General features: G+C 66.1%; 35 protein-coding genes. 18 read left to right on the top strand and 17 right to left on the bottom strand.

Annotated features, from left to right (window positions below; genetic code table 11):
- Window positions 1-20 precede the first annotated feature (20 nt).
- From miaB to AX730_RS02105, 11 genes are all read left to right on the top strand, one after another.
- Window positions 21-1,457 (top strand): tRNA (N6-isopentenyl adenosine(37)-C2)-methylthiotransferase MiaB, encoded by a 1,437-nt coding sequence (gene miaB / locus AX730_RS02155; RefSeq protein WP_083537649.1) that lies wholly within the window; start codon window positions 21-23, stop codon window positions 1,455-1,457.
- A 71-nt stretch (window positions 1,458-1,528) separates the two neighbouring features.
- Window positions 1,529-1,873, top strand: a complete 345-nt coding sequence (locus AX730_RS02150) for a hypothetical protein (protein ID WP_157074051.1) — start codon at window positions 1,529-1,531, stop codon at window positions 1,871-1,873.
- Between the two features lie 29 nt (window positions 1,874-1,902).
- Window positions 1,903-2,886: a PhoH family protein gene (locus tag AX730_RS02145; protein ID WP_062351256.1), complete on the top strand. Its 984-nt coding sequence runs from the start codon at window positions 1,903-1,905 to the stop codon at window positions 2,884-2,886.
- 25 nt (window positions 2,887-2,911) lie between these two features.
- Window positions 2,912-3,400 (top strand): rRNA maturation RNase YbeY, encoded by a 489-nt coding sequence (ybeY, locus tag AX730_RS02140; protein ID WP_062351253.1) that lies wholly within the window; start codon window positions 2,912-2,914, stop codon window positions 3,398-3,400.
- Between the two features lie 4 nt (window positions 3,401-3,404).
- On the top strand, window positions 3,405-3,989 hold the full coding sequence (locus tag AX730_RS02135) for a hypothetical protein (RefSeq protein WP_062351250.1): 585 nt from the start codon (window positions 3,405-3,407) through the stop codon (window positions 3,987-3,989).
- Window positions 3,990-4,028: 39 nt separating this feature from the next.
- A complete protein-coding gene (locus AX730_RS02130; protein ID WP_062351247.1) occupies window positions 4,029-4,904 on the top strand; it encodes an HlyC/CorC family transporter in 876 nt (291 codons plus the stop codon).
- Complete coding sequence (locus AX730_RS02125; RefSeq protein WP_062351243.1) at window positions 4,870-6,075, top strand: lipoprotein N-acyltransferase Lnb domain-containing protein; 1,206 nt, start codon at window positions 4,870-4,872, stop codon at window positions 6,073-6,075. Before AX730_RS02130 ends, AX730_RS02125 begins: the two co-directional genes overlap by 35 nt.
- A 45-nt stretch (window positions 6,076-6,120) precedes the next feature.
- Window positions 6,121-8,142: a glycoside hydrolase family 97 protein gene (locus tag AX730_RS02120; protein WP_062351266.1), complete on the top strand. Its 2,022-nt coding sequence runs from the start codon at window positions 6,121-6,123 to the stop codon at window positions 8,140-8,142.
- 225 nt (window positions 8,143-8,367) lie between these two features.
- Entirely contained in the window at window positions 8,368-9,381 is a 1,014-nt protein-coding gene (gene corA / locus AX730_RS02115) for a magnesium/cobalt transporter CorA (protein ID WP_062351240.1), read from the top strand.
- Between the two features lie 112 nt (window positions 9,382-9,493).
- Window positions 9,494-11,581 carry a carbon starvation CstA family protein gene (locus AX730_RS02110; protein WP_062351237.1) on the top strand — a complete coding sequence of 696 codons (2,088 nt, stop codon included), beginning with the start codon at window positions 9,494-9,496 and terminating at the stop codon, window positions 11,579-11,581.
- A 3-nt stretch (window positions 11,582-11,584) separates the two neighbouring features.
- Complete coding sequence (locus tag AX730_RS02105) at window positions 11,585-11,809, top strand: YbdD/YjiX family protein (RefSeq protein WP_062351234.1); 225 nt, start codon at window positions 11,585-11,587, stop codon at window positions 11,807-11,809.
- A gap of 136 nt (window positions 11,810-11,945) precedes the next feature.
- On the opposite strand, the gene AX730_RS02100 is transcribed toward AX730_RS02105, so the two are convergent.
- The 3 genes from AX730_RS02100 to AX730_RS02090 form a co-directional block, all read right to left on the bottom strand.
- Complete coding sequence (locus tag AX730_RS02100) at window positions 11,946-13,205, bottom strand: DUF819 family protein (protein WP_062351231.1); 1,260 nt, start codon at window positions 13,203-13,205, stop codon at window positions 11,946-11,948.
- Window positions 13,206-13,272: 67 nt separating this feature from the next.
- Window positions 13,273-15,342, bottom strand: coding sequence for an alpha/beta hydrolase family protein (locus AX730_RS02095; RefSeq protein WP_062351229.1), 2,070 nt, complete (start codon window positions 15,340-15,342; stop codon window positions 13,273-13,275).
- A gap of 97 nt (window positions 15,343-15,439) precedes the next feature.
- A complete protein-coding gene (locus AX730_RS02090; protein WP_062351225.1) occupies window positions 15,440-17,383 on the bottom strand; it encodes an OPT family oligopeptide transporter in 1,944 nt (647 codons plus the stop codon).
- A 116-nt stretch (window positions 17,384-17,499) separates the two neighbouring features.
- Between AX730_RS02090 and AX730_RS02085 the strand changes: the two genes are divergently transcribed.
- Entirely contained in the window at window positions 17,500-19,305 is a 1,806-nt protein-coding gene (locus AX730_RS02085; protein ID WP_062351224.1) for a peptide MFS transporter, read from the top strand.
- Between the two features lie 52 nt (window positions 19,306-19,357).
- Here AX730_RS02085 and AX730_RS02080 read toward each other — a convergent pair whose 3' ends face one another.
- The 6 genes from AX730_RS02080 to AX730_RS02055 all read right to left on the bottom strand — a co-directional run bounded on the left by AX730_RS02080 (window position 19,358) and on the right by AX730_RS02055 (window position 25,407).
- Entirely contained in the window at window positions 19,358-21,322 is a 1,965-nt protein-coding gene (locus AX730_RS02080) for an alpha/beta hydrolase family protein (RefSeq protein ID WP_083537648.1), read from the bottom strand.
- A 121-nt stretch (window positions 21,323-21,443) separates the two neighbouring features.
- Window positions 21,444-22,343 carry a dTDP-4-dehydrorhamnose reductase gene (gene rfbD / locus AX730_RS02075; protein ID WP_062351223.1) on the bottom strand — a complete coding sequence of 300 codons (900 nt, stop codon included), beginning with the start codon at window positions 22,341-22,343 and terminating at the stop codon, window positions 21,444-21,446.
- Window positions 22,340-22,897: a dTDP-4-dehydrorhamnose 3,5-epimerase gene (rfbC, locus tag AX730_RS02070; protein ID WP_062351221.1), complete on the bottom strand. Its 558-nt coding sequence runs from the start codon at window positions 22,895-22,897 to the stop codon at window positions 22,340-22,342. The genes rfbD and rfbC overlap by 4 nt, the downstream gene beginning before the upstream one ends.
- Window positions 22,894-23,781: a glucose-1-phosphate thymidylyltransferase RfbA gene (gene rfbA / locus AX730_RS02065; protein WP_062351213.1), complete on the bottom strand. Its 888-nt coding sequence runs from the start codon at window positions 23,779-23,781 to the stop codon at window positions 22,894-22,896. Before rfbA ends, rfbC begins: the two co-directional genes overlap by 4 nt.
- 15 nt (window positions 23,782-23,796) lie before the next feature.
- Window positions 23,797-24,852, bottom strand: a complete 1,056-nt coding sequence (gene rfbB / locus AX730_RS02060) for a dTDP-glucose 4,6-dehydratase (protein WP_062351212.1) — start codon at window positions 24,850-24,852, stop codon at window positions 23,797-23,799.
- A 57-nt stretch (window positions 24,853-24,909) separates the two neighbouring features.
- A complete protein-coding gene (locus AX730_RS02055) occupies window positions 24,910-25,407 on the bottom strand; it encodes a single-stranded DNA-binding protein (RefSeq protein WP_062351210.1) in 498 nt (165 codons plus the stop codon).
- 154 nt (window positions 25,408-25,561) lie between these two features.
- Between AX730_RS02055 and AX730_RS02050 the strand changes: the two genes are divergently transcribed.
- Window positions 25,562-26,560 carry a polyprenyl synthetase family protein gene (locus AX730_RS02050; protein ID WP_062351262.1) on the top strand — a complete coding sequence of 333 codons (999 nt, stop codon included), beginning with the start codon at window positions 25,562-25,564 and terminating at the stop codon, window positions 26,558-26,560.
- A 16-nt stretch (window positions 26,561-26,576) separates the two neighbouring features.
- Here the strand turns inward: AX730_RS02050 and AX730_RS02045 are convergent, their stop codons facing one another.
- The 4 genes from AX730_RS02045 to AX730_RS02030 all read right to left on the bottom strand — a co-directional run bounded on the left by AX730_RS02045 (window position 26,577) and on the right by AX730_RS02030 (window position 32,861).
- Entirely contained in the window at window positions 26,577-27,359 is a 783-nt protein-coding gene (locus tag AX730_RS02045; protein ID WP_062351206.1) for a dienelactone hydrolase family protein, read from the bottom strand.
- Between the two features lie 68 nt (window positions 27,360-27,427).
- Entirely contained in the window at window positions 27,428-28,831 is a 1,404-nt protein-coding gene (gene murD / locus AX730_RS02040; protein ID WP_062351200.1) for a UDP-N-acetylmuramoyl-L-alanine--D-glutamate ligase, read from the bottom strand.
- Entirely contained in the window at window positions 28,812-30,167 is a 1,356-nt protein-coding gene (gene murL, locus AX730_RS02035) for a UDP-N-acetyl-alpha-D-muramoyl-L-alanyl-L-glutamate epimerase (RefSeq protein WP_062351195.1), read from the bottom strand. The genes murD and murL overlap by 20 nt, the downstream gene beginning before the upstream one ends.
- A gap of 66 nt (window positions 30,168-30,233) precedes the next feature.
- On the bottom strand, window positions 30,234-32,861 hold the full coding sequence (locus AX730_RS02030; RefSeq protein ID WP_062351193.1) for a bifunctional aspartate kinase/diaminopimelate decarboxylase: 2,628 nt from the start codon (window positions 32,859-32,861) through the stop codon (window positions 30,234-30,236).
- A gap of 195 nt (window positions 32,862-33,056) precedes the next feature.
- Between AX730_RS02030 and AX730_RS02025 the strand changes: the two genes are divergently transcribed.
- Window positions 33,057-33,935, top strand: coding sequence for a PhzF family phenazine biosynthesis protein (locus tag AX730_RS02025; protein WP_062351189.1), 879 nt, complete (start codon window positions 33,057-33,059; stop codon window positions 33,933-33,935).
- A gap of 35 nt (window positions 33,936-33,970) precedes the next feature.
- On the opposite strand, the gene AX730_RS02020 is transcribed toward AX730_RS02025, so the two are convergent.
- The 4 genes from AX730_RS02020 to AX730_RS19085 form a co-directional block, all read right to left on the bottom strand.
- Window positions 33,971-35,635: an amidohydrolase gene (locus AX730_RS02020; RefSeq protein WP_062351186.1), complete on the bottom strand. Its 1,665-nt coding sequence runs from the start codon at window positions 35,633-35,635 to the stop codon at window positions 33,971-33,973.
- Between the two features lie 138 nt (window positions 35,636-35,773).
- A complete protein-coding gene (locus tag AX730_RS02015) occupies window positions 35,774-36,487 on the bottom strand; it encodes a glycine zipper 2TM domain-containing protein (protein ID WP_062351183.1) in 714 nt (237 codons plus the stop codon).
- A 69-nt stretch (window positions 36,488-36,556) separates the two neighbouring features.
- Complete coding sequence (locus tag AX730_RS19090) at window positions 36,557-37,252, bottom strand: alpha/beta hydrolase (RefSeq protein WP_198146978.1); 696 nt, start codon at window positions 37,250-37,252, stop codon at window positions 36,557-36,559.
- The gene (locus tag AX730_RS19085) at window positions 37,249-37,683 is read right to left on the bottom strand and encodes an OsmC family protein (RefSeq protein ID WP_062351175.1); all 435 of its coding nucleotides are present in this window, start codon (window positions 37,681-37,683) and stop codon (window positions 37,249-37,251) included. The genes AX730_RS19090 and AX730_RS19085 overlap by 4 nt, the downstream gene beginning before the upstream one ends.
- A 206-nt stretch (window positions 37,684-37,889) precedes the next feature.
- On the opposite strand from AX730_RS19085, the gene fusA reads away from it, so the two are divergent.
- The 4 genes from fusA (at window position 37,890) to AX730_RS01985 (ending at window position 41,931) form a co-directional block, all read left to right on the top strand.
- Window positions 37,890-39,935 (top strand): elongation factor G, encoded by a 2,046-nt coding sequence (gene fusA, locus AX730_RS02000; RefSeq protein WP_062351172.1) that lies wholly within the window; start codon window positions 37,890-37,892, stop codon window positions 39,933-39,935.
- Window positions 39,936-40,186: 251 nt separating this feature from the next.
- Window positions 40,187-40,585, top strand: coding sequence for an HU family DNA-binding protein (locus AX730_RS01995; RefSeq protein WP_062351169.1), 399 nt, complete (start codon window positions 40,187-40,189; stop codon window positions 40,583-40,585).
- 138 nt (window positions 40,586-40,723) lie between these two features.
- Entirely contained in the window at window positions 40,724-41,353 is a 630-nt protein-coding gene (locus AX730_RS01990) for a tellurite resistance TerB family protein (RefSeq protein WP_062351166.1), read from the top strand.
- Between the two features lie 8 nt (window positions 41,354-41,361).
- Window positions 41,362-41,931 carry a M23 family metallopeptidase gene (locus AX730_RS01985; protein ID WP_062351163.1) on the top strand — a complete coding sequence of 190 codons (570 nt, stop codon included), beginning with the start codon at window positions 41,362-41,364 and terminating at the stop codon, window positions 41,929-41,931.
- The last annotated feature ends 33 nt before the right edge of the window (window positions 41,932-41,964 follow it).

The following is a 41,964-nucleotide window of genomic DNA, read 5'->3' as shown; positions in this document are numbered from 1 at the left end:
ACCCGACTGGATTAAGCGCCATGACCGGGACGCAAGCCCCCGAACTACCGACCACGGCCGGCCCCGCCGTGACCGACCCCGCCCTCGTTCCGCTGCCCATCGGCCGCCCGCGCACACCCGACCAGGTCCGCGGGAAGCTGTACATCAAGACCCACGGGTGCCAGATGAACGAGTACGACTCGGCCAAGATGGCCGACGTGCTCGCCGCCTCCGATGGTCTGGAGCTGACCGACAACCCCGAAGAAGCCGACGTGGTGCTGGTGAACACCTGCTCCATCCGCGAAAAGGCGCAGGAGAAGGTGTTCAGTCAGCTCGGCCGCTGGAAGGCCCTGAAAGCCGGCGGCCGCGACGTCATCATCGGCGTCGGTGGCTGTGTGGCCTCCCAGGAAGGCGAAGCCATCGTCAAGCGCGCGCCGTACGTGGACCTGGTGTTCGGCCCGCAGACCCTGCACCGCCTGCCGGAGCTGATCCGCGCGCGTCGCGAGCAGAACAAGCCGCAGATCGACATCAGCTTCCCCGAGATCGAGAAGTTCGACCGCATGCCAGAACCGCGTGCCGAAGGCCCGTCGGCGTTCGTGTCGATCATGGAAGGCTGCTCGAAGTACTGCTCGTTCTGCGTGGTGCCCTACACCCGCGGCACCGAGGTCAGCCGGCCGTTCGAGGACGTGCTGGTGGAAGTGGCGCAGCTGGCCGCGCAGGGCGTCCGCGAGATCAACCTGCTGGGCCAGAACGTCAATGCCTACCGTGGTCCGTACGGTGACGGCGACGTCGCCGACCTCGGCCTGCTGATCCGCACCATCGCCGAGATCGATGGCGTCGGCCGCATCCGCTTCACCACCTCGCATCCGCTGGAGTTCAGCGATTCGCTGGTGGACGCGTACCGGGACGTGCCGCAACTGGCGAACTTCCTGCACCTGCCGGTGCAGGCGGGCAGCGACCGCGTGTTGTCGGCGATGAAGCGCGGCTACACCGCGCTGGAGTTCAAGCAGAAGATCCGCAAGCTGCGCGCGGTAAGGCCGGACATCTCGATCAGCTCGGACTTCATCGTCGGTTTTCCGGGCGAAACCGACGCCGATTTCGAGAAGACGATGAAGCTGCTGGAAGACGTCGGCTTCGACCAGAGCTTCAGCTTCATCTACTCGCGCCGCCCCGGCACCCCGGCCGCGGACCTGGAAGACGACACGTCCGATGCCGTGAAGCACGCTCGCCTGGACCGCCTGCAGCAGCACATCAATGCGTACGCCGCCGGCATCTCGCAGCGCATGGTCGGCACGGTGCAGTCGGTGCTGGTGGAAGGCCCCTCGAAGAAGAACCCGAATGAGCTGACCGGCAAGACCGAGAACATGCGCTCGGTGAATTTCCCCGGCCATCCGCGCCTCATTGGCCAATTCGTCGACGTGGTAATCACCGAGGCGTTGAGCAACTCGTTGCGCGGGCGTGTCGCCGGCACCGACTGAGCCGGCGGATCAGCCGACGAACGGCAGCGGCTGGCCCGTGCCACGGCGCCGGGTTACGCTGCCTGTCCGCCTTGTGTTCGCCAGGAATCGCCGCCATTTCCCTCGATAGCCCGCGCCTGTGGGTGTTCACCCTGGAAGCCCGCCCCCTGCCCGACAGCCCCGATTTCGTCGAGGCCGGCGGGGCGTTCGTCACCTGCTACCTGCGCCCCGGCTTTGTCCCGGACCCGATGCGCCGCGCGGTCGAGTTCGTCCGCGAGCAGGGCTGGGAAGTGATCGCGGTGGAGGACGAACCGCTGCAGATCGAGCGCCACGACGCGCCCGAGGAGGAACACTTCGACCAGGCCCTCGTCGACGACGAGGTGTATGTCTTCCACCAATGGCCGGTGGACGACGCGGACGAACAGACGCGCCACTGACCCACGCCACGAGACACCCGCCCTACCCCATGACCGTTCCCAGCCAACACGAATTCACCCTGCAGCCCGAGAACGTCGAGCGCCTCGCCAACCTGGCCGGCCCGTTCGATGCGCACCTGCGCCAGATCGAACTGCGCCTGGGCGTGGAGATCGCCAACCGCGGCGCCATCTTCCGCATCACCGGACCCGAGAAGTCCGCTGCCGCCGCGGAAAAGCTGCTGCATGCGCTGTACGAGGAGACCGCCAGCGAGACCTTCGACAGCGAAGCCATCCACCTGCGCCTGAACAGCGCCAACGTCGACCGCATCGCCGACGCGGACTACCAGCCGCAGGACGTCGCCATCAAGGTCAAGCGCGGCACCGTGCGTGGCCGCGGCGCCAACCAGGCGAAGTACCTGCATGCCATCGCCACCCACGACATCAATTTCGGCATCGGCCCGGCAGGCACCGGCAAGACCTTCCTGGCCGTGGCGAGCGCGGTCGAGGCGCTGAACGAATCGCGCGTGCAGCGGCTGATCCTGGTGCGTCCGGCGGTGGAGGCAGGCGAGAAGCTCGGCTTCCTGCCCGGCGATCTCAGCCAGAAGGTCGACCCCTACCTGCGCCCGCTGTACGACGCGCTCTACGAAATGCTGGGTGTGGAGAAGGTGGTCAAGCTGCTGGAAAAGAACGTCATCGAGATCGCGCCGCTGGCCTACATGCGCGGCCGCACGCTCAACGACGCCTTCGTCATCCTCGACGAGGCGCAGAACACCACCATCGAACAGATGAAGATGTTCCTCACGCGCATCGGCTACGGCAGCACCGCGGTCGTCACCGGCGACCTGACCCAGGTCGACCTGCCCAAGCACCAGAAGTCCGGCCTGAAGGACGCGCTGGAGGTGCTGCGCGGCGTGGACGGCATCTCCTTCAACTTCTTCACCAGCCGCGACGTCGTGCGCCATCCGCTGGTGGCGAAGATCGTGCGGGCTTACGATGCACGCGATGGCAAGGATCCGGAAGCGGAACCCGCCTGACCCCTCCACGTCGATCACGCCTGCCATGACCCAGGGCCCTGTCCGCCTCGAAGTCGCCGTCAGTTACGCGCTGCCGCGCACCGGCATTCCTTCCGCCGTGAGTTTCCGCAAGTGGGTGGCCGCCGCGCTGAAGGGCCGCATCCGCGAAGCCGACCTCGCCATCCGCATCGTCGACAGCAAGGAAGGCCGCGCGCTCAACCGCCACTACCGCGGCCGTGACTACGCGACCAACGTGCTCAGCTTCCCGGCCGAGATGGCCGAAGGCGTCAAGCTGCCGAAGGGCGTGAAGATGCCGCTGCTCGGCGATCTGGTGATCTGCGCGCCGGTGGTCGCGCGCGAGGCGAAGGAACAGAAGAAGCTGTTGGCCGCGCATTACGCGCACATGACCGTGCACGGTGCGCTGCACCTGCTGGGCTGGGACCATGAAGACGACAAGGAAGCCGAGTGCATGGAGCAACTGGAGCGCGAAATCCTCGCCGATCTCGGCATCGCCGATCCTTACGCGGAAGACTGATCGCATGCTGCGTGCCGCCTGTTTCGTGCCCGCGCTGGCGCTGTGCCTCCCGCTGTCCGCCACCGCGCAGGAGGCCCGCCCCGACCTCGCGGCCCTGATCGAGTGTCGTGGCGATCTCGGGCAGCTCACGGCGATCGCGCCGTTGCTCGAGGACCCGCTGAAGGCCGTCGCGCTGGGCTGGCAGCCGCTGCCGCAGGCGAACATGTTCATGAGCGAGTACCGCCTGCTCGCCCCGGTCCGGGTGTTCGGCCACGACACGGACCACATCGCCTTCTCCGGCGGTGGCGTCGTCGCCGTGCTCGACCTGCCCGATCCGCGCCCGCTGGCGAAGCAGCTTGAGCTGGAGACCGCCGTCGACACGCCGGCCAAGGCCATGTTCGGCAAGGAAGTGCGCAGCGAGGAGATCCGCGATCCGGCCTCCGGCAAGATGCTGATCGACTCGGCCGTGCTCAACGTCAGCAACGTGTCCTCCCATCCCGGCAAGACGCTCGCAGGCTGCAGCTACAGCCTGGACCTGCCCGGGGACGAGGACGAAGCGGAGGGCGGAGACGAGGCGCCGACGCCTGCGCCGGTCTCCCAACCGGGTTAGACTGGCCGTCACGCCCCCGCGGGCGACCACGCCCCCGAGATGTCAGAAGACGACAGTACCCTCGCGCCGGAAGGCTCCGACAAACCGTCGGAGAAACGGCGCACCTGGCTGGACCGCCTCAGTTCGGCGTTCTCCGGCGAACCCAGCACACGCGACGATCTGGTGGCCATCCTGCGCGATGCGCAGTCCGACGGCCTGATCGGCGGCGACACCCTCAAGATGATGGAAGGCGCCATTGCGGTCGCCGATCTCACCGTGGGCGATGTCATGGTGCCGCGCGCGCAGATGGTCTCCCTGCCGGTGGAAGCGCGCTTCCTCGACCTGATGAAGGACGTGGTGGAATCCGGCCATTCGCGCTTCCCGGTGCACGGCGACAACAAGGACGAGATCCTCGGCATCCTGCTGGCCAAGGACCTGCTGCGCGGCGTCGTCGCCGACAACGGGCCGGGCAGCGTGCGCGAACTGCTGCGGCCGGCAGTGCTGATCCCGGAGTCCAAGAAACTCAATCTGCTGCTGAAGGAATTCCGGCTGTCGCGCAACCACATGGCGATCGTCGTGGATGAGTACGGCGGTGTGGCCGGCCTGGTCACCATCGAGGACGTGCTGGAACAGATCGTCGGCGAGATCGACGACGAACACGACGAAGCCGAAGACGGCGCCGCATTGATCGCGGCGCAGGCCGACGGCCAGTTCGTGGTCGATGCGCTGACGCCGATCGCCGACTTCAACGAGCGCTTCGGTGCCGACTTCCTCGACGACGAGTACGACACCGTCGGTGGCCTGATTACCGCGGCCATCGGCCATCTGCCGGAAACCGGCGAGGAACTGACGCTGGGCCGCTTCATGTTCCGCGTCGCACGCGCCGACGCGCGCCGCGTGCATGCCTTCCATGTCGGCGTGCTGGCCGATGCGTAGCGCCGCCGCGCGCCTGGCGCTGCTCGGCGTGCTGTGGCTGCTGGCGGCGAGCGCATGGGCCGCGCCGCGGATCGGCGTCGCGACGATGCAGCCGGGCGAGGTGTTCTTCGAGCGTTTCGGCCACAACGCGATCGTCGTGGTCGATCCCGCCAGTGGCGATGCGATCTCGTACAACTTCGGCTTCTTCGATCCGGGCGAGGCCGACTTCGTCGGCAACTTCGCCCGCGGCCACATGATGTATTACCTGGTCGCGCTGCCGTTCGAGCAGGACCTGATGCAGTACCGCGACAGTGGGCGCGGCGTGTCGCTGCAGTGGCTGGACATCGAGCCCGCGCAGGCGCAGGCGCTGGCCGACGCACTGACCGAACGGGCGAAGCCCGAGAATGCGCGCTACCGCTACGACTATTTCACCTCCAACTGCTCCACCCAGGTCCGCGACGCACTGGATGCCGCGCTCGGCGGCAGGCTGAAGTCGCAGCTGGCCGGGCGCTCGCGCGGCAACACGTTCCGCAGCGAGGCGGTGCGGCTGGCGTCACCGGCGACGTGGATGTGGCTGGGCTTCGATCTCGGCCTCGGCCCGAATGCCGACAAGCCGATGGCGCGGTGGGAAGAGGCCTACGTGCCGATGCGCCTGGCCGACAGCCTGCGCGAAGCGAAGAATGCCGCGGGCCGTCCGCTGGTGCAGTCGGAGATGCAGCTCCTGCCGCACCGCATCGCCGCCGAACCCGCCGAAGCACCGCGCCGCTGGCTGCCGTGGCTGGGCGCCGGCGTGCTGATCGCCATTGCGATTGCATTCGCGGGGCAGCGCTGGCCGCGCGCCACGGTCGCCGCGGCACTGCCCTTCTGGCTGCTGTGCTTCGTCGGTGGCAGCGTGCTGGTCTATCTCTGGGGCTTCACCGATCACTGGGCCGCGTGGGCCAACCGCAACCTGCTGCTGCTCAATCCGCTGTGCTTGCTGCTGGTCCCCGGCGCAATTGCCGTGTTGCGCCGCCGCACACCGCCGGCGTGGTTCGGTTGGCTGCTGGCGGCCATCGCCGTGGGTGCATTGGTCGCGTGGTTCCTGCACTGGCTGCCGATGCGGCTGCAGTACAACCAGACGTGGATCGCCTTGCTGCTGCCCGTGCACCTGGTGCTTGCATACGTATTCATGCCGCGACGCTTGTCGCACTGAGCCATGCCACGCACGATGCAGCCCTCTGCCAATCGCGAGGGTCGCATGCGCCGTCTTCTCTCCCTGCTTGTTGTCTTCGGCTTCGCCGCGTCGGCCCATGCCGGCCCGGGTCCACGCATCGCCTCGCCCGATGGTTCCATCGTGGTGGATCTCTCCACCGACAATGACGGCCGGCCCGCGTATGCGGTCTCGCGCAAGGGCCAAGCGGTCATCACGCCGTCGCGGCTGGGCTTCCTGCTGCTGGACGCACCGAAGTTCGAGCGCAACATCGAGATCGTGCAGCCGCGCACGCGCACGTCCGATGACACATGGGAGCAGCCCTGGGGTGAGCGTCGCTTCGTCCGCAACCACTACAACGAACTGACCGTCACGCTGAAGGAAAAGGCCAAGCCGTTCCGCCAGTTCGATGTCGTTTTCCGCGTGTTCGATGATGGCGTGGGCTTCCGCTACCGCTTCCCGAAGCAGGCGGGCCTGGAGCAGGTGAAGATCAGCGAAGAGCTGACCGAGTTCTCGCTGGCCCGCGATGCGACGGCGTGGTGGATTCCGGCCGGCGAGTGGAACCGCGAGGAATACCTGTACCACCGTACGCCGGTGCAGCAGGTCGGCGATGCGCAGACGCCGATCACCTTCAAGTTCGAGGATGGCACCCACCTGTCGATCCATGAGGCGGCGCTGGTCGACTACAGCGGCATGAACCTGACCCGCGTCGAGGACCGCCGCCTGAAGGCCGACCTGACGCCGGGCATCGGCGAAGGCAAGGTGGTGCGCGCGGCGCCGTTCGACACGCCGTGGCGCACGCTGCTGCTCAGCGACGATGCGGCCGGCCTGGCGATGTCCAGCCTGACGCTCAACCTCAACGAACCCAACGCGCTTGGCGATGTGTCGTGGGTCAAGCCGATGAAGTACGTCGGCGTGTGGTGGGAGATGCACCTGGAACTGAAGAGCTGGGCCTCGGGGCCCAAGCACGGTGCGACCAACGAGAACGTGCGCAAGCACATCGACTTCGCCGCCAGGCATGGCTTGGGCGGCGTGCTGGTCGAGGGCTGGAACGTGGGCTGGGACGGCGACTGGTTCGGCAATGGCGAGGATTTCAGCTTCACGAAGTCGTATCCCGATTTCGACCTCGCGGCGCTGAGTGCGTATGCGCGCTCGAAGAACGTCGTGCTGATCGGACACCACGAGACCTCGGGCAACGCGGCGCACTATGAGACGCAACTCGGCGATGCGTTCGACCTGTACCAGCGCGTCGGCGTGCCGGCGGTGAAGACCGGCTACGTCGCCGATGCCAGCCAGGCCAAGGTCACCGGCACGGATGGCAAGCGCCACTATGCGTGGCATGAAGGCCAGGACATGGCACGCCATCACCTGAAGGTGGTGACCGAAGCCGCCAGGCGGCATATCTCCGTCAATCCGCACGAACCGATCAAGGACAGCGGCCTGCGCCGCACGTATCCGAACTGGATCACGCGCGAAGGCGCACGTGGCATGGAGTTCAGCGCCTGGGGCCAGCCCGGCAATCCGCCCGAGCACGAAGCCAACCTGGTGTTCACCCGCCTGCTGGCCGGCCCGATGGATTACACGCCCGGCATCTTCGGCATGAAGACGCGCTCCACCGACGGCATCGCCACCACGTGGGCCAAGCAGCTGTCGCTGTACGTGGTGATCTACAGCCCGCTGCAGATGGCGGCCGACCTGCTGGAGAACTACGAGAAGAACCCGGCGCCGTTCCAGTTCATCAAGGACGTGCCGGTCGACTGGGACGACACCCGCGTACTGAACGGGGAAGTCGGCGACTACGTCACCATCGCGCGCAAGGAGCGCGGCGGCGACAACTGGTATCTCGGTTCGCTGACCGACGAGGACGGCCGCACGCTGAGCGTGCCGCTGTCCTTCCTCGACGAAGGCCGCCGCTATACCGCGCAGATCTACCGCGACGGCGACAAGGCCAACTGGAAGACCGCGCCGCAGGACATCGTCATCGAGGAGCGCAGCGTGACCCGCGGCGACACGCTGACGCTGAAACTGGCGCCGGGGGGCGGGCAGGCGATCCGGTTCGTGGCGCAATGACCGCATCCTGCTTTCTGTAGGAGCGACGTAAGTCGCGACCTCGGAAACGGAGCAACCAGGAGACTGAAGGAGCACGGATCCTGAAGGAAGCGCCAAAGCGGCTTCCACAGGATCCGTGCGTGAGGAGCCGCCGTGGAGTGTCATTCTCTTGGTCGCGACTCACGTCGCTCCTACAGGAGAGGCACGGGCTTGTCGGATGCGGCGGCGTGGCGCACGATTCACGCCATGAATGACCTCGCGACCATTGATACGAAGCCCGTCCTGCCGCAGTGCGTGATCAACTGCGTGGTCTACGACAAGGACGGCAAGCGGCGCGACATCGGCCTGGACGAGATCAGCGACGTGCTCGCCGTCGACGACGGCAGCTTCATCTGGGTGGGGCTGTACGAACCAGCGGATACGATCCTCGAGAAGCTGCAGGAGGAATTCTGCCTGCATGACCTCGCCGTGGAGGACGCGCAGAACGCGCACCAGCGCCCGAAGCTGGAGGCCTACGGCAACTCGCTGTTCGTCGCCGTGCACACTGCGCAGGTGGTGGACGACCGCATCAAGTTCGGCGAAACCCACGCCTTCCTCGGCCCGCGCTACCTGGTGACGGTACGCCATGGCGCCTCGCTCTCGTACGCGCCAGTGCGCGAACGCGTGCAGCGCGAACCCGAGCTGCTCGCGCTCGGCCCGTCCTACGGCCTGTACGCGGTGCTGGACTACATCGTCGACAACTACCGGCCGATCATCGACCAGTTCAAGCAGACGCTGGATGCGCTGGAGAAGGACATCTTCGCCGACACCTACCGCCGGGTGACGGTGGTGAAGCTGTACGAACTGAAGCGCGAACTGACCCAGATGCGGCTGGCCGTCGCACCGCTGCAGGACGTGCTGGCGCAGCTCACGCGCTCGCAGAGCGCGCTGATCCCGGAGGAAGTACGGCTGTACTTCCGCGACGTGCAGGACCACGTGCTGCGCGTCAACGAATACACCGACACGCTGCGCGAGATGCTGACCGCCGCGCTGAGCGTCAACCTGTCGCTGGTGACGCTGGCGCAGGGCGAGATCGTCAAGCGGCTGGGTGCGTGGGCCGCCCTGCTCGCCGCACCGACGCTGATCACCAGCTGGTACGGCATGAATTTCGCTTACATGCCGGAACTGGGGGGCCGCTTCGCCTACCCGCTGCTGATCGCCGGCGTGGCGCTGGCCTGCTTCGGCCTGTACCGCCTGTTCAAGCGCTCGCGCTGGCTCTGAGGCCCCTACGCCGCCGGACTGCGACCAAAGTCGAAGGCTGAATCCGACATTACGGATTGACCGGTTTCCCGCATGGGGTGACCCTTGTGCGGACTCGCAGGAGGGTTCCCGAATGAATGGTTTTTCCAAGATCGGCTGGGCGGCGCTCGCGCTGCTCGGCGCGGTGTGTCTGGGCGTGGTGGCGCTGCGCCAGGGCGAACAGATCAGTGCGTTGTGGATCGTCGTGGCGGCGGTCTCCATCTACCTGGTCGCCTACCGCTACTACAGCCTGTACATCGCCAAGAACGTGATGCAGCTGGACCCGACCCGGGCCACGCCGGCACACATCAACAACGACGGCCTGGACTACGTGCCCACCAACAAGCACGTGCTGTTCGGCCATCACTTCGCCGCCATCGCCGGCGCCGGTCCGCTGGTCGGTCCCGTGCTGGCCGCGCAGATGGGCTACCTGCCCGGCATGCTGTGGCTGATCGCCGGCGTGGTACTGGCCGGTGCGGTGCAGGACTTCATGGTCCTGTTCATCTCCAGCCGCCGCAACGGCCGCTCGCTCGGTGACCTGGTCCGCGAGGAAATGGGCCAGGTGGCCGGCACCATCGCACTGTTCGGTGCCTTCCTGATCATGATCATCATCCTCGCGGTGCTGGCGATGATCGTGGTGAAGGCGCTGGCGGAAAGCCCGTGGGGCATGTTCACGGTGATCGCGACGATGCCCATCGCGATCTTCATGGGCATCTACATGCGCTACATCCGCCCGGGCAAGATCGGCGAGATCTCGGTGATCGGCATCGTCCTGCTGCTGCTCGCCATCTGGTTCGGTGGCAAGGTCGGCGCACACCCGACCTGGGGTCCGGCCTTCACCTTCACCGGTACCCAGATCACCTGGATGCTGATCGGTTATGGCTTCGTCGCCGCCGTGCTGCCCGTGTGGCTGCTGCTGGCGCCGCGCGACTACCTGTCGACCTTCCTCAAGATCGGCGTGATCGTGGCGCTGGCCATCGGCATCGTCATCGCCAGCCCGGAAGTGACCTCGCTGAAGATGCCGGCGTTCACGCAGTTCGCCAGCACCGGCGATGGTCCGGTCTGGAAGGGCGGCCTGTTCCCGTTCCTGTTCATCACCATCGCCTGCGGCGCGGTGTCGGGCTTCCATGCGCTGATCAGCTCGGGCACCTCGCCCAAGCTGCTGGCCAATGAAACCCACACCCGCTACATCGGCTACGGCGGCATGCTGATGGAATCGTTCGTCGCCATCATGGCGCTGGTCGCGGCCTCGATCATCGAGCCGGGCGTGTACTTCGCCATGAACAGCCCCGCCGCCGCCATCGGCACCACCGCGGTCGACGTGGCCGCCAAGGTCAGCAGCTGGGGCTTCCTGGTGACGCCGGAAATGCTGGAGCAGACCGCGCAGAACATCGGCGAAAGCACGATCATCTCGCGCGCCGGTGGCGCCCCGACGCTGGCCGTCGGCATCGCGGTGATCCTGCACGACGCCCTGCCGGGCGGCGACGCGATGATGGCGTTCTGGTACCACTTCGCCATCCTGTTCGAAGCGCTGTTCATCCTGACCGCCGTGGATGCGGGCACGCGTGCCGGCCGCTTCATGCTGCAGGACCTGCTGGGCAACTTCATCCCGCCGCTGCGCAAGACCGACTCCTGGAGCGCAAACGTCATCGGCACGGCCGGCTGCGTCGCGCTGTGGGGTTACTTCCTGTACCAGGGCGTGGTGGATCCGCTGGGCGGCATCAACACCCTGTGGCCGCTGTTCGGCATCGCCAACCAGATGCTCGCCGGTATCGCGCTGATGCTGTGCACGGTGGTGCTGTTCAAGATGAAGCGCGACCGCTATGCGTGGGTGACCATCGCCCCGGCGATCTGGCTGCTGATCTGCACGACCTACGCGGGCCTGATCAAGATCTTCGACAGCAACCCGGCGGTCGGCTTCGTCGCCCAGGCCAAGAAGTACCAGGCCTCCATCGCCGACGGCCAGCTGCTGGGCGCCGCCAAGAGCATGAGCCAGATGCACCAGGTGGTGATCAACAGCTACGTCAACACCGCACTCACCGTGCTGTTCCTGTTCGTGGTGTTCAGCGTGCTGTTCTACGCGATCAAGGCGATCCTCAAGGCCCGTGCCAGCAGCGTGCGTACCGACCGCGAGTCGCCGTACGTCGCACTGACGGAAGAACAGCAGAAGGTGTGGCTGTAAGCCATGGGCACCGAACTCGTCCCGCTCTCGCACTTCGCCACGCACAAGCGTGTGTGGCGGCGGCTGGTGCAGACGGCGCGGCTGTGCTGCGGTGTGCCGGATTACGACAACTACGTCCGGCACATCCTCGAGAAGCATCCCGACCGCGAGCCGATGGATTACAAGACCTTCTTCCGCGAACGGCAGGAGGCGCGGTTCGGCGGCAAAAGCGGGTTCCGCTGCTGCTGATGTATAGAACCACGTGAAAACAAAAGGGCGAAGCCGATGGCTTCGCCTTTTTCTTTGGCCTTCTGTAGGAGCGACGTGACTCGCGACGTTGATGTTTCCGGTCGCGGCTCACGTCGCTCCTACGAGAGGCTCCGGATCAGCCCTGCCCTGCCATTGCCCGCAAGCCAACGCCAACGGCGTACGCGGCGACGGTACCGGTGGCGTAACCCAATGCGCCAAGCAATGCGCCTACCGGCGCCAGCGAGGGATGGAACACCGACGCGACCACGGGCGCGGACGCCGGCCCGCCGATATTGCTCTGCGAACCCATCGCGAAGTAGAAGAAGGGCACACGCAGCAGTTTGCCCAGCAACGCCAGCAACACGATGTGGACGAGGATCCAGATCAGTCCCAGCGCCAGCAGCCAAGGTTTGTCGGCCAGCCTGAAGATGTCCATCTGCATCCCGATGCAGGCGATCAGGATGTACAGGAACAGGGAGCCGATCTTCGAAGCGCCCGCGCCGTCCAGCGAGCGGGCCCGCGTAAGGCTCAAGCCGAGTCCCACGAACGTGGACAACACCACTACCCAGACGAAGGGTTCGTGCAAGCTGACCTGCCTGGCCCATGCCACATCCGCGAACCACGCCGATGCGGGTCCCGCGATCGCATGTGCCAGACCGACGGTGCCGAACGCAATGGCGAGGATCACCATCAGGTCTGTCGAGGTGGTCACGCGTTCGTGTTGCTTCTGGTAGCTCGCCAGGCGCTCCTTGAGATCCTCGATCGCGCGGGTGTCCGCACCGGTCCTGGCATCGATGGCTTTGGCGCGGTTGGCGAGGAAGATCAGCACCGCCATCCACAGATAACCCACCGCCACGTCGACCACGACGAACTGGCTGAACGTAGTCTGGTCCACATCGAACGCAACCTGCATCGCCATCATGTTGGCGCCGCCACCGATCCAGCTGCCTGCCAACGCGGCCATGCCGCCCCACGTGTCGCCGGCGACCGTTTCTGGATGCAGGACGTCCATCACGCCAAACGCCACGAACGCACCGATCATCACGCTGATCGACGCCGCGGCGTACATCACCAGCAGCTTCGGGCCCAGCTTCAGCACGCCCTTCAAGTCGATGGTCAGCGTCAGCAGCACCAGCGCGGCCGGCAGCAGCACGCGGCTGGCGACCGGGTTGTACAGCTTGCTTGCAGCGCCATCGATCAAGCCAAAGCTATTGTAGAGCCCGGGGATGAAGTAGCAGAGCAACAACGCTGGAACGAAGGTGTAGAACTTCTTGAAGAAACCCGTTTCGCGCGACGACGTCCAGAAGACGACGCCCAGCGTGGCGGCGATGAGGCCGAACAGGACGATGTCGTTCTGGATCAGCGCGGTGGATGGTGCGGTGGCTTCGATCGCCATCGGTCGGAACTCCCCTTCAAACTACGGAAAAGCAACGGCCGGCGTGGAGCCGGCCGTTGCGCGACGCTTACTGGCCGATGTGCTGCTTGAGCCAGGCGTTGACGGTGTCATGCCACAGGATGCTGTTCTGCGGCTTCAGCACCCAGTGGTTCTCGCCGGGGAAGTACAGCAGCTTCGACTCGATGCCCTTGCGCTGCAACGCGGTGAACGTGGACAGGCCCTGGTCCACCGGCACGCGGTAGTCCTTCTCGCCCTGCACCACCAGCATCGGCACGCGCCACTTGGCGATGTGGTTGACCGGGTTGAACGTCTCGATGTTCTTCGGCACGTCGTACGGGGTACCGCCGTTCTCCCACTCGGTGAACCACAGTTCCTCGGTCACGTACGCCATCGAGCGGAGGTCGAACACGCCATCGTGGTTGACCAGGCACTTCCACGGCTCGTTCCAGTTGCCGGCGATCCAGTTGACCATGTAGCCGCCGTAGCTGGCGCCGAGTGCGCAGGCATTTTTCCCATCAAGAAAGGCGTACTTCTTCTGTGCCGCGGCCCAGCCCTTCTGCAGGTCTTCCAACGGGCGGTCGCCCCAGTGCTGGCTGATCGCGTCGGTGAAGGCCTGGCCGTAACCGGTGGATCCGTGGAAATCGATCATCACCACCGCGTAGCCCTGGCCCGCATACGTCTGCGGATTCCAGCGGTAGCTCCATCCGTTGCCGAAACTGCCCTGCGGGCCGCCGTGGATCAGGAACGCCACCGGGTACTTCTGCCCTTCCACGTAGTCGTGCGGCTTGACCACGTAACCATGCACGGTCTCGTTGTTCCAGCCCTTAAAGTTGAACTGTTCGAAATCGCCGAACGACACGTCCTTCAGCACCTCGCCGGCACTGGGCGTGATGGCGCGCAAGGTGGCGCCGACGTCGTCACTGGTCGCATAGATCACGTCGCCGGACTTCAACGTGTTGCGCGACAACACCAGCGTCCGCCCGACCACGTCGAAGGCCGACACGCTGCCGTCCCCAACGACCCGGCGCACTTCGCCACCCTGGATCTCCACCGAAAACAGTGGATGCTCGCCCACCTCCTGCGCGGTGGTGTAGATCCGTTTGCCGTCATCCGAGAGCACGATGCTGTCGGCACTGCGATCCCAGTTCGGCGCGATCTCGCGGACTTTCCCGTTGTCCAGGTCCATCGACATCAAGCCGTAGCGGTCGGCTTCGAAACCCGGGCGCTTCATCGCCCGGTAGAACAGCGTCTTGCCGTCGGCGCTGAACACCGGGCCGGTATCCCATGCCGGATTCGCGGCCGTCAGGTTGACCGGCGTACCGCTGCCGTCGGCGGCGATCTGGTACAGGTCGAAGTTGGTCGACCACGCCTCGCCCTTGCCGGCCACGCGGATCGCGGCGACAACCGAGGCACCATCCGGCGACCAGGTGTACTCGTCCGCACCGCCGAACGGCTTGGACGGTGCGTCGCCATCGATGCTGTCCGTCAGCGAGGTGGCGCTGGCGACCGGCTTGGCCTTGGCTGCCGGCAGCGCAGCGACGAACAGGCGGCTGCGGCGGCCATCGGCCCAGGTATCCCAGTGGCGCACGAACAGGCCTTCATAGACCACGCCGGTGCTCTTCTTCGCGGCGGTGTCGTCCAGCTTCTTCTTCGTGCAGGCGAAGTCGGACTTGCAGTCGGCGAAGGTGTCGGTGCTGAACAGCACGCGCGCGCCGTCGGGCGACAGCTTGTAACTGGCGACGTCCAGCGCGAAGGCGGTCAGCTGACGCGGCGTGCCGCCCGCCATCGGCAGGGCGTACAGCTGCTGCGTGCCGGACTTGGCACTGAGGAAGTAGACGGTCGTGCCGTCCGGCGAGAACGAGGGCGAGTTGACGCTCCAGCCTTCCGGCGTCAGTCGCTTGGGCGGCGCCATGTCGCGGGTCAGCAGGTTGCGGATCCACAGGCTGCTGCTGGCCTTGACCACGTCGGCGTCGACGACGCGCTTGGCGAACACGACGGTGCTGCCATCCGGCGACAACGTCGGCGACGACACGCGGTCCAGCTTCTGCAGGTCGCGCACGTCCAGGCCGCGGGCGGCAGCCAGCGACGGCAGTGCCGCCAGCAGGCAGAGGGGCAACAGGGCGGATTTCAGCTTCATCCGGGGCTCCGGCAAACAGGGAAACCCCGATGGTAGGCGCTAAGCGCGCCGCGGCGCAAAGGCGTCAGGTCACGCCTTTGCGCCGTTGCCGGCAGGCTTATGCCTGTTCACCTCGTTTGCCGGTACGCAGCAGCAGCCAGCCCACGAAGGCAAGCACCGCCAGTCCGACCCACTGCGCCCATTCACCCAGGTCCAGCGGCAGCGCCAACACATCCGGGTTCTGCGTGATCACGATAGGCAGGGCGATCGCGATACCCATCAGCGCCTCGCCCGTGATAAGACCTGCCGAGAAGAGGACGCCGGGACGGTGCACGCGGTCAAGCCCTGCCTCGTCGTCCGCTTTGATCTTGTGGTAGCGCTGCACGATATGCGCCAGCAAGCCGCCGAGGAAGATCGGCACCATCAGTTCCAGCGGCAGATAGATGCCGATCGCAGCTGCGAGTACGGGGACGCGGAAGCGTGAACCGCGCGACTTCAACCAGCCATCGATCGCGATGACGACGGCACCGACCACCGCACCGATGCTGATCATCGTCCACGGCAATTCGCCGCCGAACAGTCCCTTGGCCACCGACGCCATCAAGTTGGCCTGCGGCGCGGGCAGCGTCTTGGAGCCTATGCCATAGGCTTCCTGCAGCAGATTCAGTACGGGCGCCATGATCAACGCACACGAGAACGCGCCGATGCCGAGCATCAGCTGTTGCTTCCATGGTGTCGCACCGACCAAGTAACCGGTCTTGAGGTCCTGCAGATTGTCTCCGCCAACAGCGGCCGCGCAGCAGACCACCGCACCGATCATGATCGCGGCGACGGCGCCGAGCGGCGCACCGTTGACCGTGTGCTCGCCATCGGTGCCCAGCAACAGCAGCAGGACGACCGATGCGAACAGGATGGTGGCGATGGTGATGCCGGACACCGGATTGTTCGACGATCCCACCAAGCCGGCCAAGTAGCCGGACACCGACACGAACAGGAATCCGGCCACGATCATGATGATCGTCATCGGAATGCTGACGTGCCATTGGCCGACAATGGCTTGGTACAGCGCGAGCAGCGGCAATACGAACAACACGAGCGCCACCAGCATCCACTTCATCGGCAGGTCGCGGTCGGTCTCGGCGACGCCCTGTGCCGCACCTTTGCGCGCGGCCGCGAAACCGCTCTTGATGCCGGAAAGCAACGACTTGCGAAGCGAGAACAGCGTCCAGATGCCGCCGACCAGCATCGCGCCAACGCCGAGGAACCGGATCTTGGCCGACCAGATTGCAAAGGCTGCGTCTTCGGCAGGCGCGCCCGCGATGGCAGCGGCCAGTTGCGGATCGCTGCCCAGAAAGAATGCGTTGTAAATGGGGATGGCGATATGCCAAGACAGGATGGCACCGGACAGCACCACGATGCCCACGTTCAGGCCAACGATGTAACCCACGCCCAGCAGCGCCGGCGACAGGCCGGTGCCCAGATAACCGATCACCTTGTTGTTGGCGAAATAACTGGCCACCGCCCAACTGTCGGGAATCAAACGCAGACCATTGGCCGCGGCCAATTTCACCAGCGCGCCGATCGCAGCAGAGATGCCCAGAATCTTCAGGCCAGGGCCCGGATTCTCGCCCGCCTTCAGCACCTCGGCGGCGGCCTTGCCTTCGGGGAACGGCAGCGGCTCTTCGACGATCATCGAACGTCGCAGCGGCACCGAGAACAGCACGCCCAGCAGGCCACCCAGTCCGGCGATGCCCAGCACCCACCAGTATTTGAAGTCAGGCCAGTAGCCCATGAGGATCAACGCCGGGATGGTGAAGATCACACCCGCCGCGATCGAAGAGCCCGCGGAGGCGCCCGTCTGCACGATGTTGTTTTCCAGGATGGTGCCACCGCCCAGCAGGCGCAGCACGCCCATCGAGACGACGGCCGCCGGGATGGCGGTGGCCACCGTCAGGCCGGCGAACAGGCCCAGGTAGGCATTGGCGGCGGACAGCACCACGGCCAGCACGATGGCCAGCACGACGGCGCGGAAGGTAAGTTGCGGGGTCCCCGGCGAGCTCATGGCGCGTTCCCGAATGGCAGAAGGCGGACACGCTAGCGTTCGCCGCCCGGCAAGTCCAGCCGCGCCGGCAAGCGTGCCGCCTATACTCGCCGGGTTTTCCGAAGCCGGAGCGCTCCTTGAGCCACCCTGCCCCCGCGACCATCGGCCGCGATGATTTCCTGGGCCACCCCAAGGGCGTCTACGTCTGCTTTTTCACCGAGATGTGGGAGCGCTTTTCCTTCTACGGGATGAAGGCGCTGCTGCTGCTCTACCTGACCAAGTACCACCTGTTCGCCGACGGCGCCGGCTACGACCTGATCGGTGCCTATGGCGGCCTGGTCTACTGCATTCCCGTGATCGGTGGACTGCTCGCCGACCGCTGGCTGGGCATGCGCAAAGCGGTGGTGTTAGGCGGGCTGCTGCTCGTCGCGGGCCATGCCGGCATGGCACTGGAAGGCGTGGCGGCCGTGTCGGACGCTGGCGTGGTGACGCGCGACGAAGACGCACTGCGCACGATGTACTTGTCGCTGGCGCTGATCGTCATGGGCGTAGGCTTCCTGAAGCCGAACATCACGGGCATCGTCGGTCGCCTGTATCCGCCGGGTGATCCGCGTCGCGATGGCGGCTTCAGCCTGTTCTACGCCGGCATCAACCTCGGTGCGCTGCTGGCATCGCTGGTGTGCGGCTACCTGGGCGAAACGCTGGGCTGGCGATACGGCTTCGGCGCCGCCGGTATCGGCATGGTGCTGGGGCTGGCGATGTTCCTGTGGGGCCAGCGCTACCTGCAGGGCCACGCCGAACCGCCTTCAGCGGCAGCACTGCGTGCGTCCGTACTCGGCATAAGGCGCGAATGGACGATCTATCTCGGCGCCGGGCTTGGCGTACTGCCCCTGGCGTGGTTGATGTGGGCGGCGGCGAACGGCGCGTTCGCACTGGGCGGAGAACTGTCGCTCGCCCTGGTGCTGATGCTGCTCGTGCTGCTGCTGGTGCTGGGCTGGTTCACCTGGTTCATCACCACGCAGTGCACCGCGACGCAACGGCGGCAGATGCTCGCGTTGATGGCGATGATCTTCATGTGCCTGGTCTTCTTCACCCTGTACGAGCAGACCTACGGTTCGTGGGTGATGTTCACCGACCGGTTGCTGACGAAAGACCTGTTCCCGTCGCTGGTGCATGCGCCCGGCGTGCTGGTGTGGTCGGACAATCTCCTGGCGAACCTCGGACTGTTCATCGGCACCGCGCCGTGGTCGACCTGGGGACTGCTGGCGATGCCGGTGGCATTCGTGATGGCCGTGCGTGCATCGGAACGTGGCTCCACGTCGGCCGCCCGCACGATCTTCCTCGGCGTGGCCGGCGTGATGGTCGCGCTCGTGCTGCGCGATTCGATCGTGCTGCCACAAACCGCAGGCTCACTGACCTACCTCGGCGCGCTGTTTCTGGTGGTGCTGGCGCCCATCTTTGCGTGGCTGTGGGCGACCCTCGGCCGGCGCGGTCGCGACCCGTCCAAACCATTGAAGGGCGCACTGGGCCTGGTGTTCGGCGGCCTTTCATTTGTGCCGCTCGCACTCGCGGCGCAGCAGGTCGGCGAAACCGGCGTGATGGCGAGCGTGTGGTGGCTGGTGCTGGCCTACCTGCTGCTGGAGATCGGCGAGATGTGCCTGGCGCCGGTCAGCCTCGCCGCCGTCACCGAACTGTCGGTGCCGCGCGTAGTCGGCCTGATGATGGGCCTGTGGCTGCTCGCCACCTCATTCTCGGAAACGCTGGCCGCGCAGTTCGGCAAGCTGGCCGCGCTCGATGTGCCGGAAGGCGACACCTGGGACCTCGCACAGGCTGCCACCGGCTATGCGGACCTGTTCTGGCTGATGATGTGGATCGGGCTGGGCTGCGGCGCAGTGGCGCTGATCGTGTCGCCCGTGTTGAAGCGGATGATGCGAAGCGCTTGAAAAGCAACGGCGCCCGAAGGCGCCGTTGCTTGGCAGGACACGCGTGGCTGGACTATTTCGCCGTCGCGCCGCCGAGATGCCGGTTGAAGAAGGCGAGCAGCCGCGTGTAGTACTCCTGCTGGTTCTCCGGCTTGTAGAAGCCGTGACCCTCTGTCTTCTTGTAAAGCGTCTCGACCGGCACGCCTGCGGCCTTCAGCCTACGCTCCATCAGTTCGGTGTGCTGGACCGGCGCCCGCTCATCCTCGCCCCCCGCCGCGAGAAACACCGGCACCTTGATGCGATCGGCCATGTTGACCGGCGATACCGCCCCCAGCGTACTGCGGGGTCCGATCCACTCGTTGAGATAGGTTTCACCCGAACCCCTACGCTGGATGTCTCCGCGCGTATGCATCATGGGCAGATCGTAGACACCTACGTAACCTGCCGCACATTTATAAAGGCCAGGCTCTTTGGCCACCCCCATGAGTGCCGCGTAAGCGCCGTAGCTCGCGCCATAGATACAGATCCGAGCTGCGTCGGCCACTCCCTGCTGGATTGCCCATCGCGTGGCATCGGTGACGTCGTCCTGCATCGCCTGCCCCCACTGTCTGGCGCCGGCTTGGCGAAACGCACGGCCGTATCCACCCGATCCGCGGAAGTTGATCTGGAGGACCGCGTACCCTGCGCTCGCCAGCATCTGCGTCTGGGGATCAAACTCCCACTCGTCACGAATGCCGAACGGGCCACCATGTGGCACCACCACCATTGGCATGTGCTTGCCGGATGCGCCCTTTGGCATCGTCAGAAAACCATGAAGGTCCGTTCCGTCGCGTGCCTTGAGTTGCACCGGCGTCATGGTCGCCATCTCATCGGGCTCCAGCCAATCGCGTCGACTTAGCAAGTAATCCAATTTCTTGGCGTCGACGTTGAAAAGATAGAAGTCGCCGGGATTCCGGTCGGAACTGACCTGCACCAAAGCAAGCTTCCCGTCCTTGGTACGCGACGTGACGGATATCGTTTGGCCAGGGAACGCGGCCTCCAGGCTTCGATACAGACGTGCTTCCGGCACCTCGTCACTGAAGAACTTGGTTACCGGCTTTCCGTCCCGGTAAACCGCCCCGACCGGCACCATGTCGCCATCCTGCGAAAAGATGATGTCGTCTGGATCGACATTGGCGTTGCGCAGCAATTCCTTCCTCTCTCCAGTCGCAACATTCCACGCGACGATCACGTCCGAGCCGGATGATTTCTCGACCTGCAGGTAGGCGATGGACTGGTCCCGATTGAATCCGAGCGGATGTTCTGCCTGATCGCTGACACTTTCATCGTTGATCAGGCGCCAGTCGTCACCCTTGCCATCGCGGTAGTAGAGCTTCCGCGAATTGTCGACGCCAGCGCCATACGCAAAACGCACGTCGCCCGCATTGTCGGTCGTGAAATCCGCATTGCGAACGGGCGCGCGCGCAAGAGGCGTCCGACGTCCGCTGTAGACATCCATGCGCTCCGCCCGCGTGAAAGGATCGCTCCCCCATGGCCAGATCGACACGACGACGGTCTTGTCATCCGCACGCAGGGAATCCACCAGGAAGGCATGCACCTGCTCGGACGTTTTCTGCTGGATGTTGCTGCCGGTCTGCTGATTGCCGATGCGGAAGCCGACCAGGACGGTCGCCTTGCCACCGTCAGCGTCGATGGCAAACAGTTCGCCTGTTCCCAGTGGCTGGTCCAACTGGCCGAATTTCTCCGAAACCGACACGATCACCCGCGCCGGATTGACCCACCAGAAGTTCGATACGTGCGAATTCTTGCCCAGTGCGAACGTGCCGGTCAGCTTGTTGTCGGACCGCCGCATGATCGCCAGCACCGTACGATCCTCCATCGGCACGGTCGCCGCCAGGTACTCGCCGGTCGGCGAGATCTTGATCGCTTCGAACTTGTCCTTGCGAATGAAGTTGCCCACATCGACCTGGGCAACAGCCATCGCCGGCGACAGCAGCAGGCAAGCTGCCAGCACCCAACCAACCCCATGCTTACGCATATCCTTCCCCCAGAAGGCTCCTTGAATGAGCGACCATAGCCTGCGGACGGAGCGTCCGCAATCGGCCCGGGAAGCCGATAACCAACGGGGGACACGGACTACCGCACGCTGGCTGGCGCCGTCAGGCCGCCGTCATCCGGTGCAGCACGCGCTCCAGCCCTGCTCGCCAATGGGGCATGGACGTGCCGAGTGCCCGCTCCAGCTTGCCTGTACCCAGGCGGGAATAGGCGGGTCGCTGCGCACGCGTGGGAAAATCAGCGGTCGCGATAGGCACCACGCGTGGCGCCTTCGTCAGCAGACCACAGTCAACGCCTTGGGTGACGATCGCTTCCGCGAACGCATGCCAGGTCGCCTCGCCAGCCGCCGTCAAATGAAACGTTCCACGAGGCCCCTCGGGGTGCCCAAGCAATCTCGCGGTGACCTCCGCAATGAGATAAGCCGGCGTCGGCGTACCTGCCTGATCGGCCACCACGCGGAGTTCGTCACGCTCGGCGCCAAGCCGCAACATGGTACGCAGGAAGTTGTGCCCATGCGCGCCATAGACCCATGCCGTGCGCAGGATCAGATGGTTACCACCCGCCGCGCGCACCGCATCTTCTCCCGCCAGCTTGCTTGCGCCATAGACCCCGAGCGGCGCTGTCTCGTCGTCTTCGCGGTAAGGGCGGGAACCCTGCCCATCAAATACGTAATCGGTCGAGTAATGCACGAACGGGATATGTCGAGCAGCGCAGGCACGCGCCAGCACTCCCGGCGCCTCAGCATTCGCACGGAATGCTGCCGCTTCATCGTCCTCCGCCTTGTCGACCGCCGTGTAAGCGGCGGCATTGACGACCACGGCAGGTGCAATGCGTGCGACCAGTTCGGCAAGCGCTTCTGGCTGATCGAAACTGGCGACTTCGCAGTGTTCGCCGTCCGGCAACTCACCGGAACGCGTCGTGCACACGACATTGCCCAACGGTGCCAAGCTTCGCCGCAGTTCATTGCCGACTTGGCCGTTGGCGCCCAACAGGAGGATCGTCATGGTTCGTACGTCGGTAGCCGGTCCCGCGCGATGTCAGCCAGAAGTGGAGCTGCCTCGTCCTTGCCCGACAGCAGAGGCGCAGTTACCGGCCAGTCGATACCAATCGACGGATCGTCCCAACGGACGCCGGCGTCCGCGGCCTTGTCGTACTGTGCCGTGCAGAGGTAACTGAAGATCGCACGTTCGGAAAGTACCGCGAAGCCGTGCGCGAATCCTTCCGGAATCCAGAGCTGTCGCTTGTTCTCCGCACTGAGAATCACCGCTTCCCAACCACCAAAGGTCGGCGAGCCACGGCGGATGTCGACGGCCACGTCGTAGACCTCGCCCTCCAGCACGCTGACCAGCTTGCCCTGCGGATTGGGCCATTGGTAATGAAGGCCCCGCAGTACTCCGCGGGACGATGAGGAGACGTTGCTCTGGACGAACTTCGTCGGCAGGCCATGTTGACCAAACCTGTCCGCGTTCCAGGTTTCGAAGAAAAAACCGCGTTCATCGCCGAATACCGCAGGCTCGATGACGACGCAGCCGGGCAGCTTGGTTTCAATGACTTTCATCGCACGAAACCTCGCTTGGCAAGCGAAAGCAAATACTGACCGTAGCCATTCTTAGCCAATGGCGCCGCCAGCTTCTCAAGTTGAGCGGCATCGATCCAGCCGTTACCAAAGGCGATTTCTTCAGGACAGCAAACACGCAATCCCTGCCGCGCCTCGATCGTTTCGATGAAATTCGACGCTTCGAGCAACGACTGGTGCGTTCCCGTGTCGAGCCATGCATGGCCTCGACCCAACGGCTCCAGATGCAGCGTGCCGTCTTCAAGGTATCGACGATTGAGGTCGGTGATCTCTAGCTCGCCACGAGGCGATGGCTTCAACTCCGACGCATACTCGCTGGCAAGGCCATCATAGAAATAAAGCCCTGTAACCGCATAGTTCGAGCGTGGTTTTTCGGGCTTTTCCTCGATACCCACAACCCGACCTTCGCTATCGAATTCCGCCACGCCGTAACGCTCTGGATCATTGACCCAGTAACCGAACACGGTGGCACCTTCAGTACGCGCGTCTGATCGCCGCAACTGCTCCGTGAACCCATGCCCGTAGAAAATGTTGTCGCCCAGCACCAGGCAGCTAGGCTTCCCGTCCACGAAATCCCGACCGATCAGGTAGGCCTGCGCCAACCCATCCGGGCTGGGCTGCACGGCATACTGGATATCCATGCCCCATTGGGACCCGTCACCCAGTAGCGCCTTGAACAAAGCCTGCTCATGCGGCGTGTTGATGACAAGCACTTCGCGGATGCCCGCCAGCATCAGCACGCTGAGCGGGTAGTAGATCATCGGCTTGTCGTAGACCGGCAGCAGCTGCTTGCTGATGGCCTGCGTCAGCGGATACAGGCGGGTGCCGGAACCGCCGGCGAGAATGATGCCCTTGCGCGTCGTCATGGTCTTCCTGCTTCCTTACGCGGTAGTACCGATGCGTTCCAGGCGATAACTGCCATCCAGAACTCGTTTCACCCAATCCTGATTGGACAGATACCAGTCGACCGTTTCTGCAATGCCTTGATCGAAGGTGTACTCCGGCTCCCAGCCCAGCTCATTCTTCAGCTTGGATGCGTCGATCGCATAACGTCGATCATGGCCCGGCCGATCGGTGACGTACGTGATCTGGCTGCTACGCGGCTGCCCGTCAGCCCGCGGCACTCGCTCGTCGAGCAGTGCGCAGATCGTATGCACGACCTCGATGTTCTGCTTCTCAGCATTACCGCCCACGTTGTAGGTTTCGCCGACCCGTCCCTTCTCAAGCACCGTGCGGATCGCGCTGCAATGGTCGCCGACGAACAGCCAGTCGCGAACGTTCTTGCCGTCGCCGTATACCGGTAGTGGCTCGCCCGCCAGCGCACGCGCGATGACCAGCGGGATCAGCTTCTCGGGGAAGTGATACGGACCATAATTATTGGAGCAGTTGGTCGTCAGGACCGGCAGGCCATAGGTGTGGTGAAACGCGCGCACCAAGTGATCAGAGGCCGCCTTGGAGGCCGAGTAAGGCGAATTGGGCGCATACGGTGTCGTTTCAGTGAACTGCCCGGTATCCCCCAGTGACCCGTAGACCTCATCGGTCGACACGTGCAGGAAGCGGAACTGATCGCGGCGCGTACCATCCAGCGCCTTCCAGTAGTCGCGCGTAGCTTCGAGCAAGCCAAGCGTGCCTACCACATTGGTCTGGATGAAGGCACCCGGCCCGTCGATGGAACGATCGACGTGACTCTCTGCGGCGAAGTTGACCACCGCATCGGGCTGATGCTCCGCCAGGAGGCGCGCCACCAGCTCACGATCTCCAATGTCACCTTTCGCGAATACGTGCAGGGCGTTGTCCTGCACCGAAATCAACGTATCGAGATTCCCCGCGTACGTCAGCGCGTCCAGATTGACCACCTTCACACCACGTGCAACTGCACGCAGCACGAAGTTGCCGCCGATGAACCCGGCGCCGCCGGTCACAAGCCATGTCGGCATGTACTGCTCCTTTAAATCAATGCTGATTGTTTCAATTTCGCTGCAACAACATCACGATCAAAATGGGATGTCGTCATCCGCGAAATCGTCCATCGGTGCCGGCTGCGATGAGGGTGCCGGCGCCTGGCGACGTTGACCGCCACCGCCACCCTGGTTGCCGTAGTCCTGACGCGGCGCGCGGGCCGGGCGATCACCGCCACTGGAGCCGCCACCGCCACCTTCACGGCCACCGAGCATCTGCATCTCGTCGGCGATGATGTCGGTGGAAGACTTCTCCTGCCCGTCCTGGCCGGTGTACTTGTCGTAGCGCAGCGAGCCTTCGACGTACACCGAGCTGCCCTTGCGCAGGTACTCGCCGGCGATCTCGCCGAGCTTGCCGAAGAACACCACGCGGTGCCATTCAGTGCGTTCCTGCTGGTTGCCGTCCTTGTCCTTGCGCACGCTGGTGGTGGCCAGACTGATCCGGGTGATCGCCATGCCACCCTGCGTGTAGCGGGTTTCGGGATCGTTGCCGAGGTTGCCGACGAGGATGACTTTGTTGATGCCGCGGGCCATATCGATATCCGTTCAGGGATGCCCGCCAGACGCGGGCAAAGACCAGTGGAGTATACCCGTCGTGCCCCCCGCCATCGGCGTTCGCCCAGCTCACATGTAGGGCATTGCCGCCCACGAGCGCCTATAATTCATGGACTTTCCGGCCGATCGTCCCATGCCTGTCGTCGAATCCCCCCGCCCTACCCTGGCCCTTCCCGGCATCCAGTCGCTTGCGCAGGCCGACATGGCCGCCGTCGACACCCTGATTCGGGCCCGGCTGGCCTCGGACGTGGTGCTGATCAACCAGATTGCCGACCACATCATCTCCGCCGGCGGCAAGCGCCTGCGGCCGATGCTGGTGGTGCTGGCGGGTCAGGCCTGTGGACCGACCACGCCGGACCACCACCAGCTGGCGGCGATTATCGAATTCATCCACACCTCCACCCTGCTGCATGACGATGTGGTGGACGAATCCGACCTGCGCCGCGGCCGCAGTACGGCGAATGCGCTATGGGGCAACGCACCCAGCGTGCTGGTCGGCGACTTCCTCTATTCGCGCAGCTTCCAGCTGATGGTGGAACTGGACCGCATGGACGTGATGCGCCTGCTGGCCGACACCACCAACCGCATCGCCGAGGGCGAGGTGCTGCAGCTGCTGCATGTCCACAATCCCGACACCGACGAAGCCGCCTACCTGCGCGTGATCGAGCGCAAGACGGCCGTCCTGTTCGCCGCCGGCACGCAGCTCGGCGCGATGGCGTCGGGCGCGAGCGGAGACATCCCGCAGAAGCTCTACGACTACGGCATGGCGTTGGGCTACGCCTTCCAGATCGCCGATGACGTGCTCGACTACACCGCGGACGCCGAGGCGCTGGGCAAGAACCTCGGCGACGACCTGGCCGAAGGCAAGGCCACGCTGCCACTGATCCACGCCATCCGCCACTCCGGCACTGCGGCGGCGGGTCGCCTGCGCACCATCGTGCAGGAAGGCGATGCGGGCGCCATGCCCGAGGTGCTCGCCGCGATCCGCGCGACCGGCGGACTCGACTACAGCCGCGAGCGCGCCCACCACTACGCCACGCAGGCCGAGCAGGCCCTCGAGGGCCTGCCCGAATCCAATGCCCTCGCCGCCCTGCGCGGCCTGGCGCGCTACGCGGTCGAGCGCGGGCACTGACCCGCGCTCCATCGCATCACTTCGCGAACACCTCGACGAAGAAGTCCGCCATCATCCGGTAGGCACGCCTGGCGGAACGTTCGTGGTAGACGCAGCCCGGCGGATTCTGGGCGTCGGATTCGGCGAAGCAATGCACGGCACCGCTGAAGTTCACGAACTGCCAGTCTGCGCCCGCCTTGCGCATCTCGTCCTGGAACGCAGTGATTTCCGCGGCCGACACGTAGGTGTCGTCGCCACCGTTGAGCACCAGTAACGGCGTCTTCACAGGCCCGGCCGCGGGAAGATCGGTCGCCAGTCCACCATGCAGGCTGACTACCCCCGCCAGCGCATCGCCGGCACGCACCAGTTCCAGCACCGTGCTACCGCCGAAGCAGTAGCCGAACGCACCGATGCGCGCCCGGTCCACCAGCGTGGCGGGCTGCTGCTTCAGTACCTCGATAGCCTTCTGGACTCGCGCCCGCAGTTTCGGACGGTCGGCACGCATCGCGGTGGCGACCGGGCCGGCCTCGGCATCGGTCTTCGGCCGGATGCCCTTGCCGTAGACATCGGCGACCAGCACCACGTAGTCGTCGCCGGCGACGAGATGCGCCTTCTCGATCGCCGAGTCGTTGACGCCCTTCCAGTTCGGCACCATCACCAGGCCCGGGCGCGGCGTCTTCACACTGTCCTCGTAGACGAGGTAGCCGGAGAACGTATCTCCCCCGATCTTCCATTCGACCGGTTTGGCGACGGGCGCCGCGAGCAGCGCGGGCGACCATAGCAGGGACAGCAGACAGGGCAGCAACAGGCGGTGGTGCATGGCAGGCTCCTCGTTGGGGACCTGCCGAGTGTAAGACCGGACGCTTGCGTCAGCGGTGGCGGGTGGCGTCAGGCGATACCCAGGCCGGGAATCGCCGTGATGTCGTCCGGATCGAAGCCCACCAGTTCGGCGAAATGACGCCCGCGCGCGACATAGTCCTTGTACTGGCCGAAACTCGGCGCACCCGGAGACAGCAGCACCACGCCCTCGCCGTCCAGCGACGCGCGGGCGGCCGCGACGGCCTCGGGGAGCGTCACCGCGGCGTGCAGCACGAATCCACCTTCGCCAGCCACTTCAGCCAACAGCGCGTGGATGCGGGGCCCGTTGGCGCCCATCGTGACGATCGCATGTGGGGCGTGGGCACGCATGTGCGCGGCGAACTCCGACCAGTCCACGCCACGATCATGGCCGCCGACCAGCAGCGCGATACGCCGCCCGGCAAAACAGTCGAGCGCCGCCAGCGTGGCGTGCGGCGTGGTGCTGATGGAGTCGTTGACCCAGGTGATGCCGTCACGCGTGCCCATGGCCTGCAGCCGGTTCGGCAGCGGACGGAACGACTGCGCATGTGCCGCCAGCGGCAATGCGTCGATGCCCGTCGCTTCCATTGCGGTCAGCACCGCACAGAGATTGCTGCGGTTGTGGCGACCCGGCAGCGGCAACGGACGCGTGTCCATGACGAACAGGTCGCCGCGATACAGGTCATCCTCGCGCAGGTGCCAGCCATCCGCCCGGTTGAACCAGTGGATCTCGCTGTGCGGCAGGTCGAGTGCAGCCAGTCTCGGATCCGCCGCATTGAGTACGGCGATGCGCGGGTGCGCGTCGGTGACCAGTTTCAGCTTGTCCTCGATGTAACGCGTCTCGCTGCCGTGCCAATCCAGATGTTCGGGGAACAGGTTCAGTACGACAGCCACATCGGGATGCGCACCGCTCGCCGCGACATCGCCGGTCTGGTAGCTCGACAGCTCGATCGCCCACGCTTCCGGCGCCGGTTGCGGATCCAGCACCTCCAGCAGCGGCACGCCGATGTTGCCGACCAGGGCCGTGCGACGCCCCGACGCGCGCAGCAGGTGCGCCAGCAACGACGTGGTCGTGCTCTTGCCCTTGGTGCCGGTGACGCAGAACGTATGCAGCACGACGCCATTGTCGCCTGCATGTTCGGCGAACCACAGGCCGGTACCGCCGATGAAACGTGTCCCCGATGCCGCCGCCGACTGCGCCGCCGGGCTATTGGGGCTGATGCCCGGCGACTTGATGACGATCTCGAAGGCGGACAACCGTTCCGCCGTCGCCTGGGTTTCGATGGAAAGATGCGCGTCGCCCAGCGCAGCGGCGTCGACCGCTTCTGCGTCACTGCAGAACAGCGTCAGCGGCAACGAAGCGAGGTACGACCGGACCGCGTGATACGCGGCGCGGCCTTCGCGACCCCAGCCCCACAGGGCGACGCGTTTGTCATCAAGCTGCGAAATTCGCACGCAGTCGCTCCCACAGCGCGGCGGGAACGCGGTGCTCACCACCGATCTCCAGCAACGGCGCCACTGCCAGTTCGGCGGCGTCGAGTTGCGGGCGGATCTCCTGGTTGAACCGCGCGACGATCGCGTCCTCGCGCCATTCCGGGCGGTCGCCGAGCGTCGCCATCGCCGCACGCGACTCCTGGCCTTCGCCGACGCATTCGAACGGCTTGTGGTCTTGGTACTCCAACAGTGCATCGAAGCCGCCCGTCTGGTTCGTGTCATCCAGCAGGTTGCGGCCAAAAATGCCGACCAGCCGCGGCTTGGGCATGAACGGCGCCAGCGCCAGGAACACGAAGTGGCACTTCGGGCACACGCCGCACCAGCGGTTGGTCGGGCGCTCGCCGAGCAGATGGAAGTTGCGGTTGCAGCTGGAGAAGTGCGCGTCGTAGTGATCCGTGCGCGCGAACTGCCGCGCCACCGCCAGTTCCGACAGCGGGCGCAGCAGCGAGTAATAGTGCAGGTCGGCAGCCACATGCGATTGCACGTACGCGCCGAAGGCCTGCTCGAAGGCCCACCCCTTCGACCACTGGTGGTTCACTTCGCCGGTGCCGGGAATCATGCTGCCGTAGCTGGCCGAGCGCTCGTTGGAGAACACCACCTGGTCCACGCCGTGCAGCAGCGCCGCCAACACCATGATCGCCGAGTTGATCGCGGTGACCGGGATATGGCCGTTCCACGCCCCCTGCCGGTTGTAGTCGAACAGCTCCGGCGCCAGCGCGCGGCCGATGTTGAGCGTCGGCAAGCCAGTGCGCGCCGCACACGCCGCGATCAGCTGCGAGCCACCGACCCACGTCACCGTCTGGTCGACCCCCGCGCCACGCAAAGCCTCGATGCTGACCAGCGAATCCTTGCCGCCGCCGATGGCGACCAGCGCGTGCTCGTGCAGTCCCGCAGCAGGCGCGGCCGCTTGCGCGGGCGCAGCGACCGGGAAGCGCACGCGGCCGTGCAGGCTCAGGCCGTTACGGTAGGCGAATTCGCCCAGGCCATGCACGTAGACCTGCTCGATCAGCACCGCCGTCGCTGCGTCGATGGCATAGCCGTCGATGCGGATCTCGTTCGGCACCGCGGCCTTGTAGTAGCTGACGCCGGTGATCAGGTGCAGCAGCCGCACGGCCTGCTCGACGGCCTGCGCGCGGGTGGCGTCCAGGGTGAACGGCGCGCCCGGGATGGTCACCGTTTCCGTCAGCTCCGGGCCGTCGTCGAAGGCGTAGACCAGCCTCGCCACGCCGCTGTCCGCCTCGAAGGAACAGCGCACGAAACGGAAGGTACGGATGCTGGATTTGTCGAACGTCGTCATGCGTAGTCCAAGGAAGAAGCCGCCCGCCCTCTATGGCAGGCAATACAGTAAACAACCAGTGTCGCGTCAGCCCGCCGCATCGCCGACGACGCCCTCAATGATGTCCTCGTCGGGCAGGCCGCGCAGATTGTAATGACTGGCCATCACGTAACCGTAAGCGCCGGCGTCGGAGAACAGCAGTACGTCGCCCTCTGCCGTCGCAGATGGCAGCTTGCGGCGCTTGCCGAAGATGTCGCTCGACTCGCAGATCGGGCCGACCACGTCGAACGGCTCCTGCTCGGCATCGTCCAGCCGCGACAGGTTGGCCACATCGTGCCAGGCGTCGTACAGCGCCGGGCGGATCAGCGTGTGCATGCCGGCATCGCTGCCGACACGGCGGATGCCGAGCTTCTCGACGACCTGCGTGACGTGCGCCAGCAGGACACCCGACTCGGCGACCAGGTAGCGACCCGGTTCGATGACAAGCTGGTAGGCGGGATAAGCCGCCTTGATTGCGGCCAGGCCTTCGCCCCACGCCGCCAGATCGAACGGCTCGTCGCCCTCGGCGTAGGGAATCGGCAGGCCGCCGCCGATATCAATGGTTTCGATGGTGCCGATCTGGTCGGCCAGTCCACCGAGTTCGTCGGCGATCTGGTTCCAGTGCTGCGCGCTTTCCACGCCGCTGCCCAGGTGCGCGTGCAGGCCGACGATGCGCGTGTCCAGCAACCGCGCGGCAGCGAGGAAGTCGTCCAGCTTGGCCAGCGGCAGGCCGAACTTCGAAGTCTTGCCGCCCGTCTTCACCTTGTCGTGGTGGCCATCGCCGCGCCCCAGGTCAACGCGCAACCACAGTCGACGACCACGGAATACCTCCGGCCACTGCTGCAGCGCCTCGACGTTGTCGAGGGTGACGTTGATCCCGCGCTCCAGCGCGAAGGCGTACTCGGCACGCGGCGCGAAGCTGGGCGTGAACAGCACGCACTCCATCGGCAGCGACGGCGCCACCGCGAACACGTGTTCCAGCTCGCCACGCGACACGCATTCCAGGCCGAATCCTTCCTCCACCAGGGCACGCAGGATGGCTGGATGGGAATTGGCCTTGATCGCAAAGAAACGGCGATCCACTGCCGAGATGGCGGCCAATGCGCGGGCACGGGCACGCACGATGTCGAGATCGTAGACATAACGCGTGGTACCGGCCTGCGCCAGCGACAGCAAGCGTTCGCGCGCAGCCGCAGCGCTCCACCAGCGCACGCCACGCTGACGGACCGCACCGTTGATCTCGCGCCAGCTCGGCCCGAACACACTGGCCTCGTCGGCCGGCATCGCACCGCTGTCGATCAACGCCTCGTGCAACAGCGGCAGCATGCCGTCGGCGTCGGCCTCGTCGATGACGAAGGTCAGGTTGAGGTCGTTGGACGACTGCGAGATCAGGTGCACGCGCTCGCGCCCGAACATCGCCCACACGTCCGACAGCTTGTGCAACAGCGAACGCATGCCGCGGCCGACCAGGGTGATCGCCGTGCACGGCGCGATCACCTTGACCCGGCAGATCTCCGCAAGGTCCGCCGACAGCGCCGCCAGCACATCGGTATTGACCAGGTTCTCGCTGGGGTCCAGCGACACGGTGACGTTGGTCTCCGACGAACCGATCAGGTCCACCGACAACCCGTGCTTCTTGAAGCGCGCAAACACGTCAGCCAGGAAGCCGACCTGCTGCCACATGCCGATGCCTTCCATCGACACCAGCACGATGCCGTTGCGGCGGCTGACCGCCTTCACGCCCGGCACGGTCAGCGCCGTGCCGTCGATGGTGGTACCCGGCAGCTCCGGGCGCTCGGTGTCGAGGATCGCCATCGCCACGCCGGCGTCGCGGCAGGGCTTGATCGAACGCGGATGCAGTACCTTCGCGCCGGTGGTCGCGATTTCCTGCGCCTCGTAGTAGTCCAGGCGTGTCAGCAGGCGTGCGTCGGGCACCTCGCGCGGGTTGGCGCTGAACATGCCGGGCACGTCGGTCCAGATTTCCACGCGCTGCGCGCCCAGCAGGGCGCCGAAGTAGGCGGCCGAGGTGTCCGAGCCGCCGCGACCGAGGATGGCGGTGCCACCATCGGCATGGCGCGAGATGAACCCCTGCGTCAGCAGCATCCGGCTCGCTTGGCCGGCAAAAGCGCGGCGCCAGTCCTGGTCGGGCGCGGTGTTGCACGACACGGACAGCCGCTGCGCCCACGGGCTTTGGTTGGGCAGGAAGTTGGCCTGCAGCCAGTGACGCGCATCGACCCAGCCGAAGTCCAGGCCCTGCGCGCGCAGGTAAGCGACGCCGATCGTCGATGAGAGCAGTTCGCCCTGCCCCAGCACCTCGGCCTGCCAGTCCAGCGTGCGGCTCGCGGCGCGCGCATCGGTCAGCAGGTTGCGCAGTGCGGCGAGGCGGTCGCCCAGCACGGCATCGGCATCGAGTTCCAGTTCCGCGAGGAACTCGCGGTGACGCTGCTCCAGCATCGCCACCCGTTCGGCACTGTCCGCGGCGCCATCGGCGATCGCGGTCAGTTCGTTGGTCACCCCGGACAGCGCCGACACCACCACCAGGATGCGGGCCTCGCCCTCATCCGCGCGTTTCTTCGCCAGCGTGCCAATCGTGTTCCAGCGGTGGCGACGCGACACGGACGTGCCGCCGAACTTGAGGACGATCCAACGATCAGACGCGGGGGTGGCGGAGGGCATGGATAGAATGGGGAGGGATGCCCGAACCGTTCGGGCGTGAACCGTTGATTCTAGCCCAAGCTCCCGGGCCCGACCGGACCGTACCGCATGCAACGAACGCGCCACGCTCCCTCGGAGCCAGCCGCGGTCATCCGCACGGGGTGAGTCTGACTCGCGACTTGGTAAGCTGCGCGGCCCCCACGCGACAACACCCCCATGACCCTCCGCCGCTACGTCCAGCTGGACGTGTTCGCCGATCGCCCTGGCGCCGGCAATCCGCTGGCCGTCGTGCTCGACGCCGCCGGACTCGATGACGCCGCCATGCAGGCCATCGCCCGCTGGACTCGCCTGCCGGAAACCACCTTCGTGTTCGCCCCCACGCAGCCGGGCGCGAGCTACGCCGTGCGCATGTTCAGTCCCCGACGCGAAGTGCCGTTCGCCGGCCATCCCAGCGTGGGCACCGCGCATGTCGTGCTCGATGCCGGCCTTGCCTCGCCCGTCGACGGCATAGTGATGCAGGAAGGTGCGGTTGGCGTACTGCCGTTGCGCGTGGAGGGCGACGGCGCCACCCGCACCATCGCCGTGCGTACGCCGCGCGCCCACGTCGTGAAGATCGGTGACCCGGCTTCAGATGATGTGCTGCGTGCAGCCCTCGCCCATCTGCCGGCCGGCGAACTGCCGCCCGCGCTGATGGATGGCGGTCGCCGCTGGTGGTTGGCCGAGGTGCGCGACGAAGCCACCCTGCGAGGCACAACACCGGACTGGGACGCCATCAGCGCCCTCGCCAAAGCCACCGAAAGCATGGGTGTCTGCGCCTACGCGCGTACGCCGGCACAGGATTACGACCTCGCGGTGCGCGCCTTCGTCGGCGCACCCGCGGCGTTCGAGGATGCCGCCTCCGGTGCCGCCAACGCGACGCTGGCTGCTTGGCTGGCGTCGCGCGATGCACTGCCCGGCCGCGATGGTCGCTACATCGTCAGCCAGGGCCGCGAAGTCGGCTACGACGCGCGCCTGCAGTTGCGCGTGGACGACGCCGGTGACGTGTGGTCCGGCGGCCACGTGCGCACCATCGTCACCGGCGAGATCGACTGGTGACTTAATGCGCGCGCCCTGTTGGGCGCGCGTGACTACTACTCCGCTTCGTAAACCGGCTTGCCGTCGACCCAGGTCGAACGGACATGCAGCTCGTCGAGCTGTTCGCCCGGAATCGCCAGCGGGTCTTCGTCGAGGATGACGAAATCCGCGCGCAGACCCGGCGCGAGCCGGCCCACCTCGGCTTCGTCATGCGCGGCCCACGCAGCGTCCACGGTGAAACCGCGCAAGGCCTCGGCAGCACTCAACCGCTGGTCCGGCATCCAGCCGCCGTCGGGACGGTCCTCGCCATCCTGTCGTGTCACCGCCGCATGCAGGCCACGACGCGGATCGACCGATTCCACGGGGAAGTCGGAACCCAGTGCCAGCTTCACGCCACTCCCCTGCAGGCGCTGCCAGGCATAGGCGCCGCGGATGCGCACCGGCCCCAGCCGATCCTGTGCCCACGGCATGTCGGAGGTGGCGTGCGTCGGCTGCATCGAGGCAATCACGCCGAGCGACGCGAAGCGTGGAAACTCCTCCGGCGCCACCACCTGCGCATGTTCGATGCGCCAACGGTGATCGGTCTTTGCGGTATCGCCCAGCACGCGCTGGTAGGCATCCAGCACCAGCTTGTTGCCGCGGTCGCCGATCGCGTGCGTCGCCACCTGCACACGGCAACCGCGAGCCTTGCGCATCGCCGACTCTAATGCCGCCGGCTCGGTGACCAGCAGGCCGCGGTTGCCGGGATCGTCGCTGTAGTCCTCCAGCAAGGCCGCGCCGCGGCTGCCCAGCGCACCGTCGGCATACAGCTTCACGCCCGTCATCTGCAGGCGACCGCCGGCATGGCGGTACGGACCCTGCGCGCACAGATCCGCCAACGCGGCGCCATCGCCGTCCGCATAGGCATCGATGCGCAACGGCAGGCGGCCTTCGTCGGCGAACTGTTTCATCAGCGCCAGGTCCTCGCGCGACACGCCCATGTCGTGGACGCCGGTCAGGCCATTGCGCACGGCGGCCTGCGTGGCCTTTTCCAGCGCCTGCCGGCGATATGCCGCGTCGGGTGCCGGCACCACGGCGTTGACCAGCGCCATCGCCGCATCGACGAACACCCCGCTCGGCTTGCCATCGACACGTTCGATACGCCCACCGTCCGGTTGCCAGTCGCCGTCCAGCGGACGCGGCGCCTTCGTCACCACCGCACGCAAGGCGGCACTGTTCGCCCAGCCGGCATGACCGTCGACGCGCTCGAGCCAGACCGGACGATCGGGGAATGCGGCATCGAGATCAGCTGCGCTGGGAAACATCTTGCCCGGCCAGTCGTTCTGGTCCCAGCCGCCGCCGAGCAACCACGCGTTTGGCGGCAACTGCTTTTCGAAGGCGCGCAGCCGCGCGATCACTTCATTCTTGTCCTGCGCATCCACCAGATCGGCGCGCATCAGCGCATAGCCCAGACCCATGACGTGGCCGTGCGCGTCGATCAACCCGGGAATCACCGTCTTGCCGGCCACGTCGATGCGCGTGGCATCCGGATAGCGTGCCTGCAGTTCCCTCGCGCCTCCGACGGCGAGGATGCGTCCCTGCGCATCCCAGGCCATCGCTTCCACGACCGGGTTGGCGGGATCGGAGGTGTGCACGCGTGCCGCCGTGATCACCTGCACCTGCGCCTGCACGGCGCCCGCACACACCAGCAATCCACCCATCCCCCATGCCAGACGCCGCATGCCGCACTCCCGTGTTGATCCAGCGCAGGACTATGCGTGGTGACGCGCACAACGGCAACGCCAACAAAAAAGGGGCCTTGCGGCCCCTCTCGCGGCAGTGCCCTGCCTACCGCCCCGGGTGTCCGCGCAAAGCGGAGATCATTCTGGGCGCACGTCCACGCGTACACGCATACGGTCGCCGGGGTGGTAACCGGTACGCGTGCGGTAGGTCCGGCCGCCATATTCATAGGTCACGTCGTAGCCGGACACGCGGCCGTCACCGTAGTAGTCACCCCCGTAGCGGCTGTCGTTCACCGGCTCCGGATCGCAGACGCGGACCTGGCCACGCTGCACCTGGCGGTTGCGCCGGGCGTTGTCGTAGATGGAACGGCCGGCCATGCCGCCGACCATGGAACCGACCGCCGTGCCGACATAGCGGCCACTGCCATCGCCCACCTTGCTACCCAGTACCGCACCGGCGATGCCACCGATGACCGTGGCCATCGTGCGGCCGGTGTCCGTACCGCCGCTGTATACGCGACGCTCGCCGTAGCGATCCTGTCCGTAGACATCGCGATAGTCCCCGTTGTCGTACACGTCGCCGTAGCCGCGATTGCCGTAGGTATCGTCGCGATAGCCGTCGCGGGCGTACACATCGTCGGCATCGCGGTAGTAGCACCGTTGCGACGCTGCGCTTCGCGTGTCCTGGTAGCCGCCATCGATGACGGGATCGACACGCACCACGCGCGCATAGTCGTAATAGGGGTCATCGCCGTAGCGGTCGGACGTGCCGTACTGCTGCGAGGTCTGCGCGGATGCCACGCCGCTGGCCAGCAGGCCCACGGCCATCACGGCGACGGAAAGACGCTTCATGTCGGGTACTCCCCACGCCGGAGTGGCGTGGCTGCATGCTCGGCCCGACCGGGTGAAATCGGGCTGAACTCAGCCGTTGCGCCCCGCGCGGTTTAGCCACTCGACAGCTTGCGCGGCGATCCCGTGCGCGTGCCGGTCCAGCAGCGGCCCGACATGGGAAGGAGAAACCGTTTGCAACACCTCAGACGACCATGCGGCCGCCATCGACGACGTAATCACCGGCGCGATGTCGTCATCCGCCTGCGACAGCACGAACAGCACCGGACACGCCGGGCGCTCGACCGCAGTGCCGGCGTAGGCATGGCGCAGCACCGCGCCGGATTCATCGCGCCAGTGGCGGAAGGCGAACAGGGCCGTCGCCTCGTCGGTGTCCGGCAGCGCGCGCCGCGTGCCGTCGAGGCGCGCTTGACGATGCCACGGGACGATGTCCGGCCAAGCACGCGAGACCAGGCCCGCATGCCAGGGTGCAGGCGGCAACGGATTCACCAGGATCACCGCATCGGCCGCATCAGCGACGCGCAGCGCCAGCAGGCCACCCAGGCTGGCGCCGACCACGACACGCGGCCGTGGCAACACCGACAACGCCTCGCGCACCTGCTGCAGGTAGTCGCCGAAGCCGGTGGCCGCGAGTCCCGCGGCCACCAGTTGCAGATCGGGCGCGACGACGGCGATATCCGCCGCCTCGAACACGCCGCGCCACAGGTTCCACTCCCAGCCGCCGCCACCGGCGCCATGCACCAGCAACGCGGCCCGGGTTGCCGTCAAAGCAGCGTCGCCTCCAGCGACACCGGCACCGACAGGGCGCGCGAGATCACGCAGCCGGCCTTCGCCTGCTGGGCGATCTCCTCGAACTGCGCCGCGCTGATGCCCGGCACGCTGGCCGACACCGTCAGCTTGATCGCCGTGATCGTCGGTCCCGGATCCATGCCCGGCTCCATCGTCGCCTCGGCGCGCGTCTGCAGCTTGTCCGGGGTGAAGCCGGCCTTGCCCAGCACCGCCGACAGCGCCATCGTGAAGCAGCCCGCGTGGGCCACCGCCAGCAGTTCTTCGGGGTTGGTGCCCTTCTCGTCGCCGAAGCGCGTCTTGAAGGAATAGTTCTGCCCTTCGAACAGGCCGCTCTGCGGCGTGCTCAGACTGCCCTTGCCGGACTGCAGGTCGCCGCTCCACACCGCATCCGCGTAACGCTTCAAAGCCATGATCGTGCTCCATCGGGTCAGGGGATGCGCAGGGTACACCCGTGGAGGTTCACGGCATGTACCGCAGTGCGGCTTGACCCCGTCTGCCGGCATGCCGATGCTGGCCGTCCGCCATGACCGCCCGCCGAGCGCCACGCTCACGGGATGCGCTCAGCCCGGACTGCCATGACGGCCCTTCGACCCCAACCTTCGGGAGGAACGGCCTCATGTCGTACAGCACGCAACAGATCCGCAACGTGGCCCTGGCGGGCCACCCCGGCGCCGGCAAAACAACGTTGTTCGAAGCCCTGCTGCATGCCGGCGGCGCCCTCCAGGTGGCAGGCACCATCGAACGCGGCACCACCGTGTCGGACCACGATCCGATCGAGAAAACCCGCGGCCATTCCATCGACACCGCCATCGCCAGCACCGACCACGGCGGTATGCACGTCAACCTGATCGACACCCCCGGCTACCCGGAATTCCGTGGCCCGGCGCTGTCGGCGCTCTCCGCGGTGGAAACCGCGCTGATCGTGGTCGATGCCGACACCGGCGTGGCCCACGGCACCCGCCGCCTGATGGAACGCGCCCGCGAACGCAACCTCTGCCGCGCCATCGTCATCAACAAGATCGACCACGAAGGCGCCGATGCCGCCGGCGTACTGGCGGCGCTGCGCGAGGAATTCGGCCCCGAAGTGCTGCCGCTCAACCTGCCCGCGCAGGACGGCAAGGCGGTGGTCGACTGCTTCTGGCGTGCCACCGGCGATTCCGACCTCGGCGCCGTCGCCGCTTGGCACCAGCAGATCATCGACCAGGTGGTCGAGATCAACGAGACGGTGATGGAGCACTACCTCGACCTGGGCGAAGGCGGCCTGTCCGGCGAGGAACTGCACGATGCGTTCGAGCAGTGCCTGCGCGAAGGGCATCTGGTGCCCGTGTGCTTTGCTTCCGCGCGCACCGGCGTCGGGGTGAAGGAACTGCTGGACGTCGCCGAGCGACTGTTCCCGAACCCGGCCGAAGCCAACCCGCCGCCGTTCGTGAAGTCCAACGGCAGCGGCCCGCAGCCGATAGAAGCCGTCCCCGATCCACGCGCGCATGTCATCGCCGACGTCTTCAAGATCGTCAACGATCCCTTCGTCGGCAAGCTGGGTATCTTCCGCGTCTACCAGGGCACGCTGAGGAAGGACACCCAACTGTTCGTCGACGACGGCAAGAAACCGTTCAAGGTCGGCCACCTGTTCAAGCTCAAGGGCAAGGACCATGTGGAAGTCGAGCAGGCCATTCCCGGTGACATCGCCGCCGTGGCCAAAGTGGACGACCTGCACTTCGATGCGGTGCTGCACGACAGCCATGATGAGGACCATATCCACCTGGCGCCGGTGTCCTTCCCGAAGCCGATGTTCGGGCTGGCGATCGAGGCCGCCAGCAAGGGCCAGGAGCAGAAGCTGTCCATCGCGCTGCAGAAGCTGGCCGAGGAGGATCCCGCGTTCATCGTCGAACACCAGCCCGAGGTGAACGAAACCGTCATCCGCGGCCTGTCCGACCTGCACCTGCGCGTGATGCTGGAACGGCTGAAGGATCGGCACGGGGTGGACGTGAAGACGCGACCGCCGCGCATCGCCTACCGCGAGACCATCGGCGCGAAGGCGGAAGGCCATCATCGCCACAAGAAGCAGACCGGCGGTGCCGGGCAGTTCGGCGAGGTCGCGCTGCGCATCGAACCGCTGCCGCGCGGCGCCGGTTTCGAATTCGTCGACGAGGTGAAAGGCGGCACCATTCCCGGACAATTCCTGCCGGCGGTGGAAAAAGGCGTCCGCCAGGTGCTGGGCAGCGGCGCCGTGGCCGGCTACCCGCTGCAGGACATCCGCGTGGTCGTCCACGACGGCAAGCATCACGCCGTGGACAGCAAGGAGGTCGCCTTCGTCGCCGCCGGCAAGAAGGCGTTCCTCGACGCCATCGCCAAGGCACGGCCGCAGGTGCTGGAGCCGGTGGTCGACCTGGAAGTCACCGTGCCCGAAACGCAGGTGGGCGACATCACCGGCAGCCTGGCCGGCAAGCGTGCGCGCATCAATGGCACCGATGCCGTGCGGGGCGAGATCGTGGTGAAGGCGCAAGTCCCGCTGGCGGAACTGGAAGGCTACGCGGCGGAACTGAAATCCATGACCGCTGGCCAGGGCCGCTACCGCCTGGATTTCAGCCATTACGAACCCGTACCGCCCGGCGTGCAGCAGAAACTGGTGGATGCCTACAAGCCGCGGCACGACGACGATTGAGCGTCGCCGGGGTGCGGCATCGGGTCGCGGCGGCATGCGACGGATGCCGCTTTCCATGCATGTGCGTGAGGTGATTTCGTCATGCCGACCGGTGATTTCCGACGCGCGGTGACGGAAAAACGGAAAAAAAGCGAAAAAAAAGCGGCTTTGGTGCCATTCTGCTCTTGGCGTCGCCAAGGCTTTGCCCTACATTTCGCTTGCCGATGCGATCGGCCCGATTATCCAACCACTCGACCGTAGAGACAGGACACATGGCAAAGAGCACCAAGAAGGCCGCGCCGAAAAAGGCCGCCAAGAAAGCTGCACCGAAGGCCGCCGCCAAGCCGGCCGCGCCGAAGCCGATCAAGGAAGCGCTGAGCAAGTCGGGCCTCGTCGCCCACATCGCCGAAGCCACCGCCGTCGCCGCCAAGGACGTGCGCGCTGTACTCGCCTCGCTGGAAAGCGCCGTGCACGCTTCCGTCAACAAGAAGGGCGCCGGTGCCTTCACGCTGCCGGGCCTGCTGAAGATCACGGCCGTCAACGTGCCGGCCAAGCCGAAGCGCAAGGGCATCAACCCGTTCACCAAGGAAGAGCAGTGGTTCGCCGCCAAGCCGGCCACGGTGAAGGTCAAGGTCCGTCCGCTGAAGAAGCTGAAGGACGCCGCGGCCTGATCGCTGCGCACCTCGCGTGACCTGAACGGGACGGCCATGCCGTCCCGTTTTTTTTGGGGCATGTCATCGGTCACGGTTGCGAAGCGGTCATGCCGACCGCAGATAATCCATCGTCCCCCAACACAAGGTGCGCCACGCATGAAGATCCAGGGTTTTCTCGACCATCTGCTGAAATCCTCCAGCGGCAGCGGCAGCGTGCTCAACGCCGACTTCGGCAAGGGCGCGATCAGCGGCGGCGCACTCGGCCTGCTGCTGGGCAAGAACAAGACCACGCGCAAGCTGGCCACGTACGGTGGTCTGGCCGCGATCGGCGTGATGGCGTATCGCGCGTACGGCGACTACAAGCAGCAGCAAGGCGGATTCGCCGCCGGCGCGCAGCCGCAGACGGTCGATCGCCTGCCGCCGCCGCAGGCGGAGCTGCACAGCCAGGCCATCCTCAAGGCGCTGGTCGCGGCCGCCAAGGCCGACGGCCATATCGACGCGCGCGAACGTGAGGTGATCGAAGGCGAGTTCTCCCGTGTCGGCACCGATGCCGACCTCCAGCAGTGGATGCAGGCCGAACTGGAGAAACCGCTGGATCCGGCCGAAGTAGCGCGCGCCGGCAGCACGCCGGAGATCGCCTCCGAGATGTACCTGGCCAGCCTGATGGTGGCCGACGAGCAGAACTTCATGGAGCGCGCCTACCTGGATGAACTGGCGAAACAACTGAAGCTGGCCCCCGCGCTGAAGGCGCAACTGGAACGCCAGCTCGCGCAGCCGCAGGCCTGATCCACCCGATGCGACCGGCCGCCCGTCGCCTGCGACGCCTCGCGTGGTCGCTGCTGTGGCTGGTGGCCTTCGCCATGCTGCTCGTCTGGGCATGGGGACGACCGTTCATGGCATCCGCCCGCATGCTGTGGGACATCGCGCGCGCACCACCACCGGTCGAACTTCCGGTGCCGGTACAGGGCGTGCGTACGCGGCAGATCGCGGACACCTTCGGCGCGCCACGCGGCAGCGACCGCACGCACCAGGGCGTGGACATCTTCGCCAGGCGTGGCACCCCGGTATTCAGTGCGACGCGAGGCGTGGTGGCCTCGGTGCGCGACGGCGGACTTGGCGGCAAGCAGGTGTGGGTGATCGGGCCAGGCCGTGAGCGCCACTACTACGCGCACCTGGACGATTGGGCGGCGGACCTGTCCAGCGGACAGGTCGTGCAGCCCGGCGACACGCTGGGCTTCGTCGGCACCACCGGCAACGCGCAGGGCACGCCGCCGCACCTGCATTACGGCATCTACGCCGCGGCTGGCGCCTACGACCCGCTGCCGCTGTTCAAGGCCGGCGCGGCGACCAAGAGCGCCGACTGAACCGCGGCGGTGCCCGACGGAACAGTCCATCGC

This window comes from Pseudoxanthomonas mexicana, from assembly GCF_001556105.1.
Classification (GTDB): Bacteria; Pseudomonadota; Gammaproteobacteria; order Xanthomonadales; family Xanthomonadaceae; genus Pseudoxanthomonas_A; species Pseudoxanthomonas_A mexicana_A.
The sequence above is the reverse complement of the archived record's forward strand: the minus strand, read 5'-3'. Positions and strand labels throughout refer to the sequence as shown.

Coding starts and splice junctions, on each gene's coding strand:
- miaB (WP_083537649.1), top strand. CDS start 21: ATGACCGGGACGCAAGCCCCCGAACTACCGACCACGGCCGGCCCCGCC.
- AX730_RS02145 (WP_062351256.1), top strand. CDS start 1,903: ATGACCGTTCCCAGCCAACACGAATTCACCCTGCAGCCCGAGAACGTC.
- ybeY (WP_062351253.1), top strand. CDS start 2,912: ATGACCCAGGGCCCTGTCCGCCTCGAAGTCGCCGTCAGTTACGCGCTG.
- AX730_RS02135 (WP_062351250.1), top strand. CDS start 3,405: ATGCTGCGTGCCGCCTGTTTCGTGCCCGCGCTGGCGCTGTGCCTCCCG.
- AX730_RS02130 (WP_062351247.1), top strand. CDS start 4,029: ATGTCAGAAGACGACAGTACCCTCGCGCCGGAAGGCTCCGACAAACCG.
- AX730_RS02125 (WP_062351243.1), top strand. CDS start 4,870: ATGCCTTCCATGTCGGCGTGCTGGCCGATGCGTAGCGCCGCCGCGCGC.
- AX730_RS02120 (WP_062351266.1), top strand. CDS start 6,121: ATGCGCCGTCTTCTCTCCCTGCTTGTTGTCTTCGGCTTCGCCGCGTCG.
- corA (WP_062351240.1), top strand. CDS start 8,368: ATGAATGACCTCGCGACCATTGATACGAAGCCCGTCCTGCCGCAGTGC.
- AX730_RS02110 (WP_062351237.1), top strand. CDS start 9,494: ATGAATGGTTTTTCCAAGATCGGCTGGGCGGCGCTCGCGCTGCTCGGC.
- AX730_RS02105 (WP_062351234.1), top strand. CDS start 11,585: ATGGGCACCGAACTCGTCCCGCTCTCGCACTTCGCCACGCACAAGCGT.
- AX730_RS02100 (WP_062351231.1), bottom strand. CDS start 13,205: ATGGCGATCGAAGCCACCGCACCATCCACCGCGCTGATCCAGAACGAC.
- AX730_RS02095 (WP_062351229.1), bottom strand. CDS start 15,342: ATGAAGCTGAAATCCGCCCTGTTGCCCCTCTGCCTGCTGGCGGCACTG.
- AX730_RS02090 (WP_062351225.1), bottom strand. CDS start 17,383: ATGAGCTCGCCGGGGACCCCGCAACTTACCTTCCGCGCCGTCGTGCTG.
- AX730_RS02080 (WP_083537648.1), bottom strand. CDS start 21,322: ATGCGTAAGCATGGGGTTGGTTGGGTGCTGGCAGCTTGCCTGCTGCTG.
- rfbD (WP_062351223.1), bottom strand. CDS start 22,343: ATGACGATCCTCCTGTTGGGCGCCAACGGCCAAGTCGGCAATGAACTG.
- rfbC (WP_062351221.1), bottom strand. CDS start 22,897: ATGAAAGTCATTGAAACCAAGCTGCCCGGCTGCGTCGTCATCGAGCCT.
- rfbA (WP_062351213.1), bottom strand. CDS start 23,781: ATGACGACGCGCAAGGGCATCATTCTCGCCGGCGGTTCCGGCACCCGC.
- rfbB (WP_062351212.1), bottom strand. CDS start 24,852: ATGCCGACATGGCTTGTGACCGGCGGCGCCGGGTTCATCGGCGGCAAC.
- AX730_RS02055 (WP_062351210.1), bottom strand. CDS start 25,407: ATGGCCCGCGGCATCAACAAAGTCATCCTCGTCGGCAACCTCGGCAAC.
- AX730_RS02050 (WP_062351262.1), top strand. CDS start 25,562: ATGCCTGTCGTCGAATCCCCCCGCCCTACCCTGGCCCTTCCCGGCATC.
- AX730_RS02045 (WP_062351206.1), bottom strand. CDS start 27,359: ATGCACCACCGCCTGTTGCTGCCCTGTCTGCTGTCCCTGCTATGGTCG.
- murL (WP_062351195.1), bottom strand. CDS start 30,167: ATGACGACGTTCGACAAATCCAGCATCCGTACCTTCCGTTTCGTGCGC.
- AX730_RS02030 (WP_062351193.1), bottom strand. CDS start 32,861: ATGCCCTCCGCCACCCCCGCGTCTGATCGTTGGATCGTCCTCAAGTTC.
- AX730_RS02025 (WP_062351189.1), top strand. CDS start 33,057: ATGACCCTCCGCCGCTACGTCCAGCTGGACGTGTTCGCCGATCGCCCT.
- AX730_RS02020 (WP_062351186.1), bottom strand. CDS start 35,635: ATGCGGCGTCTGGCATGGGGGATGGGTGGATTGCTGGTGTGTGCGGGC.
- AX730_RS02015 (WP_062351183.1), bottom strand. CDS start 36,487: ATGAAGCGTCTTTCCGTCGCCGTGATGGCCGTGGGCCTGCTGGCCAGC.
- AX730_RS19085 (WP_062351175.1), bottom strand. CDS start 37,683: ATGGCTTTGAAGCGTTACGCGGATGCGGTGTGGAGCGGCGACCTGCAG.
- fusA (WP_062351172.1), top strand. CDS start 37,890: ATGTCGTACAGCACGCAACAGATCCGCAACGTGGCCCTGGCGGGCCAC.
- AX730_RS01995 (WP_062351169.1), top strand. CDS start 40,187: ATGGCAAAGAGCACCAAGAAGGCCGCGCCGAAAAAGGCCGCCAAGAAA.
- AX730_RS01990 (WP_062351166.1), top strand. CDS start 40,724: ATGAAGATCCAGGGTTTTCTCGACCATCTGCTGAAATCCTCCAGCGGC.
- AX730_RS01985 (WP_062351163.1), top strand. CDS start 41,362: ATGCGACCGGCCGCCCGTCGCCTGCGACGCCTCGCGTGGTCGCTGCTG.